This window comes from Lentzea sp. (genome assembly GCF_035525475.1).
Taxonomy (GTDB): Bacteria; Actinomycetota; Actinomycetes; order Mycobacteriales; family Pseudonocardiaceae; genus Lentzea.
This window is the reverse complement of the sequence record NZ_DATLEC010000079.1, coordinates 1-57671: the sequence shown is the minus strand read 5'-3', so window position 1 is coordinate 57671 and position 57671 is coordinate 1. Positions and strand designations below refer to the sequence as shown.

General features: G+C 69.6%; 54 protein-coding genes. 29 read left to right on the top strand and 25 right to left on the bottom strand.

The window, feature by feature from the left end; translation table 11 throughout:
- Window positions 1–88: 88 nt before the first annotated feature.
- Window positions 89–1057, top strand: a complete 969-nt coding sequence (locus VM306_RS14495; RefSeq protein WP_325515246.1) for a hypothetical protein — start codon at window positions 89–91, stop codon at window positions 1055–1057.
- 194 nt (window positions 1058–1251) lie between these two features.
- On the opposite strand, the gene VM306_RS14490 is transcribed toward VM306_RS14495, so the two are convergent.
- Entirely contained in the window at window positions 1252–3288 is a 2037-nt protein-coding gene (locus VM306_RS14490; protein WP_325515242.1) for a hypothetical protein, read from the bottom strand.
- Window positions 3289–3374: 86 nt separating this feature from the next.
- Between VM306_RS14490 and VM306_RS14485 the strand changes: the two genes are divergently transcribed.
- Together VM306_RS14485 and VM306_RS14480 are read left to right on the top strand one after the other, a co-directional pair.
- On the top strand, window positions 3375–4229 hold the full coding sequence (locus tag VM306_RS14485; protein WP_325515237.1) for a helix-turn-helix transcriptional regulator: 855 nt from the start codon (window positions 3375–3377) through the stop codon (window positions 4227–4229).
- A 46-nt stretch (window positions 4230–4275) separates the two neighbouring features.
- Window positions 4276–4380 carry a DUF397 domain-containing protein gene (locus VM306_RS14480; protein WP_325515235.1) on the top strand — a complete coding sequence of 35 codons (105 nt, stop codon included), beginning with the start codon at window positions 4276–4278 and terminating at the stop codon, window positions 4378–4380.
- Here the strand turns inward: VM306_RS14480 and VM306_RS14475 are convergent.
- Window positions 4364–4834: a hypothetical protein gene (locus VM306_RS14475; RefSeq protein WP_325515233.1), complete on the bottom strand. Its 471-nt coding sequence runs from the start codon at window positions 4832–4834 to the stop codon at window positions 4364–4366. The two genes, VM306_RS14480 and VM306_RS14475, sit on opposite strands and share 17 nt — an antisense overlap.
- Window positions 4835–4883: 49 nt before the next feature.
- Window positions 4884–6347, bottom strand: coding sequence for an adenosylhomocysteinase (gene ahcY / locus VM306_RS14470; protein WP_325515231.1), 1464 nt, complete (start codon window positions 6345–6347; stop codon window positions 4884–4886).
- Window positions 6348–6445: 98 nt separating this feature from the next.
- On the opposite strand from ahcY, the gene VM306_RS14465 reads away from it, so the two are divergent.
- On the top strand, window positions 6446–8854 hold the full coding sequence (locus tag VM306_RS14465; protein WP_325515229.1) for a hypothetical protein: 2409 nt from the start codon (window positions 6446–6448) through the stop codon (window positions 8852–8854).
- Window positions 8855–8864: 10 nt separating this feature from the next.
- Complete coding sequence (locus VM306_RS14460) at window positions 8865–9389, top strand: GNAT family protein (RefSeq protein ID WP_325515227.1); 525 nt, start codon at window positions 8865–8867, stop codon at window positions 9387–9389.
- Here VM306_RS14460 and VM306_RS14455 read toward each other — a convergent pair.
- Window positions 9382–9960, bottom strand: coding sequence for a TetR/AcrR family transcriptional regulator (locus tag VM306_RS14455; RefSeq protein WP_325515225.1), 579 nt, complete (start codon window positions 9958–9960; stop codon window positions 9382–9384). The genes VM306_RS14460 and VM306_RS14455 overlap by 8 nt on opposite strands.
- 76 nt (window positions 9961–10036) lie before the next feature.
- On the opposite strand from VM306_RS14455, the gene VM306_RS14450 reads away from it, so the two are divergent.
- Together VM306_RS14450 and VM306_RS14445 are read left to right on the top strand one after the other, a co-directional pair.
- Window positions 10037–10516, top strand: coding sequence for a DUF2975 domain-containing protein (locus tag VM306_RS14450; RefSeq protein WP_325515223.1), 480 nt, complete (start codon window positions 10037–10039; stop codon window positions 10514–10516).
- Window positions 10516–10743: a helix-turn-helix transcriptional regulator gene (locus VM306_RS14445; RefSeq protein ID WP_325515221.1), complete on the top strand. Its 228-nt coding sequence runs from the start codon at window positions 10516–10518 to the stop codon at window positions 10741–10743. Before VM306_RS14450 ends, VM306_RS14445 begins: the two co-directional genes overlap by 1 nt.
- On the opposite strand, the gene VM306_RS14440 is transcribed toward VM306_RS14445, so the two are convergent.
- Window positions 10740–11975: a glutamate mutase L gene (locus VM306_RS14440; RefSeq protein WP_325515219.1), complete on the bottom strand. Its 1236-nt coding sequence runs from the start codon at window positions 11973–11975 to the stop codon at window positions 10740–10742. The genes VM306_RS14445 and VM306_RS14440 overlap by 4 nt on opposite strands.
- A gap of 17 nt (window positions 11976–11992) precedes the next feature.
- Here VM306_RS14440 and VM306_RS14435 point away from each other — a divergent pair, with 17 nt between their 5' ends.
- Window positions 11993–12598 carry a hypothetical protein gene (locus VM306_RS14435; RefSeq protein ID WP_325515217.1) on the top strand — a complete coding sequence of 202 codons (606 nt, stop codon included), beginning with the start codon at window positions 11993–11995 and terminating at the stop codon, window positions 12596–12598.
- Here VM306_RS14435 and VM306_RS14430 read toward each other — a convergent pair.
- From VM306_RS14430 to VM306_RS14395, 8 genes are all read right to left on the bottom strand, one after another.
- On the bottom strand, window positions 12595–13050 hold the full coding sequence (locus VM306_RS14430) for a MarR family transcriptional regulator (protein ID WP_325515215.1): 456 nt from the start codon (window positions 13048–13050) through the stop codon (window positions 12595–12597). The two genes, VM306_RS14435 and VM306_RS14430, sit on opposite strands and share 4 nt — an antisense overlap.
- 25 nt (window positions 13051–13075) lie before the next feature.
- The gene (locus tag VM306_RS14425; protein ID WP_325515213.1) at window positions 13076–14611 is read right to left on the bottom strand and encodes an amino acid permease; all 1536 of its coding nucleotides are present in this window, start codon (window positions 14609–14611) and stop codon (window positions 13076–13078) included.
- Between the two features lie 200 nt (window positions 14612–14811).
- Window positions 14812–15735 carry a cation diffusion facilitator family transporter gene (locus VM306_RS14420; protein ID WP_325515210.1) on the bottom strand — a complete coding sequence of 308 codons (924 nt, stop codon included), beginning with the start codon at window positions 15733–15735 and terminating at the stop codon, window positions 14812–14814.
- Between the two features lie 45 nt (window positions 15736–15780).
- Window positions 15781–16995 carry a mannose-6-phosphate isomerase, class I gene (gene manA / locus VM306_RS14415; protein WP_325515208.1) on the bottom strand — a complete coding sequence of 405 codons (1215 nt, stop codon included), beginning with the start codon at window positions 16993–16995 and terminating at the stop codon, window positions 15781–15783.
- A 19-nt stretch (window positions 16996–17014) separates the two neighbouring features.
- A complete protein-coding gene (locus VM306_RS14410) occupies window positions 17015–18079 on the bottom strand; it encodes a hypothetical protein (protein ID WP_325515206.1) in 1065 nt (354 codons plus the stop codon).
- Window positions 18080–18084: 5 nt separating this feature from the next.
- Window positions 18085–18285, bottom strand: a complete 201-nt coding sequence (locus tag VM306_RS14405) for a Trm112 family protein (protein WP_325515204.1) — start codon at window positions 18283–18285, stop codon at window positions 18085–18087.
- Window positions 18286–18298: 13 nt separating this feature from the next.
- Window positions 18299–19651: a phosphomannomutase/phosphoglucomutase gene (locus VM306_RS14400; RefSeq protein ID WP_325515202.1), complete on the bottom strand. Its 1353-nt coding sequence runs from the start codon at window positions 19649–19651 to the stop codon at window positions 18299–18301.
- An 84-nt stretch (window positions 19652–19735) separates the two neighbouring features.
- Window positions 19736–20095, bottom strand: coding sequence for a DUF3499 domain-containing protein (locus VM306_RS14395; protein WP_325515200.1), 360 nt, complete (start codon window positions 20093–20095; stop codon window positions 19736–19738).
- Between the two features lie 93 nt (window positions 20096–20188).
- Here VM306_RS14395 and VM306_RS14390 point away from each other — a divergent pair, with 93 nt between their 5' ends.
- Complete coding sequence (locus tag VM306_RS14390) at window positions 20189–20632, top strand: metallopeptidase family protein (RefSeq protein ID WP_325515198.1); 444 nt, start codon at window positions 20189–20191, stop codon at window positions 20630–20632.
- A gap of 165 nt (window positions 20633–20797) precedes the next feature.
- Here the strand turns inward: VM306_RS14390 and VM306_RS14385 are convergent, their stop codons facing one another.
- Together VM306_RS14385 and VM306_RS14380 are read right to left on the bottom strand one after the other, a co-directional pair.
- Window positions 20798–23974, bottom strand: a complete 3177-nt coding sequence (locus tag VM306_RS14385; protein WP_325515196.1) for a glycosyltransferase family 2 protein — start codon at window positions 23972–23974, stop codon at window positions 20798–20800.
- 30 nt (window positions 23975–24004) lie between these two features.
- A complete protein-coding gene (locus VM306_RS14380) occupies window positions 24005–24310 on the bottom strand; it encodes a WhiB family transcriptional regulator (RefSeq protein WP_051784712.1) in 306 nt (101 codons plus the stop codon).
- A 245-nt stretch (window positions 24311–24555) separates the two neighbouring features.
- Between VM306_RS14380 and VM306_RS14375 the strand changes: the two genes are divergently transcribed.
- Genes VM306_RS14375 through VM306_RS14360 form a run of 4 tightly spaced genes read left to right on the top strand, consistent with a single transcriptional unit; the run spans window position 24556 to window position 28137 of the window.
- Entirely contained in the window at window positions 24556–25311 is a 756-nt protein-coding gene (locus VM306_RS14375) for a site-2 protease family protein (RefSeq protein ID WP_325515193.1), read from the top strand.
- A gap of 33 nt (window positions 25312–25344) precedes the next feature.
- Window positions 25345–26298 (top strand): 2-phospho-L-lactate transferase, encoded by a 954-nt coding sequence (gene cofD / locus VM306_RS14370; protein WP_325515191.1) that lies wholly within the window; start codon window positions 25345–25347, stop codon window positions 26296–26298.
- Window positions 26234–27613: a coenzyme F420-0:L-glutamate ligase gene (locus VM306_RS14365; protein WP_414672381.1), complete on the top strand. Its 1380-nt coding sequence runs from the start codon at window positions 26234–26236 to the stop codon at window positions 27611–27613. Before cofD ends, VM306_RS14365 begins: the two co-directional genes overlap by 65 nt.
- Entirely contained in the window at window positions 27610–28137 is a 528-nt protein-coding gene (locus VM306_RS14360) for an NUDIX hydrolase (RefSeq protein WP_325515189.1), read from the top strand. Before VM306_RS14365 ends, VM306_RS14360 begins: the two co-directional genes overlap by 4 nt.
- Here the strand turns inward: VM306_RS14360 and VM306_RS14355 are convergent.
- Together VM306_RS14355 and VM306_RS14350 are read right to left on the bottom strand one after the other, a co-directional pair.
- Window positions 28134–29012: a DNA-3-methyladenine glycosylase 2 family protein gene (locus VM306_RS14355; protein WP_325515187.1), complete on the bottom strand. Its 879-nt coding sequence runs from the start codon at window positions 29010–29012 to the stop codon at window positions 28134–28136. The genes VM306_RS14360 and VM306_RS14355 overlap by 4 nt on opposite strands.
- Window positions 29005–30054, bottom strand: coding sequence for a sugar phosphate nucleotidyltransferase (locus VM306_RS14350; protein WP_414672382.1), 1050 nt, complete (start codon window positions 30052–30054; stop codon window positions 29005–29007). Before VM306_RS14350 ends, VM306_RS14355 begins: the two co-directional genes overlap by 8 nt.
- Window positions 30055–30173: 119 nt before the next feature.
- Here VM306_RS14350 and VM306_RS14345 point away from each other — a divergent pair, with 119 nt between their 5' ends.
- Entirely contained in the window at window positions 30174–30560 is a 387-nt protein-coding gene (locus VM306_RS14345; protein WP_325515182.1) for a hypothetical protein, read from the top strand.
- Between the two features lie 383 nt (window positions 30561–30943).
- Here the strand turns inward: VM306_RS14345 and VM306_RS14340 are convergent, their stop codons facing one another.
- The 3 genes from VM306_RS14340 to VM306_RS14330 all read right to left on the bottom strand — a co-directional run bounded on the left by VM306_RS14340 (window position 30944) and on the right by VM306_RS14330 (window position 33997).
- Window positions 30944–31801 (bottom strand): glycosyltransferase family 2 protein, encoded by an 858-nt coding sequence (locus VM306_RS14340; RefSeq protein ID WP_414672380.1) that lies wholly within the window; start codon window positions 31799–31801, stop codon window positions 30944–30946.
- A gap of 16 nt (window positions 31802–31817) precedes the next feature.
- Window positions 31818–32945 carry a glycosyltransferase family 1 protein gene (locus tag VM306_RS14335; RefSeq protein ID WP_325515259.1) on the bottom strand — a complete coding sequence of 376 codons (1128 nt, stop codon included), beginning with the start codon at window positions 32943–32945 and terminating at the stop codon, window positions 31818–31820.
- Window positions 32946–33013: 68 nt separating this feature from the next.
- Window positions 33014–33997, bottom strand: coding sequence for a glycosyltransferase family 1 protein (locus VM306_RS14330; protein WP_325515178.1), 984 nt, complete (start codon window positions 33995–33997; stop codon window positions 33014–33016).
- A 20-nt stretch (window positions 33998–34017) separates the two neighbouring features.
- Between VM306_RS14330 and VM306_RS14325 the strand changes: the two genes are divergently transcribed.
- The 4 genes from VM306_RS14325 to VM306_RS14310 all read left to right on the top strand — a co-directional run bounded on the left by VM306_RS14325 (window position 34018) and on the right by VM306_RS14310 (window position 39175).
- Entirely contained in the window at window positions 34018–34920 is a 903-nt protein-coding gene (locus VM306_RS14325) for a glycosyltransferase family 2 protein (RefSeq protein WP_325515176.1), read from the top strand.
- A gap of 112 nt (window positions 34921–35032) precedes the next feature.
- A complete protein-coding gene (locus tag VM306_RS14320; protein WP_325515174.1) occupies window positions 35033–35584 on the top strand; it encodes a hypothetical protein in 552 nt (183 codons plus the stop codon).
- Window positions 35585–35587: 3 nt separating this feature from the next.
- Window positions 35588–38083, top strand: a complete 2496-nt coding sequence (locus tag VM306_RS14315; RefSeq protein WP_325515171.1) for a glycosyltransferase — start codon at window positions 35588–35590, stop codon at window positions 38081–38083.
- Complete coding sequence (locus VM306_RS14310) at window positions 38084–39175, top strand: glycosyltransferase family 1 protein (RefSeq protein ID WP_325515169.1); 1092 nt, start codon at window positions 38084–38086, stop codon at window positions 39173–39175.
- 239 nt (window positions 39176–39414) lie between these two features.
- Here the strand turns inward: VM306_RS14310 and rfbD are convergent, their stop codons facing one another.
- Both rfbD and rfbB read right to left on the bottom strand, forming a co-directional pair.
- Complete coding sequence (gene rfbD / locus VM306_RS14305; protein WP_325515167.1) at window positions 39415–40275, bottom strand: dTDP-4-dehydrorhamnose reductase; 861 nt, start codon at window positions 40273–40275, stop codon at window positions 39415–39417.
- A 3-nt stretch (window positions 40276–40278) separates the two neighbouring features.
- On the bottom strand, window positions 40279–41265 hold the full coding sequence (gene rfbB, locus VM306_RS14300; RefSeq protein ID WP_325515165.1) for a dTDP-glucose 4,6-dehydratase: 987 nt from the start codon (window positions 41263–41265) through the stop codon (window positions 40279–40281).
- Between the two features lie 126 nt (window positions 41266–41391).
- On the opposite strand from rfbB, the gene VM306_RS14295 reads away from it, so the two are divergent.
- The 3 genes from VM306_RS14295 to VM306_RS14285 all read left to right on the top strand — a co-directional run bounded on the left by VM306_RS14295 (window position 41392) and on the right by VM306_RS14285 (window position 44891).
- Window positions 41392–42930, top strand: a complete 1539-nt coding sequence (locus tag VM306_RS14295; protein ID WP_325515163.1) for an LCP family protein — start codon at window positions 41392–41394, stop codon at window positions 42928–42930.
- A 68-nt stretch (window positions 42931–42998) separates the two neighbouring features.
- Entirely contained in the window at window positions 42999–44189 is a 1191-nt protein-coding gene (locus VM306_RS14290) for an LCP family protein (protein WP_325515160.1), read from the top strand.
- A gap of 9 nt (window positions 44190–44198) precedes the next feature.
- A complete protein-coding gene (locus tag VM306_RS14285) occupies window positions 44199–44891 on the top strand; it encodes a TIGR03089 family protein (protein WP_325515156.1) in 693 nt (230 codons plus the stop codon).
- Here VM306_RS14285 and VM306_RS14280 read toward each other — a convergent pair.
- Both VM306_RS14280 and VM306_RS14275 read right to left on the bottom strand, forming a co-directional pair.
- The gene (locus VM306_RS14280) at window positions 44872–45288 is read right to left on the bottom strand and encodes a DoxX family protein (protein ID WP_325515154.1); all 417 of its coding nucleotides are present in this window, start codon (window positions 45286–45288) and stop codon (window positions 44872–44874) included. The two genes, VM306_RS14285 and VM306_RS14280, sit on opposite strands and share 20 nt — an antisense overlap.
- Before the next feature lie 174 nt (window positions 45289–45462).
- The gene (locus VM306_RS14275) at window positions 45463–47412 is read right to left on the bottom strand and encodes an RICIN domain-containing protein (protein ID WP_325515152.1); all 1950 of its coding nucleotides are present in this window, start codon (window positions 47410–47412) and stop codon (window positions 45463–45465) included.
- A gap of 321 nt (window positions 47413–47733) precedes the next feature.
- Here VM306_RS14275 and VM306_RS14270 point away from each other — a divergent pair, with 321 nt between their 5' ends.
- The 3 genes from VM306_RS14270 to VM306_RS14260 are packed head-to-tail and all read left to right on the top strand — an operon-like array spanning window position 47734 to window position 53223.
- The gene (locus VM306_RS14270) at window positions 47734–48765 is read left to right on the top strand and encodes a hypothetical protein (protein ID WP_325515150.1); all 1032 of its coding nucleotides are present in this window, start codon (window positions 47734–47736) and stop codon (window positions 48763–48765) included.
- 4 nt (window positions 48766–48769) lie between these two features.
- Window positions 48770–52966 carry a hypothetical protein gene (locus VM306_RS14265; protein ID WP_325515148.1) on the top strand — a complete coding sequence of 1399 codons (4197 nt, stop codon included), beginning with the start codon at window positions 48770–48772 and terminating at the stop codon, window positions 52964–52966.
- 11 nt (window positions 52967–52977) lie between these two features.
- Window positions 52978–53223, top strand: coding sequence for a hypothetical protein (locus VM306_RS14260; RefSeq protein WP_325515146.1), 246 nt, complete (start codon window positions 52978–52980; stop codon window positions 53221–53223).
- Between the two features lie 48 nt (window positions 53224–53271).
- Here the strand turns inward: VM306_RS14260 and VM306_RS14255 are convergent, their stop codons facing one another.
- Complete coding sequence (locus VM306_RS14255) at window positions 53272–54021, bottom strand: META domain-containing protein (protein ID WP_325515144.1); 750 nt, start codon at window positions 54019–54021, stop codon at window positions 53272–53274.
- A gap of 104 nt (window positions 54022–54125) precedes the next feature.
- Between VM306_RS14255 and VM306_RS14250 the strand changes: the two genes are divergently transcribed.
- The 5 genes from VM306_RS14250 (at window position 54126) to VM306_RS14230 (ending at window position 56912) form a co-directional block, all read left to right on the top strand.
- Window positions 54126–54452: a metalloregulator ArsR/SmtB family transcription factor gene (locus VM306_RS14250; protein WP_325515142.1), complete on the top strand. Its 327-nt coding sequence runs from the start codon at window positions 54126–54128 to the stop codon at window positions 54450–54452.
- Window positions 54449–54928 (top strand): SRPBCC family protein, encoded by a 480-nt coding sequence (locus tag VM306_RS14245; RefSeq protein WP_325515140.1) that lies wholly within the window; start codon window positions 54449–54451, stop codon window positions 54926–54928. The genes VM306_RS14250 and VM306_RS14245 overlap by 4 nt, the downstream gene beginning before the upstream one ends.
- Window positions 54929–55018: 90 nt before the next feature.
- The gene (locus tag VM306_RS14240) at window positions 55019–55378 is read left to right on the top strand and encodes a hypothetical protein (protein WP_325515138.1); all 360 of its coding nucleotides are present in this window, start codon (window positions 55019–55021) and stop codon (window positions 55376–55378) included.
- A 78-nt stretch (window positions 55379–55456) separates the two neighbouring features.
- On the top strand, window positions 55457–56221 hold the full coding sequence (locus VM306_RS14235; protein WP_325515136.1) for a GntR family transcriptional regulator: 765 nt from the start codon (window positions 55457–55459) through the stop codon (window positions 56219–56221).
- 67 nt (window positions 56222–56288) lie between these two features.
- A complete protein-coding gene (locus VM306_RS14230) occupies window positions 56289–56912 on the top strand; it encodes a hypothetical protein (RefSeq protein WP_325515134.1) in 624 nt (207 codons plus the stop codon).
- Window positions 56913–57671 lie beyond the last annotated feature (759 nt).

Below are 57671 nucleotides of genomic sequence, written 5' to 3'. Positions count from 1 at the left end.
ACACGGGCGAAATCCGATCTTTCGATCACCAGAACGAGTGACTACGGTGAACAGTCACACGGCGCGTGTGTGAAGGGTAGGTGCCGCGGTGGCCGCGGATTCCGGGCACGCCGGATCGGTCGACGAACCGATCGGTACCCCGACCGGGGGTTTGCCGACCCCTCTCGCCGAGACGCTGCGCTACGGGCCCTTCCACCGCGCGCTGCGCGAGGCGATCGCCCATCGGGGTCTCTCACTCGCACGGCTGCGCGCCCATCTCGAACAACTCGGTGTCCAAGTTGGTCAGTCGACCCTGTCGTACTGGCAACGGGGACTGCGCCATCCCGAGGTTCCGCGCGCCATCACGACCGTGCGCGCATTGGAGTCCGTGCTCCGTCTGCCGCCATCGTCCTTGTTGGACCTCATCGGCCCGCGTCAGGCGAACTCCTACGCACCGCGTTCCGTCGCGACCTGGCCGGACCACGCGCCGTTGCTCGCGACGTTCGACTCCGTACCGGAGGCCGCGCGGGGCAACGCCGACCTCGAAGTGCTCTCGGTGCACGACACCGTGCAGATCGGCATGCACCGCGAACAGCGCTCCATCACCACACGACTGGTCGTGCGCGCGGTGCGGCAGGGTCCGGACCGATACCTGGCCGTGCACCGCGGCGACGAGGGTTCGTTGATCGAGAACGCCCTGGTGCGCGCCGGCGAGGGCTGCCGCCAGGGCCGTCTGCGCAGGGAAAGCGCTTCCCGCAACCTGGCCGTGGAGCTGCTGTTCGACCGGCGGCTCGCGGCGGGCGAGGAGCACGTCTTCAGCTTCACGGTCGTCGACGACACGGGCGGCTCGACGGCGGGCAGCCACCGGACGTTCCGGGACGCGTGCGGCTCGTACCTCGTGCAGCTCTCGTTCCACCGACGCGCGATGCCCGCGCGCTGCATGAAGCAGTTCCGCGCCTCGGCCGACGCCACGCCGGTCGACGTCGAGGAGCTGGTGTGCGGGCTCGGCGGCGTCGTCAGCGCGTACTTCGGCGACGTCGGGCCGGGGATCGCGGGCATCGCCGTCGAGTGGAGTTAGCCCGGGGTCTGGGGTGTCCCCAGACGGCACCTCGAGCGACGCGGTCCGCGTGTTCTGCGGACCCACGTCCCCTGAGTGGAGTGCGAGGAGAGCGAGGGGGCTAAAGACCAGCGGTCCGAAGACCAGACTGGTTCCAGAGTTTAGGAGGAAGCTCCCTCATGGCCTCGCGTGGACAACGGTAGCAGTGAGGCCCCTCAGTCCGACAGCAGTTTCGCGAGTTCCGCCACCGTGGTGACACCGTCCTCCTGCGCCAGCCCGATGCGGATCGCCGGGGCGTCCTCTGTGGACCCCTTGCGGGTGAACAGGTCCCTCACCCTCGCCACGGTGAAGTACTTGCGCCGCAAAGCAGCCGCGGCGATCAGCTTGACCACGTCGCGGTTCTCCTCGACCCGGTTGCCCCACGCCGAACCACGCAGGTAGAGGTGCAGCCACGTTCCGATCCAGGCGTCGTCCTGCCGCTCGAACATCACCGGCAACGCGACCTTCCCCTTACCACGCATGGAAGAACGCGCCCGGACCGTGCTCGGCTCGAACGGCTTGCCCATTTGAGCGCGGTCGCGGCTCATGAACCCGAACATCGACTCGGCGACGTCGTCGAACCCCTCGCCGGAGAAGATGTTGACCTGCGGCACCACGTACTTGGCCGTCACCACCTTCCGGTGCAGGTCGACGAACTCCGTCGCACCGTCGGAGGCGTCGGTGACGTCACCCGAGTAGTAGGCGCCCCCGAGCTTGAACCGCGTCCAGGAGACGTGGCCCTGGAACTCGAAGTTCTCGCCGAGCAGCACCGCCGACAGGTCGTAGTCGGTCCGCTTGGCGTGCTGCCGCCAGTGCACGAAGAACCGCAGCACGTCACCGTCGAGCGACAGCTTCGACCCGCGCGGCAGCACGCCGAAGCCCTCCTCCGTCCCGGAAACGGGCACCACGACGTCGAGCACCTCGTCGTCGACGACGAGCTCCGAGTACTCCGGCAGCCGGCGGACCAGCTCGTCCTCGACCACGCGGGTGATCGCCGCGACGGCGTCCGGGTCGAGCGGCACGCGCTCGTCGTCCGCGATCCACACCCTGCGGCTGCGGGACGCGAAGACGCGGGCCGTGTCCGGCGTCGTGCGGTTCTCCAGGTGCTCCAGCAACGAGATGAGGACGCGGCTCGACACCTCCGGCACCGCCGCCTCGACGTGCTCGGCGAGGTTCGCGGCACCGTTCCTGAGCAGCCGGTCCACCTGACGCAACAACAAGCCCGGCGCGTTCGAGAGGATCCGCGCGGCGCGCTCGACGTCGTTCTCGGCGAACGCCGTCTCGACCTGCCCGGCGAACGACCGCGCGGTCTTCTCCCCGCGCGCCACCGCGAACACGTCCCGAGCGTTCTCGAACGGGTACTCGTGCGGGTGCAACCGCTCGCCGAGCCGCTTCCACGCCTCGCGGTTCTGGTGGACGTCACCGAACTTGCTCGCCGCCACCTCGTCCAACGCCCCGAGCAACGCCCGGCGCTCGGGCCGGCGGAACGACCGGAAGCGCGTCGGCTCGTCCAGCGTGACGTCTCCCCCGGACGCCTCGGCCGCGAGGCGCAGCACGTCGGTGACGGTGTCGATGTCCTCGAGGGGCCGCTGCGCGACGAGCCGGACGGCGTTGAGGATCGCGCGGTTCTCCCTGATCGGGACCTCGACCTTGACGTCCGGGCACAGCACGGCCAGCTCGCCGAGCAGGACCCTGTCGTTCTCCGCGAGCGGGATCGGGCTCGACGCGAGCTCTTCGAACAGCCGCCGCGCTTCTTCTTCGAGCGTGCCACCGAGGTGCACGACCGTGATGCGGTCCTTGAGCGACGGGATCAGTTCGTCGTGCGCCCGCAGCATCTCCTCGTACGTGTGCTGGACGCGGCCGTACTTGGGCAGTTCGAGGAGGTTGTTGGTGGGCTTGATCCCCTTCTCGACCGCGTCACGCAGGCACTCGCGCCAGAAGGCGAGGGTGTCCGGCACGTTGTGCGGGAACTCCTTGAAATAGGGGTTGTGCTGCGCTCGCGCGCCGATCAGGTCCTTGACCGCCCTGACGACCTCGGCGGCGAACCCCTCGGCGTCCGCGAGACCGCCGACGTGCTCCAGCAGCTCACGCGAGGCCTTGAAGCCCGAGCTGATCAGCGTGGCGTCCAGCTGCCGCGCGGTGGCGGCGCCGTCGCCCGGCGCACCGTCCGAAGCGGGCACGCGCAGGGTCTTCTTGATGATGGTCGTCCGCACGTGGTCAGTAAAACCCGGCCGTCAATCGCGATTCCACCCGTTTGAGCACGATGTTGTTGCTTCTCCATCACTTAACGTCGAATCCCATGAACGGCGATCCGTCCACTCCCTACAGCCGTGACCTGGGCGACGAGTTGCGACAGGTGCGGGAGCGCTACACGACCTTCCGCGGCCGGAAGATCGCCCGGATGCTCGGGTGGGATCCGGGCAAGGTCTCGAACATCGAGAACGGGAAGGTGCGCGCCACCGAGATCGACCTCGTCCAGTACCTGGGGCGGTGCGGGCGGAGCCAGGAGTTCATCCACGACTTCCTGGACAGGTACAGGTCGGCGTTCGACCACTACTTCGTCCAGGTCCCGGACAACCTGCGCACGATGGCGATGGCCGACTCGACCGCCCATAAGATCACCACGTACAACATCACGACCATTCCCGGCCTGGTCCAGACCGAGGCATACGCGCGGGCGGTGTTCGAGGCTCGCGGTGTGCTCACCCCGGACCTGATAGAGGCAGCAGTCCGCTTCCGCATGAACCGGCAGGCGATCTTGCTGCGACCCGACCGCCCGGCGTGCACCTTGTACATCCACGAGAACGCGCTGCGTGTGAAGGTGGGCAGCGACGAGGTGATGAAAGACCAGTTCATGAGGCTGCTCTACCGCACACACGTCGTCCGGATCGTGCCTGCTGCCTGCGGTCCAAGCGGTGTCTTCATGGCCAACTACGTGCTGTGGCAGTACGAGAAGCGCAGCGGCGTGGCCTTCACCGAATCTGACATCGCCAAGGTCTTCGTCCAGGACCTGGCGGGCGTCAAGCGCTGCAAGTCGATCTTCACGAGGCTGGATGCCCTCGCGCTTGATGAGGAACAATCGCGAACGATGGTGGCGAATTTCGCCAGCCGATCGCGGGAGGACCTCAGTGGCCGGAGACTGCACTTGGCGTAAGAGCAGCTACAGCGAAGGCGATTCTGTCGACAGCGACTGTGTCGAGGTGGCGTTCGCCCAGGCCGTGCGCGTCCGCGACTCCAAGAACACCGCGGGCCCCGAGCTGAGCTTCAGCGTCGAGGCCTGGCAGGGGTTCATCCGAGTTCGGTAGGCAGCGGCAGGTCCAGCGCCGCGAGGAACCGCTTCGTCTTCACCTCCACGAACACCTCGCCGTCGTCGATCTCGTCGACGTCCTCCGACTCGTCCCACTCGAACTCGTTCGGGTCCTCGTCCTCGGCCAGGAACGCGAGGAGCTCGGCCTGCTTCGCCACGACGTCACCCGAGGGGTGGGACAGCGCCCACCACGCCGCGAGCCCGGAGGCCTCGCGCAGGACGTCGGTCGGGTCGGAGGCGTTCGGGTTCTCGAAGTACGTGCGCGGCGTCAGCCCGAGGTACGCGACGCCGCTGCCGGGGCCGACGGGGGCGTAGACGACCGAGGTGATGTCGCTGTCGTGGATGTCGATCCAGAATGACGGCTCGGCCAGCGGTGGCAGTTCGCCTTCCGACAGCGTCTTCCACTGGCCGTGCTCGTAGGCATAGGTGCCGAAGAATCCCACGGTGGACATGAAACAGGGGCCTCCCGCACAGCGCGCGGGAGGCCCCTGCCGAACGAACTCAGTAGCGGTAGTGCTCCGGCTTGAACGGGCCCTCGACGTCCACGTCGATGTACTCGGCCTGATCCTTGGTGAGCTTGGTCAGCTCGCCGCCGAGTGCCTCGAGGTGGATGCGCGCGACCTTCTCGTCCAGCACCTTGGGCAGGCGGTAGACCTCGTTGTCGTACTCCTTGAACTTGGTGAACAGCTCGATCTGCGCGATCACCTGGTTGGAGAAGGAGTTCGACATGACGAACGACGGGTGGCCCGTGGCGTTGCCCAGGTTCATCAGGCGGCCCTCGGACAGCACGATGATCGTGCGGCCCGACGGGAAGATCCACTCGTCTACCTGCGGCTTGATGTTGTTCTTGCGGATGCCGGGGTAGCGCTGGAGACCGGCCATGTCGAGCTCGTTGTCGAAGTGGCCGACGTTGCCCAGGATCGCCTGGTGCTTCATCTGCGCCATGTGCTCGACGGTCACGACGTCCTTGTTGCCGGTCGTCGTGATGATGATGTCGGCGATCGGGAGGACCGTCTCGAGCTTCGCGACCTGGTAGCCGTCCATCGCGGCCTGCAGGGCGCAGATCGGGTCGATCTCGGTCACGATCACGCGGGCGCCCTGGCCGCGCAGGGACTCGGCCGAGCCCTTGCCGACGTCGCCGTAGCCGCAGACGACCGCGACCTTGCCACCGATCAGGACGTCGGTGCCGCGGTTGATGCCGTCGATCAGCGAGTGGCGGATGCCGTAGCGGTTGTCGAACTTCGACTTGGTGACGGCGTCGTTGACGTTGATCGCCGGGAAGAGCAGCTCACCGGCGGCGGCCAGCTGGTACAGGCGCATGACGCCCGTCGTGGTCTCCTCGGTGACGCCGCGGATGTCCTCGGCGATGTTCGTCCACTTCTTGCCGTCCTTGGCGAGCGAGGCGCGGAGAGTGTCGAGGATGATCGTCCACTCCTCCGAGTCGTCGTCAGAAGCAGCGGGGACGACACCGGCCGCCTCGTACTGGACGCCCTTGTGGACGAGCAGGGTGGCGTCGCCACCGTCGTCCAGGATCATGTTCGGGCCCTTGCCGTCGGGCCACGTGAGCATCTGCTCGGCGGTCCACCAGTACTCCGGCAGGGTCTCGCCCTTCCAGGCGAAGCAGGAGACGCCCTTGGGCTCCTCCTCGGTGCCGTGGGGGCCGACGACGACGGCAGCCGCCGCGTGGTCCTGCGTCGAGAAGATGTTGCAGGAGGCCCAGCGCACCTCGGCGCCCAGGTCCACCAGGGTCTCGATGAGCACAGCCGTCTGGATCGTCATGTGCAGCGATCCGGAGATGCGCGCGCCCTTGAGCGGGTACACCCCGGAGTACTCGCGGCGGAACGCCATCAGGCCAGGCATCTCGTGCTCGGCCAGACGGATCTCCTTGCGGCCGAACTCGTGGAGCGACAGGTCGGCCACTGCGAAGTCGATGCCGTTGCGGGTCTGCAACCGGTCCGAGGTCATTGCGAAGTCCTCCAGGGCACTTCAGAGAGGGTGTCGTCCGACCATACCGCCCATTCATGCACCACTATGACCCCTACTCTGGGTGAGGGAGGTCTCGGGTGTTGATTGCCGGCCCGGACACACGTGTCGTCGAACTGCGGGTGCACGGCGTCCAAGGGACTACGCCGCAGACGCTGGTCGACGCCGTCGCGGCGGTGGACGTCGCGGGGGACGGGCTCGGACGCATCGTGCGCCCGGCGGACAGGCTCCGCAGGCCTGCCCCCGGTCCAGTGTTGCAGACCGAAGGCCGTCCGATCCCCCGTGTGGTCGAGGGATACCTGTGGGGCGGTATGACGTCGGGGGGTGTGGCCAAGGCCACCTGGGCGTTGCTCTTCCCGTTCAGCGTCGCGAACGTCGCGCACTGGATGCTGCCGCCCGTCCCCGAGCGGAACCTGCCCGCCCACCTGCTCGGCATCGGTCTGCGGTCGCTGCTGCGGGTGTTCGCGCTGCTGCTCACGGCGTTGCTGGTCGCGCAGATCTCCGTGGTCAGCATGGACCTGCTCGCCGCCCAGTGCCTGCGTCCAGGCACCCCGTGCCTGACCAGCGTCCCGGACGACGTGCGCACCTTCCCGTGGTTCCGGGCGTTCCTGGGGCTGCTGCCGATCATCCTCGTGATCGCGGTGATGCGGCGGGTCTCGCACGTCGACTGGCGGATCGAGCGCCGCGAGATCGCCGAAGCCGAGGAGAAGAAGGAACAGCAGCCCACGTCCGGACTGCCCGGCGCGCACGTCGCGACCGACCCGGACACCCCCGCGCTGCGGTCGTTGCACGTCGTGGCGGCGCTGGCGGTGACGTCGCTGATCTCGCTGGGCGGACCGCTGAAGCAGCTCACAGCCGGCGGGGACATGGGCGTGACGCTCACGGTGACATGGGTCGTCGCGCTGGTCTTCACCTGTGTGCCGGTGCTCGGCGTGTTGCTGCTCGACGACCCGACGGGCGGCGCTCCCCACCGCGGCGGGCGGTGGCTGCGGGCGGCGCTCGGCAAGAAACCCCGCCGCGTGCTGCTGGTCCTGTCGGTCCTGCTGGTCGTCGCGACGCTGGCGTTGCAGGAGCAGCTGCCGGTGAGGGTGCCCGGCGCGGACGTGACGGTGCAGGTCGTGGCGTTGCTGATGGCGTTCGTGCTGGCGCTGTTCGCGATCCTGCTGGTGCCCGCCGCACTGCTCGCGCGCGGCTCCTGGAAGGCGATGCCGCGCGAGCTGCGGCCGTGGGCGGGCGGCTGGTTCGCCGCGCCGGTGCTGGCGATCGGCGGGTTGCTCGGCGGTGGTTTCGGCGCCGGAGTGGCGCTGCCGGTGCGCAAGGCGCTGGGCAGCGAGCTGTACCTGCCCGTCGGGTACGACTACATCACGCTGCTATGGGGTGTGGCGGGTGCATTGGGCCTGTTGAGCACTCTCGCGGTGGCGTCGTTCACCGGTGCCGTGCGGTGGCGGGCGTTCCACAAGGGCAAGGTGTGGGCGCGTGAGGCGTCACTGCTGCACTCCGGCCGCATGCGCGACCTACGCACCGCGACACGCGCGTGGTGGTGGGCGCGCTGGGAACGCAACCACGGACACCACCTGATCCTGATCATCGCGTCCGTGCTGGTGGTGGGCGCGGTGGTCGCCACGGTCCTGCGGGTGCGCAACGTGTCACCGGCGACGTGGATCTCCCCGTTCTCTGCTCTCGGCGTCGGCGTGCTCGGCCTGCTCGCGGTGTCGTTGCTGCGCGCGGTGTACCTGGCGGCGCGGCAGCCGGAGTCCGGCCGCCGGCTGGGGATCATCGCGGACATCGCGCAGTTCTGGCCGCGGGAGGCGCACCCGATCGTGCCGCCCTGCTACGCGTTGAAGGTCGTGCCGGAACTGGTCGAGCGCGTCCGGGACCACCTGCGCGACCCCGGCACCCGCGTCGTCCTCTGTGGACATTCGCAGGGCTCGTTGCTCGTGGCCGTCGCGGCGGCACGGCTGCTGGAGGAACTACCGCCGTACGAACGCGAGCGGATCGGCCTGGTGACGGCCGGGTCGCAGCTGCAGTGGGCTTACCCGCGGGCGTTCCCGGCCGTGGTGCCGCACTCGTCGCTGGCACGGCTCGCCGGTGGGCTGGACGGGCGCTGGCGGGCGCTGTGCCGGGGCACGGACCCGTTGGGCGGCGCGGTGACGACGTGGCGGCGGCAGGTGTTCGACGGGATGCTGCTCGGCGTCGGGTACCGGCAGGACGGCTCGGTCGGCGCGCTGGCCCCGGCGTTGCGCGGGCCGACCGGCGCCCTGGTGCTCGGGGGTGACCACTGGCTGCCGGATCCGCAGCGGGGGCCGTTCCCTGGGCGGCGGTGGCGGTCCGGGGTGTCGGCGCACTCGGACTACACGTCGGATCCGGAGTGGGACCGGGCGGTGGCGATCGCGGCGGGGCTGATGCAGGTGGACACTCCGGAGGCGGCGCCGTCGCCGTTCGCCCGGAAGCCGGAAATGCGGTCGCGGGACGCCTTCGGCAACTCCTAGTCTGCGGATCATGCTGACCGGGGATCTCGTCCGACTGCGACCCGTCGAGCCCGAGGACGCGGACGCGTTCTACCGCTGGCACAACGACGAAGAAGTGATGCGCTGGCTGGAGTCCTACTTCCACGAGTCGTTGGCGTCGCTGCGCAAGCGGCTGGCCGACCGGCGGGAGAACTCGCACGAGAAGGTCACCTTCTGCATCGAGACGCTGGAGGAGCGCAAGCTCATCGGCGTGGTCACGCTGCGGGACGCGGACCCCGTCAACGCGCGCGCCGAGGTCGACATCTACATCGGCGAGAAGGACCACTGGGGTGGCGGTTACGGCACGGACGCGCTGCGCACGGTGTGCCGGTACGGGTTCGGCACCATGCGGTTGCACTCGATCGAGCTCGGCGTGGTCGAGGCCAACACCCGTGCCATCCGGTCCTACGAGAAGGTCGGCTTCCAGGTCGACGGGCGGTTGCGGCAGTCGTTCTTCCGCGACGGCGAGTGGCACGACTCGTTGCTGATGTGCGTGTTGGAGGACGAGCTCATCTGAGGGCCGGGGCGAGGTGGCCGATCGCCTCGCGCAGATGGTCTTCCAACGACCCGGCCGGCACCACGACCAGGCCGGACGGGCGGACGTCCACCCACCGCCGCACGGCTAGCCGTGCGGCGGCGGACACCGCCGCGGCCAGGACGGACGCGCCCAGTTCCGACTTGCCCAGGCGTTCGGCGATCACCTCGGCGATCGGCGGTTCCATCGACGTCACCGAGTCGAGGTAGGCCTCGCGCAACGACGGCGTCGAGGTGATCAGCGCCTGGGCCTGCGACGGTGGTTCGCGGTACTGCTCGGCGAACGCGGCGATGATCGAGTCGGCCAGGGGCTCGTCGGCGGGGCGAGAGCGCAGCTCCGCGGCTACCTGGAGAGCGCGTGAGGCCGTGATGCCCGCGACGATCGCGTGCTCGCGGCTCGGGAAGTAGTTGTTGTAGGTGCGCGGCGAGACGTTCGCCGCCTCGGCGATCTCGTCGACCCGCACGTTGTCGACGCCCTTCTCCAGGGCGAGGCGCAGTGCGGCGGCCGCCAGCGCCGCTCGGGTCTCTGTCTTCTTCCGCTCGCGCAGTCCCACGCGATCACTCTAGAGACCTGTCGCGACGCGATCACTACCGATTGACTTTCGATAGATCATTACCGATACTCGATGCATGATTTCTGAACGCTGGGCGGTGACGGCCCTCCGGGTCTTCCTGATCGCACTGTTCGCGATCCTCGTCATGCTGGAGACGTTCTCGTTGCCCGGTCAGTACGCGTACATGGCGCAGCAGAACCCGGAGCAGGCCTACCTGAGGTGGCCCTCGACGATCGTCACGGTGTTCTGGGTCGTCTGCGTGCAGGTGGTGATCGTGGCCACGTGGAAGCTGCTCACCCTGGTGCGGAAAGATCTGATCTTCACCGACGCCGCGATCAGGTGGGTCGACGTGATGGTCTGGGCCATCGCGGCCGCGTGGGTCGTGCTGGTGGGGGTGTTCCTCTGGATCGGCTTCAACGCCGACGACCCGGGGGTGCTGGTGTTGTTCTTCCTGTTCACCACGGGGGTGTCCGTGATCGGGCTCGTGCTGGTCGTGATGCGGGCGCTGCTCAAGCGCGCCACCGAACTGCGCGCTGACATGGAAGCGGTGATCTGATGGCCATCGTCGTGCGCATCGACGTCGAACTGGCCAAGCGCAAGATGAGCGTCGGCGAGTTCGCGGAGAAGGTCGGGCTGACACCGGCCAACGTCGCGGTGCTGAAGAACGGCAGGGCGAAGGCCGTGCGGTTCAGCACCCTGGAGGCCATGTGCCGGGTGCTGGAGTGCCAGCCGGGCGACCTCCTGGAGTTCGTCGACGAAGAAGAAGACGAAGCCGCGTCCTAGCCCAGCCGTTTCGCCAGTCGGCCGGCGGCCTCGAGCCGCCCCGACTCGGCGAGCAGGCCCACCGGTGCCAGCACGTAGTCGCGGTCGACGGTGATCTCCGCGGTCCGCAGCACCGGTCGCAGCACCGGGTCGCCGCGCAGCGCCTCCACGACCGGCGCGATGTCGGGCGTGTGCCGGAAAACGCCGCCCGACAACACCAGCAGCCCCGCGCCGTGCGGTCCGAGCTGACCGTCGACCTGCCTCAGGTGCCTGCGCACGGCCAGGATCGCCGCGAACGACGCCAGCTTCACGTCGACGGCCGGGTCGTCCGGCAACCAACCGACGTTCTCGGCCCGCAGCCGCGCCTCCTCCGCGAGGTCCTCGGTCGTCAGTCGTTCCGCCAGAGCCTCCTTGACGACGCCCGGTGCCGACCAGCGCATGCCCAGATCGCCCTCGACCGTGCGGCGGTCGGGCGGCAGCGCGACCGTCCTCTCCAGACCTTCACTGTCCGCTGTGGACACCGCCGAGTAGACGTCCGTGGTCGCACCACCGACATCCACCACGAGCACAGCACCTTCACGGTCCTGCGCCGCCAACCGCGACACCCCCGCCAGCACCGCATCCGGCGTCACGGCCCGCACCAGCTGCCGGAACCGCGGCCCGCGCGACAGGCCCTTGCCGCCGATCACGTGCTGGAGGAACGCCGTGCGGATCGCCCTGCGCGCCGGTTCCGGAGCGAGCTGACCGACGTCCGGCAGCACGTTCGGGCACGCCACCACGGTCCGCTTCGCCAACAGTTCCAGCGCTTCCGGCTGCGCCTCGGCGTTGCCCGCCAGCACGATCGGCACGGCCACGCGGGCGAGCTTCGCGGCGTTGTGCAGCAGGACGGACCAGTCACCGCCGTCCGTGCCGCCGACCAACAGCACGAGGTCGGGCGACGACGCACGCAACGCCTTCACGTCGACCGGCCCCGACGACACGTGGACGACCTTCGCGCCGGCCGACAGCGCGACCCGATAGCCCGCCTCCGCGCTGACGACGCGTTCCTGCCCGACGACCGCGAGCCGCAACCCACCGCCCGCCGACGAGCACGCCAGGATCTCGCCGTCGCCCACCTCGGCGCGCAACGCGTCGATGCCGTGCAGCACCTCGGGCGGCGTGGTGGGGTGCTGCCCGGTGCGGACCAGCTCGCCCTCCTCGGTGACGAGAGCGGCCTTGGTCCAGGTGGAACCGACGTCGAGACACAGGATCACGAGGCAAGCTTGCCACCATGAAACTCACGCCCAAGGTGATCCTCGAAGGCACGCGCCTGACCGGCAAGACGGACCTGGCCTACGCGCTCAACGAGCACCCGCGCCTCGTCGGTCACCGCAGGTACCGCTACCACTCCCCGTTGATCTCGGCCGAGTGGAGCGGGTTCAGCAACGAACCGTGGGGACGCGGGCTGATCGACTTCGCCCCGGAGGAGACCGCGCACGCGATCGAGACCTACGAGACGTGGGTGCGGATGTTCGAGCTGCAGCGCTACTACTCGTGGATCGTCGACCGCTTCCACCTGTCCACGATGGCCTATCAGGCGCGGCAGGGACGCGAGTTCGACTTCGGCTGGCTGGAGGAACGGCTCAAGCCGCTCCACTTCGCGATCGTCCTCTGCACACGGCCGGAGGACACCTTCGAGGAGGCCAGAGAGGAGCGGCTGAAGATCAGCGCGAACCCGAAGCAGTACGTCTCGCTGGAGCCGTTCGTCGAGGAGCAGCACCAGCTCCGCGAGCTGGCCGAGAAGTCGATCTTACCGGTCTTCGACTTCGACGTGACCCGCCACACCCCCGACGACGTGGCCGACTGGCTCGACGAACGAGGCCTGCTGACGCTCTAGTCGTCCGCTTTCTCGTGCACGATCCGCATGAACTCACCGAGCTGCGCGAGCTGTTCCGGCGTGAAGAGGTCGATCAGGTACTCGCGCACCGTGAGGACGTGGCCCGGCGCGGTGGTCCGCAGCAACGTCCTGCCCACGTCGGTGAGCACGGCGAGGATGCCGCGCTCGTCGGACTCGTGCGGCTCGCGCCGCACGAGTCCGGCTTTCTCCATCTTGCCGATCTGGTAGGTCAACGAGCTCTTCGACACGACCACGCGCCGTGCGAGCTCCGTCATCCTCATGCGGTTGCCGGGCTGTTCGGACAGCACGACCAGCACGTTGTACTGCGCGTGCGAGAGACCCGCATCGCGCTGCAACTGCTGTTCGATCTGCCTCTCGAGGAGGTGGTACGCCTGGACGAAGTGGTGCCAGGCGTTCGCCTCCCCCTCGGAGAGCCACCGCGCGTTTCCCATGGTCGGCAGGGTAGTTGGTGGCGGCTCAGACGCCCGGCTCTTCGCCGCGCTCGACCACCGGTTCGGGTCGGACCTCGCTCGTCCCGGTCTTCGCGAGCACCGCGTTCCGGCGGCTGTAGGCGAAGTAGACGACCACGCCGAGCACCATCCAGACGAGGAACCGGACCCAGGTGAGCGCGGTCAGGTTCAGCATCAGCCACAGGCAGGCGAGGATCGCGAGGATCGGCACCAGCGGCACGAGCGGCACGCGGAAGCCGCGCGACAGGTCGGGACGCTTCTTGCGCAGCACCATCACACCCCCGGACACGAGGATGAACGCGAACAGCGTGCCGACGTTCACCATCTCCTCGAGCTTGCCCGCGGGGAAGAAGCCCGCCGCGACCGCGACCAGCACGCCGATGATGATCGTGATGCGAGTGGGCGTGCCGTGGCTCCCGGTCCGCGCGAGACCGCGCGGCAGCAACCCGTCCCGCGACATGGCGAACAACACGCGGCTCTGCCCGAGCATCAGCACCATGACGACGGTCGTCAGACCGGCGAGCGCACCGACGGAGATGACCGTGGCGGCCCAGTCGACCCCGTTGTCCCGGAACGCACTGGCGAGCGTCGCGCGCGTGCCGTCCGGCTGCGTCGCGAGCTTCCGGTACGGCACCATGCCGGTGATGACCAGCGTGACGGCCACGTACAGCACCGTGACGATCGCCAGCGACCCGAGGATGCCCCGAGGCACGGCCTTCTGCGGGTTCTTGGTCTCCTCCGCCGTGGTCGCCACGACGTCGAACCCGATGAACGCGAAGAACACGATGCTGGCCGCGGCCAGCATGCCGAGCACCCCGTAGGTGCTACCGGAGTACCCGGTGATCAGCGAGAACAGCGACTGCTCGATCCCGGTGTGCGTGGCGGGGCCACTCTCGGCAGCGGGCGGGATGAAGGGCCTGTAGTTCTCCGCCTTGATGTAGGAGATGCCGAGCACGATCACGAGCAGTACCACCGCGACCTTGATGGCCGTGATGACAGCGCTGACCCGCGAGCTCAGCTTCGTCCCGACGACCAGCAGCACCGTCAGCACCGCGACGAGCAGCACCGCACCCCAGTCGAACTTGAGCCCGTCCCCCACCTCGGTCTTCACGTCGAGACCGAACAACCCCAGCGTCGTCTGCAGGTAGGCCGACCACCCCTTGGCCACCGCGGCGGAACCGACGGCGAACTCCAGCACCAGGTCCCACCCGATGATCCACGCGGCGAACTCGCCGAACGTCGCATAGGAGAACGTGTAGGCACTACCAGCGACCGGCACCGTCGAGGCGAACTCGGCGTAGCACAACGCAGCCAGCGCACAGGCGATCGCCGCCAGCACGAACGACAACGAGACCGACGGCCCCGCGATGTTGCCCGCGGTGCTGGCGGTGAGCGTGAAGATCCCGGCCCCGATGACCACCGCGACACCGAAGACCGTGAGGTCCCACGCCGTCAGGTCCTTGCGGAGCCTGGTGTCGGGCTCGTCCGTGTCCGCGATGGACTGCTCGATCGACTTGGTGCGCCACAACCCGTTCCCCGGCACGGTGCATTCCTCCTTGATGGAAACCGATTCGGCCCACCCTAGAGGTATCCAGCACGTGAGACGGCTATAGCCGTGGACCTGGGCTTGTCCGGTGTTTTGTCTCGAAACGTGACGTGAGGTACAGGCGGGACGACAAGAGCCCACGACACGACAAAGCCGCCCCGGCAAAGACCGAGGCGGCTCCGCAGCAAGCCCGAAACTCAGGAACTGACCACCGTGGACCGGTCCAAGTCCGGCTCCAAGTAGATCAACCGAGCGTGCGGCACCTTGGCCCGCACCCGCTGCTCGGCATCGTTGATCGCCTGAGCCACCTCGTCCAGCGACAACCGCGACTCCAGCGCGATCTTCGCCGCGACCAGCAGCTCCTCCGGCCCGATGTACTGCGTCTTGATGTGGATGACCCGCTGCACCTTGCCGGCGGCCAGCTCGTCGCAGATCACGTCGAGGTCCTTGTCGGACGCGCCCTCACCGATCAGCAGCGACTTCATCTCGATGATCAGGATGATCGCGATGATGCCCAGCAGCACACCGATGGCCATGGTGCCGAGCGCGTCGAAGACCGGGTTGCCGGTGACCATCGACAGGCCGACGCCCAGCAGTGCCAGCACGAGACCGATCAGCGCGCCCAGGTCCTCCAGCAGCACGACGGGCAACTCCGGCGTGCGGGACTGGCGGATGAAGCCCCACCAGCTGACGTCGCCCTTGATCTTCTTCGACTCGTTGATCGCGGTGATGAAGCTGTAGGTCTCCAGGCAGATCGCGACCAGCAGGATGGCGACCGCGACGAGCGGGTTGTGGAGCGGCTCCGGGTGCTGCAGCTTGTGGATGCCCTCGTACAGCGCGAACACCGAGCCGAGGCTGAACAGCAGCAGCGCCACCACGAACGACCAGAAGTACCGGTCGCGGCCGAAGCCGAACGGGTGCAACCTGGTCGCCTTGCGCTGGGCCGTCTTCTGGCCGAGCAGCAGCAGGCCCTGGTTCGACGTGTCCGCCAGCGAGTGCACGGACTCGGCCAGCATGGACGACGAACCGGTGACAATGAATCCGATGAACTTGGCCACCGCGATACCCGCGTTCGCCGCCAACGCCGCGACGATGGCCTTGGTTCCGCCCCCTGCTGACACGCCTGTCTCCTCGCTGCACCCGTCCGGTTTGTCCGGTCGGGAACCTTAGTCGTTCCCGGCCGTCGCGCGGAAAAGCTGAGCGGATTCAACACCATCCGGTCGCACCAGCACCGCTGGGTCCGAGGCGGGCAGCCAGACCGCCTGCCCGCGCCCCAGCCGGAGCTCGTCTCCGCGCGCGTTGGTGAGTACCGCAGCGCCGTCGGTGCAAATCATGATTTGCGGACCGTCGTGGTCGATCCTCGTCTCCGAGGTCGTGTCCAACCGCGACAGCTCGAACTCCGGCGCGGGCGTGCGGTAGACGCGGACGCCCGGCTGGATCTCCTCGCCGTGCAGCACCTCCATGTCGCCGCACGTGAAGTCGAGCACACGCAGCAGCTCGGGCACGTCGACGTGCTTCGGGGTGAGGCCGCAGCGCAGGACGTTGTCCGAGTTCGCCAGGATCTCGATGCCCGTGCCGCGCAGGTAGGCGTGCAGGTTGCCGGCGGGCAGGTGGATCGCCTCGCCCGGCTGCAGCACGATGCGGTTGAGGAGCAACGCCGCGAGCACGCCCGCGTCGCCGGGGTAGGACTCCCCCAGCTCCAGGATCGTGCGGCACTCCAGGTCGAACTCGCCGCGCTCCTTCACGTGCAGCACGCACGCGTCGAGGACCTGCGGCAGCAGCACCGAGAGCGACGTCTGCGGCAGTGTGATCAGCATCGTGAACAGCGCGCGCAGGCCTGAGGAGTCCGGTTGCGCGACCAGCATCTCGGTGTACGGGGAGAGAGCGGGCGCGTCCAGCGCGCGCAGGAACGAGACGGTGCGGTCGGGGGCCCGGAAACCGGCGAGGGCGTGGAACTCGGTCAACGCGCAGATCAGCTCCGGCTTGGCGGCCGGGTCCTTGTAGTTGCGGACAGCGGCGTCGAGCGGAACGGCGCGGCGCTCCTCCGCGGCGAAGCCCTCAGCCGCCTGCGACGCCGACGGGTGCGCCTGCAGGCTCAGCGCCTCCTCGGCTGCGAGCACCTTGAGCAGGAACGGGAGCCTGCTGCCCCACCGCTGCGACACGCGGGTGCCGAGCTGACCGTCGGGGTCCGCGGTCAGCAGGTCGAGCAGCGAGCGCCGGGCGCCGTCCGTTCCGATGACGCGGGACGGGTCGCCGGGGTGGGCGCCCATCCACAGCTCTGCCTCGGGATGGGGTGCGGGCACCTCCTTCCCGAGCAGCTCTGCGATGGCCGTGCGCGATCCCCACGCGTACGGCCTCACCGCGTTGTGCAGCAGGTCCACTTCTCAGTCAGCTCCCAAATCAGTACGGGTTGCCGCCGAGCGTTCCGGTGGCGAGCCCGAGGTACAGCGCGGCCAGTTCGAAGCGGAGCGCGAGGAGTGCGGCGCTGACCGCGTCGCCTCCCGCCACCTCGACGGCCGGCTCCAGCACGTCTGCCCCCGGCAGGGTGTCCTCGGCGGCGCGCCTCATGGCCTCGGCCGCCGGGCCCTGGCGCACGGCCAGCAACAGCACGCGCACGAGTCCGCTGGCCGGCTCGTCGTCCGGGTCGGCGAAGAGGTCCGCGCCGGAGGTCCCCTGCACCGCGCGGCGGTGCAGGACCGGGCGGGTGAGCGCCTGGGGATATCCGGCGACGTCGCAGGCGACCCCGGCGAACGCCGCCAGCGCGCTCGCGCCGTGCACCCCGACCGCGGTGGCGACCTCGTCGAGGCCCCACAGCAGCGGCGTGCGGTCGACGACGCGCAGCGCCAGCGACTTGGCCGGGTTCACGAACGACTCGTGCATCGGGTGGTCGCGCTCGGCCTCGCGGTCGAGCTCGTCCGCGATCAGCTGCACGTCGGCCTTGAGCAGGCCCAGCGCGTTCAGCACGGTGATCCACGCGGCGAGCGCGCGGTGGAAGCTGAAGCCGGGCGGCACGTCGATGCGCGGCGGCAGCAGCACGGCACGGCCAGCGGCGGCCGAGGCGATCGGACCGGAGTCCGGCGCCGTCAGCAACGTCCTGGCGCCCCTGCGCACGGCGCGGTCGACCGACTCGGCGAGCACCCGGTCACCGGGGTCCTCGGTGTGGGCGAGCACCACGTCGAGCGCGCCCACCCAGGGCGGCACCTCGTCGGACACCACGACCGGCACCGAGCAGCCGGGACCGAGCAGCGCCATGACGACGCCCGCGACCGCCACCGAGTGGCCGGGCCGGGTGACCAGCACGACCGCGCGCGGGCGTTCGGCGAAGATCCGCTCCACCCCCGCCTCGGTCGCGGCCTCGGCGATGGCGCGGACCTGGGCTCCCGCCCGTGCGGCGGCGCGCAACCACCCGCCGGTGTCCGCGTCGGCGAGGCGGCTCGAGTCGTCGAGCAGCGTGTCGTCGAGCACCCCGGTCACCCAGCCGGCGGCGGCGCGACCGCCTCGTCCAGCAGCAGCACCGGGATGCCGTCGCGCACCGGGAACGACCGGCCGCACGCGGTGCACGTGAGGAAGTCGGCCTCCGGGTCGGCGGGCGTCCCGATCTGCAGCGGGGCGTGCTCGGGGCACGGGCAGGCGAGGATCTCCAGCAACTGCTGTTCGAGCTTGACGGCCACTTGTGTTCTCTCCTCAGGCCCGCACGATCGCGAGGACCTCGTCGCTGAGCGCGGCGACGGCCTCGGGGGTGGCGGCTTCGACGTTCAGGCGCAGCAGCGGCTCGGTGTTCGAGGCACGCAGGTTGAACCACGCGCCGTCCGCCAGCTGCACGGTGAGACCGTCCAGCTCGTCGATCGTGGCGCCGTCCTTCGAGCCGTAGGCGTCCTTGATCGCGGCGATCCGGCCCGCCTGGTCCTCGACGACGGAGTTGATCTCACCGGAGGCGGCGTAGCGGTTGTAGATCGAGGTCAGGGCCGACAACGGGCCGTCCTGCTCACCGAGCGCGGCCAGCACGTGCAGCGCGGCCAGCATGCCGGTGTCGGCACGCCAGAAGTCGCGGAAGTAGTAGTGCGCGGAGTGCTCGCCACCGAAGATGGCGCCGGTCCTGGCCATCTCCTCCTTGATGAACGAGTGGCCGACGCGCGTGCGCACGGGCTTGCCGCCGTGCTCCTGCACGATCTCCGGCACCGCGTGCGACGTGATCAGGTTGTGGATGATCGTGCTGCCGGGGTCCTTGGCCAGCTCGCGCACGGCGACCAGCGCGGTGATCGCGGACGGGCTGACCGGGTCGCCGTTCTCGTCGACGACGAAGCAGCGGTCGGCGTCACCGTCGAACGCGACGCCTGCGTCGGCGCCCTCGGCCTTGGTACGGGCCTGGAGGTCGACGATGTTCTTGGGGTCGAGCGGGTTCGCCTCGTGGTTCGGGAAGCTGCCGTCGAGCTCGAAGTACATCGGAACGATCTCGATCGGCAGGCCCTCGAAGACCTGCGGCACGGTGTAGCCGCCCATGCCGTTGCCCGCGTCCACGACGATCTTGAGCGGGCGGATGCTCTTCAGGTCGACCAGCTGGTTCAGGTACGCCGCGTAGTCGACGAGCATGGTGCGCTCCTCGAACGTGCCCGGCTCGACGCCCTCGGCGTCCGGCACCTGGTTCTCGGCGTCCTGGCGGATCTGCCCGAGACCGGTGTCCTGGCCGACCGGCGAGGCGCCCGCGCGGCACATCTTGATGCCGTTGTACTGCGCGGGGTTGTGGCTCGCGGTGAACATGGCGCCGGGCAGGTCGAGCTTGCCGGACGCGAAGTACAGCATGTCCGTGCTGGCCAGACCGATGCTGATCACGTTGACGCCCTGCGCCTGCGCCCCCTCGGCGAAGGCACGGGAGAGCTCGGGCGACGAGTCGCGCATGTCGTGACCGATCACGATCGCCGGTCCACCGACCAGCCGCGCGAAAGCCGCGCCGAAGTCGCGCACCAGGCCGACGTCCAACTGCTCGCCGACCACCCCACGGATGTCGTACGCCTTGACGATGCCGGACAGGTCACGCACGCAGCACACTCCCAGGAAACTCGCTCTTGACGGCCACTGGTCAGGCAGCCTACCGGCGAGCGGATCAGAGGTGCGTGTGGTCAGTCAGTCCTCGTGCGGATCAGGCAGTACACGCAGGTGACCGCGCCGATGGGTCCCAGCGGACACGTCGGGCAGCTTCGGGCTCACATCAGCACGCCCAGCCTCCCTCACCGCCTCGGCCAACGCCGTCAGGTCATCCACAGTCGGCTCGGGCGCCGCGAACTCACCCTGGTGCCTCACGACCTCCCAGCCACGCGGCGCCGTGAGCCGCAAGGCGTGCTCCTCGCACAGGTCGTAGCTGTGCGGTTCGGAGTACGTGGCGAGCGGTCCGACGACTGCGGTGGAGTCCGCATAGGCGTAGGTGAGCGTGGCGACAGCCGGGTTAGCACACCCGGTTCGCGAGCACCGTCTCACGCTCCGCACGATCGGGGACGATAGCGCGTCCACGCGAGGCTGTGTGTGAGGCACGCTGTGTTTGGTCGTCGGGGACAGCAACTAGGCTGCTCTGTTGTGGTGATGGCACGGGGTTCACGGCGGCAGGACTCGCCGCGTCGACGCAACCGCGACCGACACGGCCGAGGGCTGCGCGGTCCGCTCTACCCGGCCACCCTCCCCGCGGCCCGCTCGAGGGCAGAACGCTTCGACGCCCTGGTCATCGAGGCGCTGGAACCCATCGAGGCCCGCTGGCGCACCGAGCTGACCCAGCTGGACGTGGCGGTGGACGACGTCCCGGACGTGCAGGTGGAAGGCGAGGACGGCGTGGTGGAGGACGGCAACGTCCCCCTGGCCCGCCTGCTCCCGGCAGGCGAGGACCACCGTTCCCGAATCGTTCTCTACCGCCGCCCCCTGGAAGCACGGGCGAAGGACGGCGCGGACCTGTCCGACCTGGTGCACGACGTCCTGGTGGAGCAGGTGGCGAACTACCTGGGCCTGGACCCGGACGTGATCGACGAGGGCTGAGACCCCTCTCACACCACGAGCAGCAAGCGAGCGCCCGCGAAGCCGAGCCGCTTGAACGCTCTTCACAAAACCGCCCGGTGGGGTGGTTCCGTCACGAGCAGTGCCGATGCGTTTTGCGCTGCTCATGACGGGGGTCTGGGGCGGAGCCCCAGCAGCAGTACAACCTCACCCACCACGCCGCCGGGAAGGAACAGCCGTCAGCAAGGTGAACAAACCGGCAGCAGCCTGCCCCAACAGCAAGAAATCCCTCAAAGCGGAAGACATCTCCACCCGAACCTCAGCCCGGTCAGCAGGCAGGGGCACCCCCACCAAATGCCCCCAGACCCGAACCACGGGGACCTGAACAGAATCCACGAAAACCGACCACCCAGGCTCATCCTCCGCAGCCAGAACGAGCACCCGCCCCTCCCCACCGGGCGAAACCCGAACAGCGACCTCAGGCAGGGAAACGTTCACAGGAGCCACCCCGTCAGCCCCGAGAACAGCAGGAGGATCCCCACCGGTACGGGCCCGCCGAGCCAGATCAGGCGCCAGCAGAACCCCGGTATCAGCAACGAACCGCAACCGGAGAACCGGCCGCCCATCAGAAGCAGGCGGCGCCATGGACACCAGCTCCCCAGCAGCAGCAACAATCCGAGAAGCAACCGAAGCAGACGGCACCACCACGAACACGACCCCGGAAGAAGCCGCCTGGGCAAGGGAGGTCTTCACCACCTCCGCGGACCCGTCGAGCAGCGACGAGTTCCACCGCCGCAACCGGGCAGGCGACGACACGGTGGGCACCAGGTCGTCATCCCCGAAGGCGGGCATCCGCCCGGCAACCTGCCGAACCTGCTCACCCAGGATCAGCACCGACCGCCCGCTCCGCTCCAGCTCAGCGGTCAGGGACGACCCCAGCTCCACCCCACCATCAGCCTTCAGCGGCCCACCACGAAGATCCAGGAACCCGGCCACGGAAAGACTCACCAACGTGACCACCCCGACCACGTACACGGCACGCCGGACCCGAGCCTGCCCGGCGATCCCCGGCGCCACCCCGCGCTGACAGGCGGCGAGCACCACCCAGACGAGCCCCCAGGCCAGCACGACCAGCGGCGCACCGGGCCAGGCCCCGACAGCGAAGACGGCAGCCAGCGCCCCGACGGCCAGCACGATCACCAGAACACCGGGCAACATCGAGGCGTTCGGCCGCAACACGGCGGCAGCGAACGCGGCCGCCGCGAACACCGAGCACACGATCAGGTTGGGCGGCGGGGACGAGAAGGCGGCCCCCAGCCCGTCGAGGACCATCTCCGGGTGCTGCAACAGCACCGCGGGCCAGGGCAGCAACAGGGCCATCGGCAGCAACACGATGGCGAACAGGGCGGCGATCCGCCGGGCCCCGCCGGTGACCGCGATGAACCCCGCCAGCGCGCCGACGATCACCACGACGTGGGTCAGCGGCGAGAACGCCCCCAGGACCGCGACACCGAGAGCCGTCCCCGACGCCATCGGCAGCCACGCGTGGGTGGACGACGCGCGCAAGACCGCGAAGACGCCGGCGAAGACGAGGGGCGTCACGACGTGGACGACGACGACATCGAGGCGTCCCTCGGCCACGGCCGTGGTGGCCACCGGCAGCAGTCCGTAGAACGCCGCCACCACCGCGCGCACGGAACGACGGACTCGCAAGCCCCGCGACGCGATGTAGGCCGCCAACGCGGCGAGGGGGATGTCGCCGAGCATGAGCAACGCCACAGCGAACGACGGGCCGCCGGGCATCAGACCCAGCACGGCCAGAGCGGCGGGAGCCGGGGCCGCGGTGCCGCCGGAGACCGGGTGCCACGACGCGAGGTACGTCGACCACACCGAGCCCAGCGAGCCGACGGGCAGCAGACGGCCGCCGGCGAGGTCCAGGCCGAGGCGCGACCAGTTCGCGATCACCGCAACGAGTGACAGGCCCGCCATCAGCAGGACCGGTGGCGACAGCAACAACGACCGCAGGACGCGCGACTGGTCGACCTCGACGAAGATCCGCTCGGCACCGGCGCGCGGGCCGGGCGACGGGCGCGGGCGCGGCGTCGGCTTCGCCTCGTCCGGCAGCCCGGCGTCCAGGGAGACGACGACCGGTGGGCGGCGCAGGCCCGCGACGCGCGGACGGCCGCGGGAGGCGCCGGCCGGCAGCGCGGACGGGCCGACCGGTGGCGAGTCCACTTCGGACGGATCCAGCCACGTCGTGCCGGAATCGGTTGAGGGCAGACGACCCAGCTCGGCGTCGGCCTGCACCCGCCGGCGGACCAGGAAGGTGACGCCGGCGCGGACCGCGTTGCGGAGCCGGGTGAGCCTGCTGGTGAAGAGGCCGGGTACGACCGCGGAGCCGCGGCGCGTGCGGCGTCCTTCGAGCAGGCGGCCTCTCGTCAGCAGGTAGCGGGCGGCACCCACCTCGGCGTGCGCGTCGGCGAAGCGCCGCAGGAACAGGAACCCCAGGGCGCGCAGCAGCGACAGGAACACCAGTCGCGGAAGTCCGACGAGGAACGAGAAACCTGAACAATTGACCAAGAAAGTGCGCATGCCGTGCGCGCGGTCGACGCCCCGGAATGACGGACCCGGTCGCGCCATGGCCGCGTCCAAACGGCGGGCGCCTTTAGTCGCGGCGCGCGCATGACGCATGCGTGCGACGGGTACGCACAGGACCAAATGACCCGCGCGATTAGCGCGCCAGCCGAAGTCGAGATCGTCGCGCAGCAACGGCATCGCCTCGTCGTAACCGCCGAGGGAGTGCCACACCTCACGTTTGATCAACGAACCGGCCGACGAAACGGCGAGCACTTCGGTGCTTTGCTGGAACGACGCGGAGTGCTCCGCCGACGAAAGCCCAGTCTGTCGATGTCCTGAAGAATCCGTCGACAGTCCCGCCTCGACGACAAGACGAGAATCCACCCAATCGAGGCACAGAGGGCCGAGCACAGCGGCCGACGGCGACACCTCCGCCGCGGTCAGCAGAGCAGCCAGGCAGCCGGGTTCAGGTGCGCTGTCGTCGTGCAGCAACCACAGCCATCTGCCGGGATCACCCCACCGGTCGACGGCGTGTTCGACGGCGACGCGCACAGCGGTGCCGAAACCCGTGCCGCGAGGCAGGGTCAGCACGCCGTCCAGCAGGTCTCCGGCCTCCGCCAGCAGCGCCTTCTTGAGCACGGCCGACGTGCGGTCGGTCGATCCCGTGTCGACCGCGATGACGTGCCTCGGACGGATTTTCTGGCGCCGCAAAGCGGACAGCGCCGTACTGAGCCACTGGTCGCCGTCGTGGCAGACCAGGACGCACAGCACCGGCGCTGTCCGGAGCCTCGGGTGAGGACTTGTCACATCCTCAAGTTAAGGCACGAAGATCACGCTTCAGACGGCTCGCTTCTTGAGCTTGCGGCGCTCCCTCTCCGAGAGACCGCCCCAGATGCCGAAGCGTTCGTCGTGCTGGAGCGCGTACTCCAGGCACTCCGAACGAACCTCGCAGCCCAGGCAGATGCGCTTGGCCTCCCTGGTCGACCCTCCCTTTTCGGGGAAGAACGCCTCAGGATCGGTCTGCGCGCAAAGCGCGCGCTCCTGCCAGTCCTGCTCATCGGCAGGGTCGAACAGGTACGACAGCTCGCCCTGCACGACCGGCTGCGTGACGTGATCTTCTTCGAGCTCTTCGAATTCCTGCATTTCGTCCGCCTCCTCGCCTTCCGCTCTCCCCGGTTGGCGGACGCCAGACGCCGTTCCCACAACGACGAATGACACCGATGTGATTACACCTGCGTCACAGCAGGGGGTCAAGTGGAGTCCACACGTCGGGGGATATTCGCGCGGATGGCCGCAAAAACCTTGACGCGCTGCACGGACGGTGATTCAGATCCGGCGATCCCTCCCCGAACGGCCCACCACGCCGGGCGACACGCCACACTGGAGGGGTGAAGCGATCCGCGGTTCGCCCCAGCCCACTGTTCCTCGGCCTGCTCGCGGCGACCGCCGCCGGAGCGGCTCTCACCCTGCTCGAAGGTGACGTCGCCATCATCTCGGGCACCATCCTCTTCGTACTCGCCGGGTGGGCGGTGACGCTGTGCCTGCACGAGTTCGGGCATGCCGCCGTCGCGTACAAGGGCGGCGACTTTTCCGTACGCGACAAGGGTTATCTCACGCTCGACATCCGGCGTTACACCGACCCCGTGCTGAGCATCGTCCTGCCGCTCGTGCTGCTGGTCTTCGGCGGGATCCCGCTTCCCGGCGGCGCCGTGTGGATCAACCACCACGCCCTGCGGTCGAAGAAGATCGAGTCGTTGGTCTCACTCGCGGGACCGGTCTCGAACCTCGTGATCGGTGTCCTGCTCGCGCTCGTCGTCGCGGTCTTCTCGCCACCGGTCGCGCTGGCCTCCGCGATTTCGTACCTTGCTTTGTTGCAGATCTTCGCGTTCGTGCTCAACATCCTGCCGATCCCCGGCCTGGACGGCTGGGGCGCGATCGAGCCGTTCCTGCCGTACAGCGCCCAGCGGTTCGGCGCGAAGGCGCGGCCGTGGGCACCGCTGGTCCTGTTCGCCGTCCTGATCGGCTTCAGCGCGGTCAGCCAGCTGTTCTTCGACGTGTCGACCGCGCTGTTCCAGGCCGTCGGCGGGGAGCCCGGCTACGCCTACGCCGGCTCGGCCGCGTTCTCGTTCTGGCGCTACCTGTAGAGGTGAATCGGCGCTGTGGAAGCATGGCACGGCGTGAAGGTCGTAGCACTGGTCGGCGGGGTCGGCGGCGCGAGGTTCCTGCAGGGCCTCAAGACTCTCGGAGCGGACGTCACGGCGGTGGTCAACACCGGCGATGACGTGTGGATGCACGGGTTGCGCATCACGCCCGACCTCGACACCTGCATGTACACGCTGGGCGGCGGGATCGACACCGAACGCGGCTGGGGCCGTGCGGGTGAGTCGTGGACCGTCAAGGAGGAGCTGGCGGCGTACGGGGCCGAACCGTCGTGGTTCGGGCTCGGCGACCGGGACATGGCCACCCACCTCGTCCGCACCCGCATGCTGCGCGCCGGCTACCCGCTGTCGGCCGTCACCGAGGCGCTGTGCGACCGGTGGCAGCCGGGCGTGAAGCTGCTGCCGATGACCGACGACCGGGTGGAGACGCACGTCGTCGTCGACGTCGACGGTGAGACGAAGGCCATCCACTTCCAGGAGTGGTGGGTCAAGCACAGGGCCGCCCTGCCCGCGCACTCGTTCGCGTTCGTCGGCGCCGAGACCGCCGCCGCCGGACCCGGCGTGCTGGACGCGATCGCCGAGGCCGACGCCGTGGTCCTGGCCCCGTCCAACCCCGTTGTGAGCATCGGCACGATCCTGAACGTGCCCGGCGTGCGCGACGCGGTGCGCAAGACCGACGCCGGCGTCGTCGGGCTGTCCCCGATCATCGGCGGGAAACCGTTGCGGGGCATGGCCGACGCCTGCCTGGACGCGATCGGCGTGGAGACCACCGCCGAAGCGGTCGGCCGGCTCTACGGCTCCCGCAAGTGCTCCGAGGACGGCATCCTGGACGCGTGGCTGGTGCACACCGGCGACAGCGCCGACGTCCCCGGTGTCGCGGTCCGCGCGGTCCCGCTGCTGATGTCCGATGTGGACGCGACGGCGCGGATGGCCCGTGCCGCGCTGGAGCTCGCCGGAGTCGACGTTGGCTGACCACGCCGCGGCGGCGCTGGAACTGCTGCCGGTCACCGGCCTCCCGGAGTTCCGCCCCGGTGACGACCTGGCCGGCGCGATCGCGGAGGCGGCGCCCTGGCTGCGCGACGGCGACGTGCTCGTCGTCACGTCCAAGGTGTTGTCCAAAGTAGAGGGACGGCTCGTCCGCGTTCCCGCCGATCCCGAGGAACGCGACAGGATCCGGCGCGAGCACGTCGACGCGGAGTCCGTCCGGGTGCTCGCCCGCAGGATGCGCACGCTGATCACCGAGAACAAGCTCGGCATCGTGCAGGCGGCGTCCGGTGTGGACGCTTCGAACGTGGCCGGCGACGAGATCGCGTTGCTCCCGGTCGACCCGGACGGCTCCGCCGCGTCGTTGCGCGGGGCGTTGAAGAGCCTGCTCGGCGTCGAGGTCGCCGTGGTCGTCACGGACACGATGGGCCGCGCGTGGCGGATCGGCCAGACGGACGCCGCGATCGGGTCGTCCGGCATCCGCGTGCTGCACGACTACGCGGGCTCGGTCGACGGCCACGGCAACCAGCTCGCCGTGACGGTGGTCGCGGTCGCCGACGAGATCGCGGCGGCGGCGGACCTCGTGAAGGGCAAGCTCGGCGCGGTGCCGGTGGCGGTGCTGCGCGGGTTCGAGGTGGTCGACGACGGCTCCACGGCCCGCGACCTCGTCCGGTCGACCGAGGAGGACCTGTTCCGGCTCGGCACGGAGGAGGCGCTCGCCCAGGGCCGCGCCGAGGCCGTGCTGATGCGGAAGTCCGTGCGGTTCTACCGCGACGAACCCGTTGACCCCGCGGTTCTCAAGCGGGCCGTCGGTGCTGCTCTGACCGCGCCCGCGCCGCACCACACGAAGCCGCTGCGGTTCGTCCTGGTGCGGGAGAAGCGCGCCGAGCTGCTGCGCGCGATGCGCGAGCAGTGGGAGTCGGACCTGCGCGCCGACGGGTTCACCGACGAGCAGGTCGCGCGCCGGGTGCGCCGCGGCGACCTGCTGGTGGAGGCGCCGGAGGTCGTGGTGCCGTTCCTGGTCCGCGACGGCGCGCACTCCTACCCGGACGACCGCCGCGCCGGCGCCGAGAAGACGATGTTCACGATCGCCGGTGGCGCCGCCGTGCAGGGCCTGCTGGTGGCGCTGGCCGCCGAGGGCCTCGGCTCGTGCTGGGTGTCGTCGACGATCTTCTGCGCGGACGTGGTGCGCACCGTTCTGGGTGTTCCCGGCGACTGGGAGCCGTTGGGCGCGGTAGCGGTCGGCCACCCGGTCGAGCCGCTCGTCCCGCGCGAGCCGCTGGAAGGGCTGATCGAGCTGTGACACTGCACGACGACGCGGTCTCCACCCTGAGCCGCTTCACGGGCCAGGACGCGTTGAAGGAGGCCTACCTCGGCTTCCTGGCGGCCCGCGAGGACGCCTGCACGCGCTCTTGCGAGCCCGGCCACATCACCGCCTCGGCGCTGGTCCTGGACGCCACCGCGGAGCACGCGCTGCTGACGCTGCACCCGCGCGTGGGCCGGTGGCTGCAGCTCGGCGGCCACTGCGAGCCCGAGGACGTCTCGCTGGCCGCGGCGGCGTTGCGCGAGGCCACCGAGGAGTCCGGCATGCACGGCCTGCGCATCGAGCCGACGCCGATCCACCTCGACGTGCACCCGATCACGTGCTCGCTCGGCAAGCCGACGCGTCACTTCGACGTGCGGTTCCTGGTGCGCGCACCCGTCGGCGCACAGCCGGTGCGTTCGGCCGAGTCGGTCGACCTGCAGTGGTGGCCGCTGGAGCAGTTGCCGGACAACGTGGACGACCTGCACCCGTTGATCGAGAGCGCTCTCGCCCGCCTGCGCTAGAACTCGCGGTAGTCGCGCGGCGAGAACCTCGGTGCTCGCCGCGGCCGCCGCAACCCCGCGGCCAGCAGGTAGCAGACCGCGCGGTGGCGCTGCGGCGTGTACGGCTCCAGCAGCTCCATCATCCCGTCGTCGTCGCCCGGCGTGCCGGTCAACGCCCACGTGACGTTCTTGGCGACGTGGTAGTCGCCGACGCTCACGGCGTCCGGATCGCCCCACGACCGTTGCGCGACCTCGGCCGACGTCCACACGCCGATCCCGGGCACCTTCTCGAGCAGCTCGCGGCTGCGCATCTCCGCGGCCTTCTCCAGCCGGTGCGCGACCTGGGCGGCGTTGACCAGCGTTCTCCTGCGGGCCCCGTCGAGCCCGCACTGGTGCCACTCCCAGTCCCGCAGGGCCAGCAACCGTTGCGGCGTCGGCGGAACCCTCAACGGCTTGGGTCCCGGCGCCGGCTCCCCGAACCTGCGACCGAGCTCGCGCCACGTGCGGAACGCTTCGACGCCGGTGACCTTCTGCTCCAGGATCGACGCGAACAGCAGGTCCCAGACCCGGTTCGTCGCCCCGAGCCGCAGCCCCGGCCGCCGCCGCCGGGACTCGGCGATGACCGGGTGGTGGGCGATGAACTCGTCCACCGGGTCGTCAGCGCCGAGCAGGGCGGGCAGCCCGTCCAGCAACCACAGCCCGCCCTCGCCCCACGCCTGAGCCTCGACCACGTCCGTGCGCCGGATGTGGATCGTGCCGGGCCCGCACGGCGTGTTCGCCGCGAACCAGACGCCGTCCTCCGCGCTGAAGGACGGATCGCCCGGTCCGCGGCGCAACGGCAGGAGCACCGCTCCCAGGTCGAGCGGGAACGGTGGCGCCCAAGTTCTGCTAGGCATCCGTCGAGAAGCGCACACCGGCCTCGGGCAGCACCACACCCGGCCAGACCCGCGCTCCGCCGATCAGCTCACACCGGGCACCGATCACCGCCGAGTCGCCCACGACGGCGTCGCGCAGCACAGCGCCGGCCTGGACCAGCGCCCCGGCCCCGACGATCGACCGCTCGACAACGGCGTTCTCACCGACAACGGCCCCGTCGAACAGGATCGCGCCGTCGAGCACCGCGCCCTCCGCGACCGTGCAGCCGGCCCCGACCGTGCTGCCACCCTTGACCGTCGCACCGTCGTGCACGTTGGACCCCTCGAGCACCAGGAAGTCGCCGGCCTGCGCGACCGCCGCCGACGGCGCCACCCCGCGCACGAGGTCGGCGGACCCCTGCACGAACGCCTCCGGCTTGCCGAGGTCGAGCCAGTACGTGGCGTCCACGTGTCCCTGCAACCTCTTGCCCGCCTCGAGCAGCCCGGGGAACGTCTCGCGCTCCACCGACACCGGCCGCCCGGCGGGAATGGCGTCGATCACCTCACGCCGGAACACGTAACAGCCGGCGTTGATCTGGTCCGTCGGCGGGTTCTCGGTCTTCTCGAGGAACGCCTGAACGCGCCCGTCCTCGTCCGTCGGCACACACCCGAACGCCCGCGGATCCGTGACCTTGACCAGGTGCAACGTCACGTCCGCCTCGTGCGAGCGGTGCGTCTCCACGATCCCGGTCAGGTCGACGCCCGACAGGATGTCGCCGTTGAAGACCATCACGTCGGGCTCCCGCAGCTTGTCGGCCACGTTGCGAATAGCGCCCGCCGTGTCGAGCGGCACCTCCTCGACCACGTACTCGAGCTCCAGCCCGAGCCGCGACCCGTCACCGAAGTACTCCTCGAACACCTCGGCCTTGTAGCTCGTTCCCAGCACCACGTGAGTGATGCCGGCTTCCTTGATCCGCGACAGCAGGTGCGTCAGGAACGGCACCCCCGCAGTCGGGAGCATGGGCTTGGGAGCGGACAGGGTGAGCGGGCGAAGACGAGTGCCCTTGCCCCCGACCAGCACCACAGCTTCGACGCCGTGCACCTTTTTCCTCCTCCGCGTTACGGCAAGCCGTTCGACGGAATACTCTGACACGAAGCAGTTCGTCATACGGGATCTGGTCCCGGCAAGGAGCAAAATCCGACATGGACCCCCGCGACCGGGCCGACGCCATGCTCGCCCGCGCCCGCGCACGTGGGCGGAACATCGTGACGCCGGACAACATGACGTCCCCCATGGACGCGTCCGACACACAACAGATCCCGAGAACGCTGGTCAACGCCATGGACCCGCGCAGGGACCCGGACTCGACCATGATCCTCTCGGCGTCCCAGATGGGCCAGCAGAACACCCAGCGCCCACCCCAGCAACGCCCGGGCCAGCCCATGCCGACCCAGCCGATGCCACAACAGGCAGCGCCAGGGGACGACGCGGAGATCACCCAGGTAGTCCAGCCGGGCGTGATCCCGACGGTGTCGAACCACAAGCCCACCCGCAGCTCGCTGTCACAGCGGCTCAGCGGAGACATGTGACGGTCACCGCACCCGCAACGCCGCACGTCTATCGGCGGCCGACGCTGCTCCGGGCAGGCTGACGCAGGGGTCCCCCCTACTTCGGCACCCCTCGCAACCCAACGTACAGATGGGGTCTGACACCCCCGCGCGGCCCAGGCGAGCCCGCGAAGCCGCAGGCGAGCAAGCGATGGCGAAGACGAGCCGCTCTTCACAAAGCCGCCTGGTGGGGTGGTCCCGTCACGAGCAGTGCTGGTGCGTTGTGCCACCCCACACCGAACGCGCCAAACGACCCAACGGCAAGCCGCCCAACACAAACCGGCGTGCCATCGACCCGAGTGCGGCGCTGGCCGGTCCTTGATCAGCTGGCGGGGCCCGGGGCGGAGCCCCGCGCAGTGAACCCCTCAGCCCCGAGTCAACAACCGAACCCGCAACGAGAGCCCCGCCTTCAAAGCCCACCGGAACGGAGCCCACACAACCCCGGGATGCCGATCAGCCAGGTACCGATAAGCCGAAAGATGGTGCTCCCGAAGCATCCGATCAGAAGACCGGGCAGTCGAGTGCCCCCCGATGTGCACAACCTCGGCATCAGGCACGTAGACGTTCGAAAACCCAGCCCGCCCCACACGTTCCCCGAGGTCAACGTCCTCGAAGTACATGAAGTACCGCTCGTCGAACCCCCCGACGGCGTCAAAGACCTCACGCCGCATCAAAAAACAGGACCCCGACAACCACTCGGCAGGCCGCTCGACAGGAGCCTGCTCCTGCCGATAGGCCCGAGTCCAGGGATTCGACTTCCACACGACGGCGAAAAGCGCATGCCCCAACCCACGCCCGAGAGAAGGCAACAGCCGGGCAGACGGGTAGACCTCCCCGGACGGCTCCCGGATCAACGGCCCGAACATCCCACCGGAAGGCCACCGCTCAGCGGCCTCGAGCAGCACATCAACGCTCCCAGGAGCGAACTCGATGTCCGGGTTGGAGATCAACACCCACCCGACATCGGGCCCCAGAGCGGCAACCCCGCGGTTGGCGCCACCGCCGTACCCGAGGTTCCCGCCGGTGGGCAGGAAAACCACCCCGTCCCGGGAAGCCGCGACGGCTTCGGGCACGCCGTCCGTCGAGCCGTTGTCGGCGAGGATCACCTGCACCGGGCGGGTGGTCGCCTTCGCGAGGGTGTCCACGAACGGTGCCAGCGTCTCGCCCGGCGAGTACGTGACCGTCACGACACCAAGTCCGTCGCCGTAGTTCACGGCCGACACACTAGTGGTGTCCGATTCATCGTCGGCGACGCACCAGAGACGCGCGCCCGTAGGCCAGGCGGTGGCGTTCGGCGCTCACGGCCCAGGAGAAGTCCTTGGCGCGTTGCTGGCCCGAGGCGGCCAGGACGGCTCGGCGGGCCGGGTCGTCCAGCAGTTCGGCGATCGAGGCCGCGATGTCCCCTGCTCCGACACCGCAGTACGCGACCGCCTCGCCACCGACCTCCGGCAGCGACAGCCTTCGGGTGGTGAGCACGCAGGCGCCGCACGCCATGGCTTCCAGGACGGGCAGGCCGAAGCCCTCGCCCAGGGACGGGTAGGCGACGAGGACCGAGCCGCCGAGGAAGCCCGCCAGCTGTTCGAAGGGCAGGTAGCCGGCGCGGATCACGCGGATGCGGTGCGGCACCGAGTCGAGGGCCCGCTCGACCTGGCTGTCCCAGCCCGGCTGGCCGGCCAGCACCAGGGCGGGCGGGTCGGAGCGGCCGACCATGGCCTGGGCGAAGCCGCGGATCAGCGCCGGGACGTTCTTGCGCGGTTCCAGGGCACCGAGGAACGCCACGTACTGCATGTCCCCCAACGATAACGTGCGCCGCACGGCCATCATCTCGTCGGGCGACGGGGGGTGGAAGCGCTCGGTGTCGACGCCGTGCTGCGCGATGTGCAGGACCCGGCGGTCGGCTCCCGCCACGCGGACCAGTTCGTCGGCGGTCGCCTGGGACGGCACGACGCAGAGCTCCGCCCGCTTCAGCGAGGCGCGGGTCCAGGTGCGGAAGAAGCGGGCCTTCACCGACGAGTGCAGCACCGGGTCCGTGAAGAACGTCGCGTCGTGCAGCGTCACGACCGAGGCGGCCTTGCTCGCCACCGGGAGCGTGTAGTGCGGCGAGTGGACCACGTCCACGTTCAGCGACCGGATCAGCCTGGGCAGCGTCGTCTGCTCCCAGGCCAGGCGCGCCGTCCTGGTCGCGACGGCCTCGGCCGCCCGCACGACGCGGGAGTTCGGCGCGATCTTCGTGAACAGGTCCTCGTCGCGGGGCTGGCACACGACGGAGAGGTCGGCCCCGTCCGCGTCCAGTGCCGCGACGAGCGAATCCACGTAACGGCCGACGCCACCTCGGTCCGCGGGCACGGCGGTGGCGTCGATCAGCACGCTGGGTTCGTCGGTCGACACGATCGGCTAGCGTAATGTCATTTGCTAAAGCGTTAAGAGGGAATGCGCTAATCCGGATGTACGGCGTGGGCGTTCCAGACACCCTGCGCGGTCTTTTCCCAGGTGAAGTCACCCGCGCGGGTGATCCCGGCCTCGACGGTGTGACGAGGATCGGTCAGCACGGCCCTCAGTCCTTCCGTCAACGACGCCAGGTCGCCCCTCCTCACGACGGTGCCCGCGCCGCCCGCGACCTCGACCAGAGCGGGGTCGTCGGAGTGCACGACGGGCACGCCCGCTGCCATCGCCTCCAGCACGGGCAGCCCGAACCCCTCGGCGAGGCTGGGCGCGGCGAGCAGGGTCGCCCCGGCCAGCACGGACGCGAGCCGCGCGTCGGAGACCTTGCCGAGCAACGTCACGTGGGGCGCGCTCAGCGAGACCCCGCCCCACCCCTGCGGACCGATGACGACCAGCGGGACCCGCAGCCGTTCCGTCGCGTGCACCAGCAGCTCGAAACCCTTGCGCGGCTCGATCGTGCCGATGGCGAGCACGTAGCCCGCGGGAAGGTCCTCAGCCGGCGGACCGGCGAGCCGGGTCACACCGTTCGGCACCACGTGCACCGGGACCTCGACACGAACGCACTCCGCCAACTGAGACGCAACAGCGTTTGTGGGCACGACCAACGCACGGGCCTCCAGAGCCGCACGGGAGATCACCTTGCGATGCCACGCGACACCGCGCGGGGTCAACGTCTCCGGGTGCGTCCACGGCACGACGTCGTGCACGGTCACGACGGCGCCGGGCAACGGGGCGAGCGGCGTCGGGGCGTGGACGTGCGGTCCGAGCCGTGGTGGCAGACCGCGCTCCCACAACGCCACCAGCGCCCGGCGGGGCAGCCTGATCACGCGGTCGGCGTTCGCGGTCGCCGCGGAGACCACGGACCAGCCAGGAGGCGCGGCATCGGCCAACGCCGTGAACAACTCCGCGGTGTAACGGCCGGTACCACCGGGGACCGGTGCGTTGAGTTGCTCGGTCAGCACTACTAGCTCGGGCACGTCGCGTACCATCTCACGCCGTGTCGGCACTCAGCACCGTGGTGGTCGTGACGTGGCGGGGCCGTGACCACATCACGGCGTGCCTGGACGCCCTCAAGGCCCAGAAGAGTCCACACAGGACGATCGTCGTCGACAACGCCTCCGACGACGGCACGGCCGCGCTGATCAGCGGCCACGAGGTCGTCAGGCTGCCCCGCAACCGCGGGTACGCCGGCGGGCTCGCCGCCGTCCTGGACATGGTCGACACCCCGTACGTCGCGTGGCTCAACGACGACGCGGTGCCGGACCCGTCCTGGCTGGCCGAGCTGGAGAGCGCTCTCGCGGCCGATCCCGGAGCCGCCGCCGCAACGTCGTCGATCTTGCTCACGGACGGCTCGACGCAGTCGGTCGGCGTGGCGCTGACCGCGGACGGCCACGGCAAGGACGTCGTGCTGGCCGGCCGCGAGGTGTTCGGGTTCTGCGGTGGCGCGGCGCTGCTCAGGACCGAGGAGCTCAAGGCCGCCGGCGGGGTTCCGGCGAGCTTCTTCTGCTACTACGAGGACACCGACACGGCCTGGCGGCTGCGGCTGGCGGGGCACCGGGTGATCTCGGTCGGACCGGCGCGGGTCCGGCACAGGCACGGCGCCAGCACGCGTCCCGGCTCCCGGCTCTTCCACCGCTGGAACGAGCGCAACCGGCTGCTCATGCTCCTGCGCTGCGCACCGGCGGCGGTCGCCTTCGGCCAGCTCGCCCGCTTCCTGGCGATCACCGCGCTGCTGCCGTTCCGCGAGGACGTCCCCGACGCGGCCAACTTCCGGCTCGGCCTGCGCGCCCAGGTGCTCGCCGAGGTGCTGCTCAGGCTCCCGGCCACCCTCGTCCAGCGGCTCACCGTCACGACGAGGACCCCGCGCGACCGGGTCTGGCGGGACTGGGCGGGCCGCTGACCGCCGATCTCCGGCGGTCCGGTGGAACGCGATGGAACCTCCTGCCGGTCACAAGCGTCCCCGGAGCGATGACTCTCCTCGTTCCGGTCGCCCGGCTGCTCAGGGAGCAACTGTGAAGCGGCCTGCCGCGCTCATCGCCGTGGGGCTCGTCGCGATCGCCGCCGCGGTCGCGCTGGGCGCCGTCGTGCCCGAGCGCTACCAGCTCGCGGTGCTGGTCCCGTGCTGCCTGGCGTCGCTCGCGTTCGCGTGGGGCGTCGGCAAGCTCGGCCCGGCGTGGCTCGTGCTGCCCGCGTTCATGGTGGTGATCCCCGGCACCGCCGTGCTGGTGAGCGACGGTCACCGCGCGTTGATGGACGTGCTCGCCACGCGCGAGACGTGCGCGATCACGAGCGTCGAGGACGTGCCGGGACCGGACAACCCCGCGTTCGCGCACCACATCACCTGCGCCGACGGCGCGCGGTTGCGGATCGTGGTGCCTGGCGAGCAGGAGAAGAAGATGCTGCCTGGTCCGGCGACCGTGCTGCGCCACCCGGTGATGCGCCCGCTGCTCGCCGACCGCAACGACTGGTCGGCGGAGTGGGTCTTCGGCGTGCCCCTCGCCGTCCTGGCGCTGGTGCTCTGTGCAACCACACTGCGGGCGCGCAGAGTGATGGGGCAGGCTTAGCGCGTGGATCGAGCATCTCTGCCCGCCGTCTCCGTCGTCGTCGTCAACTACCGCGGCGCCGAGGACACCATCACGTGCGTGCGCGGCCTGGCCGAGGTGGACTACCCGGCCGAGCTGCTCCAGGTGGTCGTCGTCGACAACGAGGCGCACGACACCGCACGCCTCAAGCGGGAGCTGGCGGGACAGCCCGGCGTCGAGATCGTCACGGACGACCGGAACCTCGGCTTCGCGGGCGGGTGCAACCTCGGCGTCGAGCACGCCACGGGTGACGTGCTCGCGTTCCTCAACAACGACGCCCGCGCGGACCGCGCCTGGATCAAGACCGCCATCAGGGTCTTCCACGCCGAACCGTCGGTGGGCGCGGTCGCGAGCAAGGTCCTCGACTGGGACGGCAAGAAGATCGACTTCGTCGACGCCGGCCTGACCTGGTTCGGCATGGGCTACAAGCGCCACGTCGGCACGACCGACGACGGCAGCCACGACGCCCCGCGCGACGTCCTGTTCGGCACGGGCTCCGCGCTGTTCGTGCGCGCGGAGCTGTACCGCGAGCTCGGCGGGTTCGACGAGCGGTTCTTCATGTTCTACGAGGACGTCGACCTCGGCTGGCGGATGAACCTGCGCGGCTGGCGAGTGCGCTACGAGCCGGCGTCGCTCACGTTCCACCGCCACCACGCGTCGATGAGCTCGATCGACCACAGCCGCGAGCTGTACCTGCTGGAGCGCAACGCACTCGCGACGCTCTACAAGAACTTCTCCGACGAGACCCTCGCCCGCGTGCTGCCCGCCGCGCTGGCCCTGGTGGTCCGGCGGGCGACCGCGCGCGGTGAGATCGACGCGAAGCAGCTGGAGATCACCCGCCGTCCTGCCGACCCGGCCGACGACCGCAGGCCGGCCGAGATCCCGCGGAGCTCGCTCGCCGGGTTCCTCGCGATCGACCAGTTCGTCGAGATGATGCCGCAGCTCGCCGAGTCGCGGCGGGTCGAGCAGGCGTCGCGGCGGATGTCCGACGTCGACCTGGTCCCGTTGATGCGCAAGGCGTTGGAGCCCGCGTACGACATCCCGCGCTACCTGGTGGCGCACGACATCCTGGTCGAGGCGCTCGGCATCGACGAGGTGTTCGGCAAGCCTCGCAAGATCCTGGTGATCACCGGTGACGCCATCTCCGACCGCATGGCCGGTCCTGCGATCCGCGCGTGGCACATGGCGGACGTGCTGTCCGGCGAGCACGAGGTCCGGCTGATCACGACGAACCCGTTGTGCGATCCGCCGGACGCGCCGTTCACCATCGAGGGCGTCAAGCTCAAGCAGCTGCCGGAGAACGTCCGGTGGGCGGACGTGATCGTGCTGCAGGGCCACGCGCTGGAGATGGCCGCGGAGCTCAAGCAGCCGGGTTCCACCAAGATCGTGGTCTGCGACATCTACGACCCGATGCACCTGGAGCTGCTGGAGCAGGGCAAGGACGACAGCGACGAGAAGCGCGCCGCGGACCTGAAGAGCGTCACGCGCGTGCTGACGAACCAGCTGGAGCGCGGCGATTTCTTCCTGTGCGCGTCGGAACGCCAGCGGCACTTCTGGCTGGGCCACCTGGCCGCACTCGGCCGGTTGACGCCGACGTTGTACGACAACGACCCGACGACCCAGTCGTTGCTCGGGATCGTCCCCTTCGGACTGTCGGGCAAGCCGCCGCAGCGCACCGGCCCCGCCATCAAGGGCGTGGTCCCCGGTGTCGAGGACTCCGACAAGGTCGTGATCTGGGCCGGCGGCGTCTACTCGTGGTTCGACCCGCTGTCGTTGATCAGGGCGATGGGCCGGCTGCGGGAGCGGCAGCCGTCCGCGAAGCTGTACTTCCTCGGCATGAAGCACCCGAACCCCGAGGTCCCGGACATGGACATCGCCGGCCAGACGCGCTCGCTCGCGGCGTCGTTGGGGCTGACCGGTGAGAACGTGTTCTTCAACGACGGGTGGGTGCCCTACACCGAGCGGCAGAACTGGCTGCTCGACGCGAGCTGCGGTGTCACCACGCACTACGAGCACGTGGAGACCACGTTCGCGTTCCGCACGCGGGTGCTCGACTACCTGTGGGCGGGGCTGCCGATCGTCACCACGTCCGGCGACTCGTTCGCGGACCTGGTGGAACGGGAAGGACTGGGCGTCGTCGTGCCGCCGGAGAACCCGGAGGCGCTGGCGGACGCGCTGGAGAAGGTGCTCTACGACGAGGAGTTCGCGGCATCGTGCCGCGAGCGCATCGCCGTCGTGCGCGAGCGGTTCACCTGGGAGACGGCGCTCGCGCCGCTGGCGGAGTTCTGCCGCAACCCCAGGCCCGCCGCGGACCGTCTGTCGGGCTCGGCGCCCATGGTGCGCACGCCGGGGCTGAGCACGACGGACAAGGTGAAGCGGGACCTGCGGCTGGTGCGCGAGTACCTGGACGCGGGTGGCCCGACCGAGTTGGCCAAGCGGGCGTCGGGGCGTCTGCGCAAGATCGCGCGTGGTGGCAGGTAAATGGCGAGATCCCCGAAACCCCTCTCGGTGCTGCTCGACGGCACCCCTCTGCTCGGACACCGCACCGGGATCGGCCGCTACACGGCCGCCCTGGCCGAAGAGCTGGCCTCCATGCCGGACGAGGTCGACGTGCGGGCGGTGGCCTTCACGTTGCGCGGCTGGCGCGCGCTGCGGACGGTGCTCCCGCACGACGTCACCGCACGGGGCCTGCCCGTCTCGGCACGAGCGCTGCGCCAGCTGTGGCTGCGCGCCCCGTTCCCGCCCGTCGAGTTCCTGACGGGGTTCTCCAACGTCATGCACGCCACGAACTTCGTGCTGCCGCCGACGCTGCGGGCCGGGAAGGTCGTCACGATCCACGACCTGGCGTTCCTGGACGCGCCCGGCGACCTGCCACCGTCCGACCGCCGGCTGCCGGAGCTCGTGAGGCTGTCCGCCCACCGGGCGGACGTGATCTGCACGCCGACCGCAGCCGTGGCGGACGTGGTGGCGGACCGGTTCTCAGTGCCGCTGGAGAAGATCGTCGTGACGCCGCTGGGCGTCGACCCCGCGTGGTTCGCGTCGCGGCCGCCGTCGCCGACGCTGCGCGGACGGCTGGGGCTGGGGTCGGAGTACCTGCTGTTCGTCGGGGCCAACGGGCCGCGCAAGGGCCTCGAGTACCTGATCAAGGCGCACGCGTCCGACCCCTCGCTGCCACCGCTGGTGCTCGTGGGACCGGGACGGTCCGGTGTGGACGGTCGTGTGATGCGGACCGGCTACCTGTCGGACGTGCACCTGCGGTCGGTCGTCGCCGGGGCGACGGCGCTGGTGCTGCCGTCGCGGGACGAGGGCTTCGGCCTGCCGGTGCTGGAAGCGTTGGCCTGCAACGTTCCCGTGGTGTGCTCGGACGTCCCCGCGTTGCGCGAGGTCGCCGGCGGGCACGCGCTGCACGTCCCCGTGGGTGACGTCGAGGCGCTGGCCGACGCACTGGCCCAGGCCGTCGCGGCACCGGGCACCCCGGAGGCCCAGTCCGAACGCCGGGCTCACGCGGCCGGGTTCACCTGGCGGCGGTGCGCGGAGAAGACGGTCGAGGCGTACCGGCGGAGCAGGGCCTGAGGGCACGTCCGCCGCAGGGCGTCAGGAACACCTGACGCCCCAGGCCTTCACCGGGAGCGAGGCCTCGGTGAGTGCTTGTCCAGCTGGCTCATCGACACCTGCCGCGAGCCCGTGACAACAGCGGCGCGCTTCAGGAAGCGCTGCCGGTCGGAATCCGTTGTCGCGGGCCGCTGGGTGTCGCGCCCGGAATCGAACATGGCGAACAGGTTCCCCCACTTGCGACGGCCGTGCCAGACCGGTCACTCCAATGGCGCAGCAGCCGTGCGGGGAGCGACCACTCCTGTCCGGAAAGCCTCCGAAAGGGCGCTCCGCCAGTGCGGCAACGGGCGCAGCCCCGCTGCTGCCCAAGCTTCGCCGGACAGCACGGAGTAGGCGGGACGCGGCGCGGGACGCGGCGCGGGACGCGGGAACTCGGCCGTCGAACAGGGCCGCACGCGGTCCGGATCGGCGCCCAGTTCCTCGAAGATCGCTTGTGCGAAGCCGAACCACGTCGTCTCGCCGGCGCCCGTCGCGTGCAGCAACCGCTGCGACGGCAGCACCGAGGCCAGCTCCAGGAGCCCGGCCGCCAGGTCGTGCGACCACGTCGGCGAGCCGGTCTGATCGTCCACAACGGACAGAGATGGCCGCGAGGACTCCAGTGATGCCATGGTCTTCACGAAGTTCGCGCCGTGCACGCCGTAGACCCACGCGGTGCGCACGACCCAGCCGCCCGCCTCCAGCACGCGGCGTTCGCCTTCGAGTTTCGTGCGGCCGTACGCGGTCTTCGGGCCGACGGGGTCGGACGGCTCGTACGGCCGCGTCCCGTCACCGGAGAACACGTAGTCGGTCGAGACGTGGATCAACGGGATGCCGGCGGAAGCGCACGCCTCCGCCAGCAGACCGGGACCGACGGCGTTGACCGCGAACGCGCGTTCCTCGTCGGTCTCGGCCGCGTCCACGGCGGTGTACGCGGCGCAGTTGATCACCGCGGAGGCTCCGGCGAGGTCCGCGGTGGTCACCGAGGTCACGTCCAGCTCGGCGGAGGACACCGCGCGGACGTCGGAGGACAGGGTGGCGAGGTCGTGGCCGAGCTGGCCACGGCCACCGGGAACGAGGATCAACGCTCAGCCCTTCGCCAACTGGGCGCGCTCCTTGAGCGGCTCCCACCAGGCGCGGTTCTCGCGGTACCACTCGACGGTGTCCGCGAGGCCGACGGCGAAGTCGACCCGCGGCGCGTAGCCCAGCTCGGAGGCGATCTTGGAGATGTCGACCGAGTAGCGGCGGTCGTGGCCCTTGCGGTCCTCCCACGGCTCGACGAACGACCAGTCGCGACCCGTGGCGACGAGCAGCTTCTCCGTCAGCTCGCGGTTGGTGAGCTCGGTGCCACCGCCGATGTTGTAGATCTCACCGGGCCTGCCGGCCTCGGCGACGAGCTGGATGCCGCGGCAGTGGTCGTCCACGTGCAGCCAGTCGCGGACGTTGAGGCCGTCGCCGTAGAGGGGAACCTTCTTGCCGTCGATCAGGTTCGTGACGAAGAGCGGGATGACTTTTTCCGGGAACTGGTACGGCCCGTAGTTGTTCGAACACCGAGTGATGCTGACCGGCAGTCCGTGAGTGCGGTGGAACGCACGTGCGAGCAAGTCGGAAGAAGCCTTCGACGCCGAGTACGGCGAGTTCGGCTCCAGAACGTGTTCCTCCGACCACGAACCGTCTTCGATCGAGCCGTAGACCTCGTCCGTCGAGACGTGGACGAACCGGCCGACACCCGCGTTCAGTGCGCCCTGCAACAGGGTCTGCGTGCCGAGGACGTTCGTCAGCACGAAGTCGGCCGACCCCGTGATGGAGCGGTCGACGTGCGACTCGGCGGCGAAGTGCACGACGACGTCGACACCCCGCATCTGCTCCTCGACCACGGCCGCGTCGCAGATGTCGCCGCGCACGAACTCGAACTTGCCCGCGACCGCGGCGAGGTTGGTCTCGCTGCCCGCGTAGGTGAGCTTGTCGAGCACCACCACTTCGGCACCGGCGAACGCCGGGTAGGACCCGCTCACCAACTCCCGCACGTAGTGCGAGCCGATGAACCCGGCCCCACCTGTCACCAGTACACGCATGCCATTTCCTCCCGAGGTGATCCCCGCTCGCAGTCTGTCATGTACGTAATCGCTGCAACCCACAGCAACGTCACGTCGTGTGTCCTATAAACGACTAAACTCGGTGTGGTGGGGGAGGAAACGGTTGTGGAAGGCAGAAGTCTGCCGGTCAGGGCGGTCGGTGCCCGGCCGTCGGCGGCTTTCCGCGCCTTCCTGGTGACAGGAAGGATCTTCATCGCGCTCGTCTCGGCCGCTGTGCTCCTCGTCACGTCGTACGGCTGGACCAAGCTGCGGGCCGCGGACGACGGGATCGTGAAGACCGAGGTCATCTCCGAGGAGCTGACCGAGCAGGGTCCCAAGCCGCTCGACGGCGCCGTCGACATCCTCCTCGTCGGCATCGACAGCCGCACGGACTCGCAGGGCAACCCGCTGTCGGAGGAAGCGCTGGCACTGCTCAACGGCGGCGTCGCCGACGGCGAGCAGAACACCGACACGATGATCCTCGTGCACATCCCGGTGGACGGCACGCGCGCGGTCGCGATCTCGTTCCCCCGCGACTCCTACGTCGAGATGGCGGACGGGTTCGGCAAGCACAAGCTCAACTCGGCGTTCGCCCGCCAGCGCAACACCGTCGACCAGGAGCTGCGGGCACAGGGCGTGACGGACGAGCAGCGCATCCGCACCGAGTCCATGGCCGCCGGCCGCAAGACGCTGATCAAGACGATCGAGGGCCTGTCCGGCAACCAGGTGCGCATCGACCGCTACGCCGAGGTGAACCTGGCGAGCTTCTACGAGGTCACCACGGCCATCGGCGGCGTCGAGGTGTGCGTGAAGGAGCCCACCTTCGACAGCGACTCCGGCGCGAACTTCCAGGCGGGCACGCAGACGATCGAGGGCGCGCGGGCGCTGTCGTTCGTGCGGCAGCGCAAGGGCCTTCCCGGCGGCGACCTCGACCGCATCGTGCGGCAGCAGGTGTTCATCGGCGCGCTGGCGAAGAAGGTGCTGTCGACCGGCACGCTCACCGACCCGAGCAAGCTCAACGGGCTCGTCGCGGCCGTGCAGAGGTCCGTGATCCTCAGCACCGGCTGGGACATCACGACGTTCGCCGAGCAGATGCAGGGCCTGGTGGGCGGCAACTTCGAGTTCAAGACGATCCCCGTAGGTGAGCCGACGGACACCTACAGCGACGGCAACGTCTTACCGGTGAACCCCGCCGAGGTGCGCAAGTTCCTCACCAGCCTCGCCGCGGAGAAGCCGTCGACGAGCGCCTCCGCGCCGACGACGACCACGCCGCCCGCTCCCCCCGCCACGTCGATCACCGTGCAGGTGCTCAACGCGGCGAACGTGCAGGGACTCGCGACCCAGGTGATGAACACGCTGTCCGCCAAGGGCTTCCAGCGCGGCGCGCTGGGCTCGGCGCAGCTCAGCGACACCACCGTCGTGCGGTACGCCGCCGGCGAGGAGGGCTCGGCGCGCAAGGTCGCGACGGAGCTCGGGCAGGACATCGGGGTCGAGGAGAGCGCGTCCGTCCCCAAGGGACAGGTGCAGGTGCTGGTCGGAACGGACTACCGGTCGCTGGACGACACGGAGGACGTCGATCCCCAGAACGCACCCGGCACTCCGTCCCCTCCCGTGACGAGCAGCACCCCGCCGATCACGGCGGGTGGCCTGGTCTGCGTGAACTGAGCTCCCCGGCGTAACGGCCCTCCGATAGTTACGCTGAGAGAGCACATTCAGCATCTGGAGGACCGACGTTGAGCGCCGCCGCACGCGCGAAGAAGACCGCACTGGTCACCGGCCGGACGGTCGTCGCGCTCGTCGCCGTGACAACGTTGGCTCTCTCCGGCTACTTCTGGACCGCACTGCGCCTGGTCAAGCAGAACACCAACACCACGCAGATCCTCGAGGTCCTGGAGGACATCCCGAACTCGCCGCCCGTCGAGGACGGCGCGGTCGACATCCTGCTGGTGGGCAGCGACAGCCGGACGGACGCGCAGGGCCGGCCACTCCCCGCGGACGTGTTGCGCAAGCTGCGCACCGAGGGCACGGACACGGTGAACACGGACACGATCATCGTGATGCGCGTCCCGCGCGACGGCGGCAAGGCGAGCGCGATCTCCATCCCGCGCGACACGTACGTCCCGATCGCCGGCTACCGCGAGGACAAGATCAACTCAGCGTACGGCGCAGTGAAGTACCTCACGGCCGAACGGCTGCAGGCCGAGGGCGTGAGCGACCAGGCGGAGCGCGAGCGCAAGTCCGACGAGGCGGGCCGCAGGGCGTTGGTGCAGGCCGTGCAGGACCTCACGGGCATGCGCGTCGACCACTACGCGGAGATCAACCTCTACGGCTTCTACCTGCTGACCGAGGTCATCGGTGGCGTGCAGGTGTGCCTGAGGGCCGGCACGTCGGACCCGAACTCCGGCGCGAACTTCCGCGCGGGACCGCAGACGATCTCGGGCGGTGACGCGCTGTCGTTCGTGCGGCAGCGGAACATGCCCGGTGGTGACCTCGGTCGCATCGCGCGGCAGCAGGTGTTCATGTCGCAGGCGATGAAGCAGCTGCTGTCCGCCGGCACGTTCACCGACCCCGGCAGGATGAACGGCCTGCTGGACGCGGTGTCCAAGTCCGTCGTCGTGGACGAGAAGCTCGACCTCGCGACGCTGGCGGCGCAGGCGCAGGGCCTCGCGTCGGGCAACGTGGAGTTCGCCACGATCCCGGTGACGAGCATCGACGCGCGCAACGAGCGCGGCCAGAGCGTGGTCACGGTCGACCGCGAGGCGGTGAAGGCGTGGGTGGCGCAGCTGATCGGCGAGACGCCGAAGCCCGTCCCGTCCTCGACGACCCCCACGTCGCCGCCGCGGTTCGGCCCTGGGAAGCTGCTCTCGCTCGACGGCTTCCCCGCCGTCGAGGCGGCCCGACAGGATGTGCCCTGCGTTGACTAGGAGTATCGCGTGAGCGTGACCGAGATCCTCTTCACGCCCCTGCTGAAGGCCGACTCCGGCCGTCCGCTGATCACGCACTACGACGACGCGGCGGGCACGCGGGTCGAGCTGTCCCGCGCCACGGTGAAGAACTGGGCCGCGAAGACCGCGAACTGGCTGCGTGACGAGCACGACGTCGAGCCGGGCGACACGGTGGCGGTGCTGCTGCCCGCGCACTGGCAGACCGCGGGCATCCTGCTGGGTGCCTGGTGGTGCGGTGCCCGCGTCGTGGTCGGCTCCGGCTCGGGTGAGAACGCGAAGGTGGCGATCGTGCCGCCCGGTGGCACGGCGGACGCGGACGTCGTGGCCGTGGCCTCGTTGCACCCCATGGGACTCGGGTCCGGCGCCCCGGTCGACTACGCCGACGACGTGCGCGTGCACGGCGACGACTTCATGCCGTGGGAACCGGTCGCCGGCTCCTCCCCCGCACTCGGTGACTCCGGTGTGGACGAGGTCGTGGCGGCGGCACGGGAGCTCGGCGCGAAGCTGGGCGACGAGCCGCGCGCGCTGTCCACTGTGGAGTGGGACTCGCCTTCCGCTGTGCTGGAAGGGTTTCTCGCCGTGCTCGCGGCCGGTGGCTCGCTGGTGCAGGTCAGCAGTCCCGACGCGGGCCGGATGGCCGCGCGCCGGGACGCCGAGAAGGTCACGCTGCAACTGGGTTGAGCACCTTGTTGTTCTTGAACAGCACGCGGTCCAGCGAGTAGGCGCCGCCGTTGAAGCCCAGCGCGAGCGCGGCCGCGCCGAGCGCGATCACCAGCTCCGCACCGCCCTCGCCGATGAGGCCGTTGGGCAGGTGGACGATGATCCAGGCGCCCACCATGTCGAAGGCGAGCAGCACGCCGACGACCGGCAGCGCGACACCGGCGATCAGCGCGACGCCACCGACGAGCTCGACGGACGCGGCGAACCACGCGGACAGCGTGGGCAGCGGCACACCCATCTTGTCGAACGACCCGGCCGTGCCCGCCATGCCGAACTCGGTGAACTTCTGCCAGCCGTGCGCGATGAAGATGACACCGATGGCGATCCGGCCGATGAGGGCGGCTACGTCCTTGACCATGTTCCTTGCTCCCCGATCCTGTCTGTCCACTGTCGGTCGTTCAACTCCGAACCAAAGCTAGTACAGATTTGAACGACCTCATGCTTTCGACAGGATTCGGACAGGAAACCCTTAGGCTCCCAGCTCACGGTTGGTCGTAGGCCGCATGACGGCCCACGACCAACCGTGACCGGTTTACGCGGTGGTCAGCTGCTGCACGGTCCAGCGCTGGTTCGTCTGGCCGTTGCCGTCGCCCTGCACGACCGCCGAACCGTTGGCGGTCCTGCGCCACTCCACGTCGGCGAACTTGGCGGTGAGCGCGCTCACCAGGCCGACGCTGCCGTTGTCACCCTCGATGAACACCCACTGCTGCACTCCGCCGTAGTGGCACGAGTACTGGATCAGCGCGGCTCCGCTCTCGATGGAGCCGTACGGGATGTCGAGGCACTTGCCCGACATCTTGTTCTTCAGCGCGTACTTCTTGTCACCGAGGTCGATGAGGTCCCACGTCATCTTGTCGCCGCCGACGCAGTCCCAGATCTCGGTGCCCGCGAAGTCGGCGAGCGCGCCCTGACCCGGCGTGTCCCACACGCCCGCGACCTGGAGGCAGCGACCGGACTCGACGCCCTTGAGGCGGATCGTGCCCGGGGTCATCTGCTTGGTCCACGAGACGTGGTTCGGGTCGATGATGCGCCACTGCTGGTTGATCGCGTTGGTGTTGGTGTACTGCACGACCAGCGTGGCGTTGGCGGTGCCGTTGTCCGCCGCGGTGGCGAACTTGCCGGTGCCGATGTTCTTGAGCTGGAAGGTGCCGTTGGCGTTCTCCAGGAACTCCCACCGCTGGTTCGGGTGCTCGTTGCAGGTGTTCTGGACGACCTGCTCACCGCTGACGTCCAGGCACAGCTTGGAACCGAGGTTCACCAGCTGGTACTGCCCCTCGGCCTTCCAGCGCAGCTCCCAGACCTGCTTCGGTCCGCGCACGCAGTCCCACAGCTCGGTGCCGGCTCCGGGGGCGTTGGCACCCTGTCCCGGCGTGTCCCACAGACCCGCGACCTGCAGGCAGCGGCCGGACTGCACGCCCTGGAGCTCGATCACGCGCTTGGCCGCCGGCTTGATCAGGTCCTTCTTCGCGGCGACGTGCTGACCGGTGTTGAGGAACTCGTCGTAGGCGAGCTTCGTCCCCGCGGCCAGCGCGGCACGGGCGGCGGCGACGAGGTGCGGCTGGTACCCGTCGGCCACCGCCTTGTCCAGGATCACGCGGATCTGGCGCTCCGCCTCGATCTTGTCCAGGCGGTCCTGCTCGTCGATGTCCGCCTGGTGCGCCGCGTGCACGCCGGTGAAGATGAACTCCTTCCACACGGCGGGGTCACGGCTCTCGTACGCGGTCTGCGCCTTGGCCTTCACCTGCACACCCCTGGTGCGCCGGATGATCTCGTAGATGAACTCGCGGTCGGGGAGGTTCTTCAGCTCCTCCGTCGCGGTCGACTGCGTCGCGGCGGCCCAGGCCTGTTCCTTGGCCTGGCGGTTCGCCTCGCGCTCGAGACGTTCGCGCTCGAGGCGTTCCGCCTCCTCGATCTTGCGCTGCTTGTCGGCGCGGGACGCGGTGTAGATGCCGTTGACGAGGAACTCCTGGCGCTGCTCGTCGGTCGCACCGGTCCTCAGGACGACGGCGGCACCCTTCTTGACGTCGCTGCCGTCCTCCGCGTGCTCCCACAGCTTGAAGACGAAGTTCTCCAGGGAACCGTCGAGCTGCGCCTGCGTGACGCCGGTCCAGCCGATCTCGGCCGCCGCGGCGAGGCGCTGGCGGTCGCGCTCCGCCTTCTTGCCGGCCTCGATCTGGTCGAGGACGCTCGCGTCGAAGATGCCCGCGGTGATGAACCGGTAGCAGGCGTTCTCGTCGCTGGTGTTGGTGAACGCCGCGAGTGCGGCGGACTTGACGTTGCTGCCCTCACGAGCCTTCTGCCACAACGTGATGACGAAGTTCTTGTCGGTCATCACGGCCATCTCGGGCGTGAGGATGATGTTGAGCTCGCGGGCCGCACGCTCGCGCTGCTCCGTTGTGGACTCCGGTACCGCGGCCTCCGCGGACGCCGACGCGGACGCCGGGTCGGCGGGCGCGGCTGTCGCGACCGGTGCGGTGGCCACACCGCTCGCCAAGGTGGCCGCTACCGCGAATGCAGCGAATCTGCGCATGCCGCGGCCGGCCAGATCAGATCTGGACAAGTGAATCCCCCAAGATTCAAGTCGTGGCACCGCCCCAGTACCCACAAGGTGCCAGCGCGCACTGTAAGCACGCGATCTCCCCCACGGCAACCGAACTCGTCCTTTTAGGCCGAACGGCAGCGGATTGACATGCGTGTTAGGAAAAGACTGAGCACTTCTGCTCATTGATTGTCACTGGGGTTCTGGGGGAACAACATGGGGCGTCATGCGCTCTTGCGCGCGGTCATGGGGGCCGCGCTCACGGTGGGAACAGTCGTTTCGGCGACAGTTCCCGCTGCCCTCGCCGGCACGACGACGATCGCCGCGGACCAGGTCGACCTGGCCTCGTTCCGGCGTGACTTCGTCATGAGACTGGCGCTGCGGGATGCGATGCCGGAGGTCAGAGCGGAAGCCTGGAACGCGCTGCGCGACAGCGCGGGCGAGGCCGCTCTCGTCGACTTCCTGGCCGTCGGGTACCCGAACGCCAAGACGCGGGCAGCACAACGGATCGATCGGAACTACAGGTACGTCAAGCGCGTCAACGACTTCTCGTTGCCGGGAAGCGCGGTGAGGGCGACGTCGGCCGTGGCGCTGGTGGACACACCGGCGGCACAGGCCGAGTACGTCCAAGGTGGATATGCCAGGGCTCAGGAGCTCGACCGCGTCAACAACAACAAGTACGAGGAACGGCTGGCGCGGATGGCGGGAGAGGACCACGCGTACGTGGCCGAGCTCGCCGCGAACGACCCCGGCACGCAGGTCCGTGCGGCGGCCAGCCGTGCTCTGTCCGTCGGGGACGAGACCGCGATCGGGCTGTTCTTCAAGTACCACTGGGGAATCGGGGCCGACCTCGACGACGAGGCGTTCCGCCGCGCCACGTCCGACCAGAACGACATCTGGCACAGCAAGATCCGCTCGCTGACCGAGGCGGCGCTCGCCGCGGAGAAGGCGGAACGCGACTCGAGCGGCGAGCTCGCCCGCAAGTGGCGTGCCGACGCGATCGCGGCGTGGCGCCAGATCGAGGGCCAGGCCGATCAGTCCTCTGTGGACTGGTCAGCCGAGAAGGTCAACGCGGACAGGCAGGCGGCGAACTGGGCGACGGTCGCCCAGCACGCCCGAACGGCGCAGACGGAGCAGGACTGGGCCGCCGTGCTCGGCCGTGCCGACCGGCGCAACGCGTCCTGGGCCGACGAGGCCGAGTGGGCGCTGCAGCAGGCGGCCACGTGGCGGAGCATCGCCGCACAAGCACGCGTGAACGCCCTTGCGGCGGTCGATCGCGACCAGGGGGACGACTAACACCATGCGCACAACACAACCCAGCGCCGCCCTGTCGCGGCGCCGGTCGATCGCGGCTGTCGTCATCGCGGTGCTGCTGGCGCTGGTGGGCGGGAACCTGCCCGCCACGGCCGCGCCCCAGCAGCCCGCACCGGTGCTCCAGCAGTCGTCCTCGGCGAACGAGCCGGTGGACGAGGAGTACGAGTTCTACAAGATGCTCGTGCGGGACATCGCCGAGCACGCGGAGGACGCCGAGGTCCGCGACGCGGCCACGGCGGCACTCGCCGTGAACACCAAGGAAAGGCTGATCTGGTTCCTCGACCACGGCGAGACCGAGGCGAGGGCCAAGGCGGCGGAGCGCAAGCGGGCCGAGGCCGCCGAGAACCGCCGCAAGGTCGAGGAGTGGGCGCGCACCGGCGGCCCGAACGTCAAGGCGGGCGCGCAGGCCGCGCTGAACGCCGGTGACCAGGCGATCAAGGACTTCGTGGCCTACGGCCACGAGATCGCCCTGAAGCAGGACCAGCGGCAGGAGGAGGACGACAAGGCGGAACGGGACCGCGTCATCGCTCGCGTGCGCGACATGGTCGCGCACGGCGGCCCGCAGGTGAAGCTCGAGGGTGAGCCGCTGCTCATGCGCGGCGACTACGCCCTGATCCGCGAGTTCTACCTCACCGGGTACGCCGAGGCGAACAGGCGGGACGCGACGTTCAAGGCGACCATCGAACAGGCGCTGGTCGACCGCAACAACGCGATCACCGAACTGAACGCGCTCGCCCGCCGCAGCGAGGCGGCCGCGACCGCGCGGGCGGAGATCCTGCGCGCCAACATCACCGCGGTCAAGGCGCTCGACGACGGCACGATGGCCATGAACATGGCCGCCAAGGCCGCTCACCGCTCCGACCAGATCCTCCAGGAGGACAAGCCGGGCAGGGCGCACGGGCAGCGGGGCCGCGACGCCGATCTCGACGCCCTGCGCGTCGAGGCGACCCGGTACGCCGAGACCGGTGCCAGGGCGTCGATGAGCGCCGCCGAGGCGACCGCACAGGCGCAGAACGCGGCCGTGCGGCTGATCGACACCGGCATGACCAACGGCCTCGACTGGGCCAAGGTCACCATCGCGATCGGCGGTGCCGTCGAGGCGGCGTCGAAGGCGGCCGAGACGGCGCAGCACGCCACCGAGGCCACTCTCGCCGACAGCCGTGCGCTCGACGCGAACTCCGGCGCGCAGGAACACGCCGCCAACGCCAGGAAGTACCGCGAAGTGGCGGAGCGGCAGGCACTTCAGGCCGCGGACCTCGCGGAGGCGGCGCGCAAGCAGCAGGACATCGCGATCGGTTCGCGTGACCGGGCTGCCCAGCAGAAGGTGATCGCGGAGAACGCGGCCGCCAGGGCACGCCAGCACGCCGTCAACGCGCGCAACCACCGTCTCACCGCGCAGTCCGCCGCGTCGAACGCGGTCAGCAAGGCGCAGTCGGCGGTCAAGGCGCACGGCGACGCGGTCGACGCGAGCGTCCGGGAACAGGCGGCGATCGACGCCGCCGCGAAGACCGGGCGTGAGCTCAAGACGGCCACGTCGGTCTGCTTCGGCAAGGTCACCTTCGCCGAGCAGGTCGAGGGCGCGCTGCGGACCGCCAGGGAAGAGGCGATCAAGCAGGGCAAGGACGCGGACGAGGCGACGAAGGACATCGCCGAGGCGGCGGGCCGGGCCCGTGCCGACGCCAACGCGGCCGAGGCGTGGGCCGGACGTGCCCGTGCCGCCGCCGCGGCGGCGAACGCCGAGGCCCAGCGCGCTGCCGCGGCGGCGCGCGAAGCCCGTGCGGCGGCAGCACGTGCCGACCAGGAGGCCGTGACCGCGCGCCGGGCCGCCGACGAGGCGAACCGGCTCGCGATCGAGGCCGTCAACGTCGCCGTGGCGACGCAGGCGTCCGCGGACCAGACCCGGTTCGAGGCCGAGGCCACCGTCGCCGAGGCCAACGCGGCGGTCTGGCAGTCGTCCATCGCCGACAGGGCTTCCTCCGCCGCGGCCGCGTCCGCGTCGATGATCATCGACCCGGCGCGGATGGCCGAGGTGATCGCGAGGCCCTACGCGGGGATCAACGGCGACGCGCGTCGCGCGCTGGAAACCGCGGCCAAGGCGTTGCTGATCGGCGAGGAGCAGTCCCGTTCCGCACGGGAGAAGGCGGAAGAGGCCGCCCAGGCGGCTGCGGCGGCGCAGCAGGCGGCCGACCGGGCCATCGCCGACGTCAAGCCCGCCTACGAGGCCGCCGCCCGTGCCGCGGCCTCGGCGAACCAGGCCGCGCAGTACGCGGTCACCGCGCACAACGCGGCGAACGAGGCGGCACAGCACGCCGCCGGCGCACACGCGGCAGCCTCGACGGCGGCGCAGCACGCGTCGTCGGCCCGTTCCGACGCCGTCGGTGCCGGCAACGCCGCGGCGGTCGCGTCCAGCGCGGCGCAGTCGGCCGGTCAGGCAGCGGCGGCCGCCGAGCAGATCCACCAGTGGGCGATCAAGGCCACGGCCGCGATCCACACGTTCGCGGACGAGGTCGGCACCCACCTCGACCAGTTCCTCGACGCGAAGAAGCGGGCGGAGGAGGCCCAGAAGCAGGCCCAGGACGCGGCCCAGCGCAAGCAGGACGAGCTCAACACCGAGTTCCGCAACGGCGTCATGGGCGTCGTCGCCTGCAAGGTGAACTCGTCGTCACCCGAGTGCCTCGAGGTGATGCGCAAGGCCGGTGAGGCGGCCGGCAAGGCCCTGGACGCCGCGGGCGAGTACGCCAGGGACGCCATCCTGTGCCACGGCGGCGACCAGTCCGCCTGCCAGCGGTTCACGGAGTCGACGAAGAAGATCCAGGACTTCGCGATCGAGGCGGCCAAGGGCTTCGCCGAGGGCGCGGTGAACACCTGGAACGGCATCGTCAAGCTCGCCGAGTGCGGCGTGCAGAGCAGGATCCAGGCCTACGCACCCGCGTGCGCCGAGATCTGGGCGGGCGTCAAGGACCTCACCGAGAACCCGTACAAGCTGATCCACCTCGACGTCTGGCACGACAACCCCGGCAAGGCGTTCGGCCTGACCGCGTTCGACGTGGTGGCCGCCGCGGCGACCGCCCCGATCGGCGGCAGCGGCAGTGCGCTGTCGAAGGCCCTCGGCGTGGTCGCCTCGTCGATCACCAGGACGACGGCCGCGCTCGCGAGCGGTGTGGGGAAGTTCAGCGGTTTCGTCGTGAAGCTCGCGGACGACATCCCGTTGCCCACGAAGCTGCCCGGCAACATGGGCGAGATCCTCAACCTCTCCGTGCGGGTGGAGAACGGCATCGCCAAGCTGGACGGCGCGATCACCGTGATCGACGGCAGGCTCTACAAGCTGGAGTCGATCTCGTTGCGGGCCGAGGGCGACCTGTCCCGGCTGGAGGGCTCCATCGCGCGCATCGAGCCGAGGAACGGTCTCGAGCTCAAGCTCACCATCGAGAACGGGGTGGCGAAGCTCGAGAACGCGACGTTCAAGTTCGAGCAGATGGACCGGCTCCCGCCGCCCAAGCCGCTCACCCCGCCGAAGGGCGTCGTCAAGGACGGCGTGTGGACGATGGAGGAGTTCGGCCAGACGCTCCGGCTGGAGAAGGTCCACAACGAGGCCGTCGACGCGTTCCGCGCCAAGGCCGTCGAGGCGGAGTCCAGGATCACCCCGCAGCTGCAGGACCTGGTCGGGACCATCAAGAGGGACCTCCCGAGCGTGGATCTGGAGGGCCTGGCGTACAGCGTGAAGGGCGCGGACTCCCTCAAGCGCAAGATCGTCGACAAGCTGACCAAGAACCCGGACATCGGCGTCGTGCTCGGTGACGTCAAGGACGCCGTCCGGTACACGATGATCGCGGACGACGCCGCCTACGTCACCGCCGTCGAGCGGGGCATCGCGGCGCTGGAGGCGAAGGGGTTCGTGAAGCTGGAGGTCAAGAACTCCTGGCTGCAGAACAGGTACGTGGACAAGTACCGCGGGATCAACAGCGTGTGGAAGGACCCGGCGACCGGTCAGGTCTTCGAGTTCCAGTTCCACACGCCGAAGAGCCTGTCCGCGAAGACGGTCGAGCACCCCTGGTACGAGCTGCACCGCGTGCCCGGCACGACCCAGCTGGAGATCGACCACGCCATCGCGCAGGCCGAGCTGATCTTCGCCGACGTGCCGTTCCCGACCGGTGCGGTGCGGATCCCCGAGTTCGGTCAGTAGATTGGATTTCCATGAGCTACCAGTACTTCGCGATCGTCACGTCCGCGCACCCGGTGGAGGACCCGTTCTTCGTCGTGCGCGTGGGCGGTGAGACCGAGGAGTTCTTCTCCACGAGCCTGCGGTGGGAGCGGTCGGACGCGTTGTACCGCATCGAGTCCGGGCGTGAGCACTGGAAGGCCGTGCCGATCGGCGAGGAGCAGGGCGTGGGCTTCGAAGAGGTCCAGGCCCGGCGGGTAGCGGCGGCGCGGGAGTCCTGATCCGTGTGAGGGGCCGGGTCGCGGGCATCGTCCGCGACCCGGCCTCCGCTACTTCCTGAGCCCGATGCCCGTGCCGGAGGCGTTGACCAGACGCAGAGTCTGACCGTCCACTGTGAACGCGACCTGCCCCTGCACCGCGTCGGTCACGGCCTTCTCGACGGCCATTTCGTCCTGGCCGCAGGCTTTGTCCGTCAGGACCAGCCGGTCGAACGTGAGCCTCTGCCCCTCCGCCCGGTACTGCGCAGAACCGGCGTTGCACCCGGCCGACACCTCGACCCTGCCGTCCTGGAACGCCAGTGTCGCAACAACTCCACCCGGCACGGACGACGACGCGTCGCCGGTGATCAGCGTGTCGACCGTCCACTTGCCGCTCTCGAGCGTCGCGGGCGTCTCCCTGGCGAGCACGATCTCCGTGTCCTGCCCGGTCACCACCAGGTTCCCGCCGTCCATCCGCCACGACGGCGTGGAGCTCAGGAAGTTCGAGAGCCACTCGTCCTGCGTGTGCAGATCGGCGTCGGGACATCCCATCGCGGTCATGCCGAGCTCGGACACCGCGAGCTTCCCATCGTCCAGCGAGACCGGGCCCTGGATGTGGTTGCAGCCCGCGCGGGCGAGCAGCCGGCCGTCGTCGGTGAACCGCAGCTCCACCCTCGTCCCGTCGACCAGGGCACGCGGCTTGCCCTGCTCGGTGACGGACGTGGAGTGGAACGCCCCACCCACCAGCTCTCCCCCTCCCGCGGACCCGTTCCCGCATCCAGCGGCCAGCAGGGCGACGACGAGGAGAACTCGGCAGCTCATGCGGTGAGGACGGAACAGACGGCCTCACCGGTTGCCCTTGACATCGAGGCGGCCGTCCGGCTTACTTAACCCAGAGGTTAGATAACCAAGCGGTTAGGTAAGAGATGGACCAGCTGAGCGCCACCTTCGCCGCGCTGGCGGACCCGACCCGCCGGGCGATCCTCGCGCGGCTGACCGAGGGCCCGGCGACGGTGAAGGAGCTCTCCGAGCCGTTCGACATCAGCGGCCCGGCGATCTCCAAGCACCTGCGCGTGCTGGAGAAGGCAGGCCTGATCACCCGAGGTAGGGAGGCCCAGTGGCGCCCCTGCCTGCTCGACGCGACACCCCTGAAGGAGGTCGCCATGTGGGCTGAGAACTACCGCCGCTTCTGGGATGCGAGCTACGCACGCCTGGACGCGCTCTTGACCGAGATGAAGGAGACAGAGCAATGACCACGACCAAGTTCGGCACCACCGTGACGCTCCCGTCCGACACGGAGATCGCGATGACCCGCACGTTCGACGCACCGGCCTCGTTGGTCTGGAAGGCCTTCACCGACCCTTCGTTGTTGAAGCGCTGGCTGCTCGGCCCCGACGGCTGGGAGATGCCGATCTGCGAGGTGGACCTGCGCGTGGGCGGCAAGTGGCGCTACGGCTGGGCGCAGCCGGACGGCTCGGGCGCGTTCGAGATGCACGGCGAGTACACCGAGGTCACGCCTTTCTCGCGGATCGTCAACACCGAGCACTTCGAGGACAACCCGCCTGCGGTGACGACCGTGTCGTTCGTCGAGGAGGACGGCCGCACGACGATGACCTCCACCATGACGCTGGTGTCGCAGGAGGTCCGCGACACCGTCCTGGCGACGGGCATGGCGGACGGCGCGGGCCGCAGCTACGAGCGCCTGGGCGAGTTCCTGGCCTCACTCTGACCTGTTGGCGCGGGTTGGCGGACAGTAATCACCTGCCGTGGCACCCGGTTCCCCCGGTCGAGGCAGGTGGGCGGGGTTACGTTCGAGCCCATGGGACGTTTCCTCGTGGCTCTGGCCCTCGCACTCGGTGTCGCCATGTCCACACCGCCTCTCGCCCACGCGGCGGAACCCGCCACCCGCTGGCAGGTCGAGCCCTGCCCCGCCGGCACGAAGGCGCTGTGGCTGCCACGCGTCGACAAACCCGGCACAGACATCAGCTGCACCACCGAGGAAGAACGCTCGGCGGCGATGCAGGCCGCGGCGGGCAGCGGAAGTTTCCTGCGGATGGCGAACGCGGCGCTCGCCGGGGCGCAGCAGCTCTCGGACAAGTCGCTGACGCCGGAGTCGCCTTGCGTTCTCGGCGCGAAGGGCGCGGTGGGCGAGGCCATCGGGACGTGCGTGGCCGCGTGAGCCGAGCGATCTGCCGCCTGACCCGAGCGGGTAGCTTGGTCGCTGTACAGAACTGCGGCCACGCTGAGGAGATGGCTCATGACCGACAACGCCCGGCGAGGGCGCGTTGGCTATCGGGACATCGCGAACGATCTCCGGCGGCAGATCGACTCGGGCGAACTGCCGCCCGGTAGCAAGGTTCCCGGCGAGAACGACCTCACCAGCCGGTACGGCGTGGAGCAGCCCACCGCCCGCCGGGCGTTGGACGTGCTGAAGAACGAGGGCCTGATCGTCGCCAAGCGCGGGTCGGGCACGTTCGTCCGCGAGTTCAAGCCGATCAGGCGCGTGTCACCAGATCGCTTGCAGGCCGGCACTTCATGGGGAGCGGGCCGCCCGATCTGGTCCACCGACGTCGGCACACGCCCGAGGACCGAGGGCGTCGAGGTCGATGTGGAGCTTCCACCCGCGCCGGTCTCCGAGGTGCTGAACCTCGACGACGGCGCTCGGGTCGTGACACGGCGACGCAGGTACGCGGTCGACGACAAGCCCGTTCAGCTTGCGACGTCCTACTACCCGGAGGCGCTCGTCGCGGGCTCGGCGATCACCGAGATCAACACCGGAGGCGGTGGCGCCTACGCCCGGCTCAGGGAGCTCGGCCACGAACCCGTCAGGTTCCGCGAAGAGCTGCGGACCCGCATGCCCAAGGAGTCCGAACGCGAGGCTCTCGACCTGGCTCAGGGCACACCGGTGATCTTGATCGTGCGAACGGCGTACACGGCCGATGACCAGCCCGTAGAGGTCACCGAGATGGTCCTCGACTCGGCCGCGTACGTCCTCGAGTACAAGTTCGGCTCGCAAGACTGACGTTGCACTTCTGCACAGAACTGCGCTTTACTGCGCCGAAAGTTCTGTACAGAAGAGGCGGGTCGGCATGCCGGACAGCATCGCGCCGTACATCACCGCGTGGAGCGCCGAACAAGATTTGCAGTGCACGCTCGTGGAGCGGCCTGACCACAGCATCGGATACGCCACCGAGTTGTTGAGCGACCGCGACCAACGGGGTGTGCTGTGGCGGCAGACCGCCTCGCGCCACCGAGTTGGACGACCCGAGTTCGCGAGGGTTCATCCACTGCGGCAACGACGAGCGATGGAACTGTTGCTGTGCCAGGTGTGTAGTGGACCTGCGGATCGAAACGACGACGGCGTTCTGTGGCTTCAGCGGGATCACCGCGACGACTGGCCGCGGTGGCCGGAGGGAATGGCGGCCGTGGAGCCGCCGATGTGCCTGCCGTGCGTCCCGCTCGCACGACGGCTGTGCCCGGCGTTGCAGCGCGGAGCTGTCGCCGTACGCGTGAAGCAGTCCTCGATCGCAGGTGTGCGCGGCGCGCTCTACCAGCGCAGTGTGCTGGCACCGGCGGCTGTCACCGCAGGGAACTTCGCTTATGACGATCCGATGGTTCGACGGGTTCTCGCGTCCGCTCTGATCCGGGAACTGCGCGGGTGCACCGTCGTTCCACTCGAGGAAATCGGTCGTGAGCGGATTTCGTCGCTGTAGCAACGGAATCCGCTCGTCACCTCTAGCCGTTCAGGACGGCGCGCGACATGACAACTCGCTGGATCTGGTTCGTGCCCTCGTAGATCTGCGTGATCTCTCACCTGGGTGTTGTCGAGCTGGCGCTTTGAGCTGGAATCTGGCTTCTAGCTGGGCCGACGCGTCTCGACAGTTCTCGGTGGTTCTCGGCGCTTTCTGACGTTCGACGGCCTGTGGACGGCCTGGGAACTGACCAACCGCACCTTGGGCATCGTCCCGACACTGAGCCGATCTCGCGGTCAGTGGTGCTGGGTCAAGACATGCTTTCCCGTCTTGACGCGGTGCCGCTGGCCGTGACTGATCATGGCGGGTCGGGGTGGTGCCCTTCGTGCTGTCTTGGGGTCGTTGCTCGGTGGCAAGGCGGCGTAGCCGTCGCGGCAGTCGATCGCCGTGCCCGGCTCTGTCAGCTGGCTCCTCCGCGCGATCGTCCCGACTGGTGTCGGCTGGTAGCTCGTGGTTCTGGTGCCGCCGTCGGTGGTGCGCTGCCGTGCCGCCTCGTGGGCCGTGCCGCCGTGGCCGGCGGGCGGAGCGAAGCGGGAGCCCGACGTGCCCGGATGGATGCGGGCCACGCTGGTAGGCGACCGGCCCGCCGCGCGCCGCCGACGGCGGCGCGCCTTGATCCCATAAAGCACAGTTCAGCAGCATCCTCTTCGGGTACGCACGATGCTTGGCGCAGCACAATGCCCTTCATAGACCGAGTGACGAAAAGCTCTCGACGTCGTC

Coding starts and splice junctions, on each gene's coding strand:
- VM306_RS14485 (WP_325515237.1), top strand. CDS start 3,375: ATGAACGGCGATCCGTCCACTCCCTACAGCCGTGACCTGGGCGACGAG.
- VM306_RS14475 (WP_325515233.1), bottom strand. CDS start 4,834: ATGTCCACCGTGGGATTCTTCGGCACCTATGCCTACGAGCACGGCCAG.
- ahcY (WP_325515231.1), bottom strand. CDS start 6,347: ATGACCTCGGACCGGTTGCAGACCCGCAACGGCATCGACTTCGCAGTG.
- VM306_RS14460 (WP_325515227.1), top strand. CDS start 8,865: ATGCTGACCGGGGATCTCGTCCGACTGCGACCCGTCGAGCCCGAGGAC.
- VM306_RS14450 (WP_325515223.1), top strand. CDS start 10,037: ATGATTTCTGAACGCTGGGCGGTGACGGCCCTCCGGGTCTTCCTGATC.
- VM306_RS14445 (WP_325515221.1), top strand. CDS start 10,516: ATGGCCATCGTCGTGCGCATCGACGTCGAACTGGCCAAGCGCAAGATG.
- VM306_RS14435 (WP_325515217.1), top strand. CDS start 11,993: ATGAAACTCACGCCCAAGGTGATCCTCGAAGGCACGCGCCTGACCGGC.
- VM306_RS14430 (WP_325515215.1), bottom strand. CDS start 13,050: ATGGGAAACGCGCGGTGGCTCTCCGAGGGGGAGGCGAACGCCTGGCAC.
- VM306_RS14390 (WP_325515198.1), top strand. CDS start 20,189: ATGGCACGGGGTTCACGGCGGCAGGACTCGCCGCGTCGACGCAACCGC.
- VM306_RS14380 (WP_051784712.1), bottom strand. CDS start 24,310: ATGCAGGAATTCGAAGAGCTCGAAGAAGATCACGTCACGCAGCCGGTC.
- VM306_RS14365 (WP_414672381.1), top strand. CDS start 26,234: ATGTGGACGCGACGGCGCGGATGGCCCGTGCCGCGCTGGAGCTCGCCG.
- VM306_RS14355 (WP_325515187.1), bottom strand. CDS start 29,012: ATGCCTAGCAGAACTTGGGCGCCACCGTTCCCGCTCGACCTGGGAGCG.
- VM306_RS14345 (WP_325515182.1), top strand. CDS start 30,174: ATGGACCCCCGCGACCGGGCCGACGCCATGCTCGCCCGCGCCCGCGCA.
- VM306_RS14310 (WP_325515169.1), top strand. CDS start 38,084: ATGGCGAGATCCCCGAAACCCCTCTCGGTGCTGCTCGACGGCACCCCT.
- rfbB (WP_325515165.1), bottom strand. CDS start 41,265: ATGCGTGTACTGGTGACAGGTGGGGCCGGGTTCATCGGCTCGCACTAC.
- VM306_RS14280 (WP_325515154.1), bottom strand. CDS start 45,288: ATGGTCAAGGACGTAGCCGCCCTCATCGGCCGGATCGCCATCGGTGTC.
- VM306_RS14265 (WP_325515148.1), top strand. CDS start 48,770: ATGCGCACAACACAACCCAGCGCCGCCCTGTCGCGGCGCCGGTCGATC.
- VM306_RS14260 (WP_325515146.1), top strand. CDS start 52,978: ATGAGCTACCAGTACTTCGCGATCGTCACGTCCGCGCACCCGGTGGAG.
- VM306_RS14255 (WP_325515144.1), bottom strand. CDS start 54,021: ATGAGCTGCCGAGTTCTCCTCGTCGTCGCCCTGCTGGCCGCTGGATGC.
- VM306_RS14250 (WP_325515142.1), top strand. CDS start 54,126: ATGGACCAGCTGAGCGCCACCTTCGCCGCGCTGGCGGACCCGACCCGC.
- VM306_RS14245 (WP_325515140.1), top strand. CDS start 54,449: ATGACCACGACCAAGTTCGGCACCACCGTGACGCTCCCGTCCGACACG.
- VM306_RS14240 (WP_325515138.1), top strand. CDS start 55,019: ATGGGACGTTTCCTCGTGGCTCTGGCCCTCGCACTCGGTGTCGCCATG.
- VM306_RS14235 (WP_325515136.1), top strand. CDS start 55,457: ATGACCGACAACGCCCGGCGAGGGCGCGTTGGCTATCGGGACATCGCG.
- VM306_RS14230 (WP_325515134.1), top strand. CDS start 56,289: ATGCCGGACAGCATCGCGCCGTACATCACCGCGTGGAGCGCCGAACAA.